This is a genomic window from Myroides sp. DW712 (genome assembly GCF_046557355.1).
Lineage (GTDB): Bacteria > Bacteroidota > Bacteroidia > Flavobacteriales > Flavobacteriaceae > Flavobacterium.
The window spans coordinates 57,672-115,342 of sequence record NZ_JBKFDO010000003.1 but is presented as its reverse complement, the minus strand read 5'-3'; the positions used below and the strand labels follow the sequence as shown (position 1 = coordinate 115,342).

At 37.4% G+C, this 57,671-nt stretch carries 48 protein-coding genes and 3 tRNA genes (2 of these 51 cut by a window edge); 28 read left to right on the top strand and 23 right to left on the bottom strand.

The features are described from left to right. A protein-coding gene (locus tag ACLJX0_RS03540) for an outer membrane beta-barrel protein (protein WP_410878492.1) crosses the window boundary here: on the top strand, nt 1-405 show its end. The gene continues 1,977 nt to the left of window position 1, outside the view; only the last 405 of its 2,382 coding nucleotides appear in the window; its start codon lies beyond the left edge, outside the window; it ends in the stop codon at nt 403-405. A 219-nt stretch (nt 406-624) separates the two neighbouring features. Beyond that, on the top strand, nt 625-3,003 hold the full coding sequence (locus ACLJX0_RS03535) for a TonB-dependent receptor domain-containing protein (RefSeq protein ID WP_410878491.1): 2,379 nt from the start codon (nt 625-627) through the stop codon (nt 3,001-3,003). Between the two features lie 296 nt (nt 3,004-3,299). On the opposite strand, the gene ACLJX0_RS03530 is transcribed toward ACLJX0_RS03535, so the two are convergent. Continuing rightward, complete coding sequence (locus tag ACLJX0_RS03530; RefSeq protein WP_410878723.1) at nt 3,300-6,059, bottom strand: DEAD/DEAH box helicase family protein; 2,760 nt, start codon at nt 6,057-6,059, stop codon at nt 3,300-3,302. 151 nt (nt 6,060-6,210) lie between these two features. Here ACLJX0_RS03530 and ACLJX0_RS03525 point away from each other — a divergent pair, with 151 nt between their 5' ends. Beyond that, the gene (locus ACLJX0_RS03525; protein ID WP_410878489.1) at nt 6,211-7,296 is read left to right on the top strand and encodes a hypothetical protein; all 1,086 of its coding nucleotides are present in this window, start codon (nt 6,211-6,213) and stop codon (nt 7,294-7,296) included. Nucleotides 7,297-7,558: 262 nt separating this feature from the next. After that, complete coding sequence (locus tag ACLJX0_RS03520; protein ID WP_410878487.1) at nt 7,559-9,148, top strand: ABC-F family ATP-binding cassette domain-containing protein; 1,590 nt, start codon at nt 7,559-7,561, stop codon at nt 9,146-9,148. Between the two features lie 68 nt (nt 9,149-9,216). On the opposite strand, the gene ACLJX0_RS03515 is transcribed toward ACLJX0_RS03520, so the two are convergent. From ACLJX0_RS03515 to rbfA, 11 genes are all read right to left on the bottom strand, one after another. After that, entirely contained in the window at nt 9,217-9,555 is a 339-nt protein-coding gene (locus ACLJX0_RS03515; protein ID WP_410878485.1) for a hypothetical protein, read from the bottom strand. Further along, nucleotides 9,556-10,227, bottom strand: coding sequence for a zincin-like metallopeptidase toxin domain-containing protein (locus ACLJX0_RS03510; RefSeq protein ID WP_410878483.1), 672 nt, complete (start codon nt 10,225-10,227; stop codon nt 9,556-9,558). A gap of 88 nt (nt 10,228-10,315) precedes the next feature. Then, nucleotides 10,316-10,624: a hypothetical protein gene (locus ACLJX0_RS03505; protein ID WP_410878481.1), complete on the bottom strand. Its 309-nt coding sequence runs from the start codon at nt 10,622-10,624 to the stop codon at nt 10,316-10,318. Between the two features lie 2 nt (nt 10,625-10,626). Continuing rightward, on the bottom strand, nt 10,627-12,816 hold the full coding sequence (locus ACLJX0_RS03500) for a zincin-like metallopeptidase toxin domain-containing protein (RefSeq protein ID WP_410878479.1): 2,190 nt from the start codon (nt 12,814-12,816) through the stop codon (nt 10,627-10,629). A gap of 27 nt (nt 12,817-12,843) precedes the next feature. Further along, on the bottom strand, nt 12,844-16,428 hold the full coding sequence (locus ACLJX0_RS03495; RefSeq protein ID WP_410878477.1) for a hypothetical protein: 3,585 nt from the start codon (nt 16,426-16,428) through the stop codon (nt 12,844-12,846). A gap of 303 nt (nt 16,429-16,731) precedes the next feature. Then, nucleotides 16,732-17,790 (bottom strand): hypothetical protein, encoded by a 1,059-nt coding sequence (locus ACLJX0_RS03490; RefSeq protein ID WP_410878475.1) that lies wholly within the window; start codon nt 17,788-17,790, stop codon nt 16,732-16,734. Beyond that, on the bottom strand, nt 17,787-18,872 hold the full coding sequence (locus ACLJX0_RS03485; protein ID WP_410878473.1) for a hypothetical protein: 1,086 nt from the start codon (nt 18,870-18,872) through the stop codon (nt 17,787-17,789). Before ACLJX0_RS03485 ends, ACLJX0_RS03490 begins: the two co-directional genes overlap by 4 nt. Before the next feature lies 1 nt (nt 18,873). Next, the gene (locus ACLJX0_RS03480; protein WP_410878471.1) at nt 18,874-20,652 is read right to left on the bottom strand and encodes an HSP90 family protein; all 1,779 of its coding nucleotides are present in this window, start codon (nt 20,650-20,652) and stop codon (nt 18,874-18,876) included. Further along, complete coding sequence (locus ACLJX0_RS03475) at nt 20,652-23,162, bottom strand: sel1 repeat family protein (protein WP_410878469.1); 2,511 nt, start codon at nt 23,160-23,162, stop codon at nt 20,652-20,654. The genes ACLJX0_RS03480 and ACLJX0_RS03475 overlap by 1 nt, the downstream gene beginning before the upstream one ends. 222 nt (nt 23,163-23,384) lie before the next feature. Then, nucleotides 23,385-24,590: an ABC transporter permease gene (locus ACLJX0_RS03470; protein ID WP_410878467.1), complete on the bottom strand. Its 1,206-nt coding sequence runs from the start codon at nt 24,588-24,590 to the stop codon at nt 23,385-23,387. Between the two features lie 4 nt (nt 24,591-24,594). Next, on the bottom strand, nt 24,595-24,987 hold the full coding sequence (gene rbfA / locus ACLJX0_RS03465; RefSeq protein ID WP_410878465.1) for a 30S ribosome-binding factor RbfA: 393 nt from the start codon (nt 24,985-24,987) through the stop codon (nt 24,595-24,597). 703 nt (nt 24,988-25,690) lie between these two features. Here rbfA and ACLJX0_RS03460 point away from each other — a divergent pair. Next, nucleotides 25,691-25,767 (top strand) — tRNA-Ile (locus ACLJX0_RS03460). Between the two features lie 24 nt (nt 25,768-25,791). After that, nucleotides 25,792-25,865, top strand: a tRNA-Ile gene (locus ACLJX0_RS03455). Nucleotides 25,866-26,394: 529 nt separating this feature from the next. Here ACLJX0_RS03455 and ACLJX0_RS03450 read toward each other — a convergent pair. Next, nucleotides 26,395-26,829 carry a DUF6591 domain-containing protein gene (locus tag ACLJX0_RS03450; protein ID WP_410878463.1) on the bottom strand — a complete coding sequence of 145 codons (435 nt, stop codon included), beginning with the start codon at nt 26,827-26,829 and terminating at the stop codon, nt 26,395-26,397. A 618-nt stretch (nt 26,830-27,447) separates the two neighbouring features. Between ACLJX0_RS03450 and ACLJX0_RS03445 the strand changes: the two genes are divergently transcribed. Then, nucleotides 27,448-28,380: a hypothetical protein gene (locus tag ACLJX0_RS03445; RefSeq protein ID WP_410878461.1), complete on the top strand. Its 933-nt coding sequence runs from the start codon at nt 27,448-27,450 to the stop codon at nt 28,378-28,380. After that, nucleotides 28,380-29,090: a hypothetical protein gene (locus ACLJX0_RS03440; protein ID WP_410878459.1), complete on the top strand. Its 711-nt coding sequence runs from the start codon at nt 28,380-28,382 to the stop codon at nt 29,088-29,090. Before ACLJX0_RS03445 ends, ACLJX0_RS03440 begins: the two co-directional genes overlap by 1 nt. A gap of 10 nt (nt 29,091-29,100) precedes the next feature. On the opposite strand, the gene ACLJX0_RS03435 is transcribed toward ACLJX0_RS03440, so the two are convergent. After that, the gene (locus tag ACLJX0_RS03435) at nt 29,101-30,027 is read right to left on the bottom strand and encodes an IS1595 family transposase (RefSeq protein ID WP_410878457.1); all 927 of its coding nucleotides are present in this window, start codon (nt 30,025-30,027) and stop codon (nt 29,101-29,103) included. A gap of 172 nt (nt 30,028-30,199) precedes the next feature. Between ACLJX0_RS03435 and ACLJX0_RS03430 the strand changes: the two genes are divergently transcribed. Next, nucleotides 30,200-30,541 carry a hypothetical protein gene (locus ACLJX0_RS03430; protein WP_410878455.1) on the top strand — a complete coding sequence of 114 codons (342 nt, stop codon included), beginning with the start codon at nt 30,200-30,202 and terminating at the stop codon, nt 30,539-30,541. Nucleotides 30,542-31,258: 717 nt separating this feature from the next. On the opposite strand, the gene ACLJX0_RS03425 is transcribed toward ACLJX0_RS03430, so the two are convergent. From ACLJX0_RS03425 to ACLJX0_RS03405, 5 genes are all read right to left on the bottom strand, one after another. Further along, a complete protein-coding gene (locus ACLJX0_RS03425) occupies nt 31,259-31,921 on the bottom strand; it encodes a type II CAAX prenyl endopeptidase Rce1 family protein (protein WP_410878453.1) in 663 nt (220 codons plus the stop codon). Between the two features lie 184 nt (nt 31,922-32,105). Continuing rightward, on the bottom strand, nt 32,106-32,951 hold the full coding sequence (locus tag ACLJX0_RS03420) for a hypothetical protein (RefSeq protein ID WP_410878451.1): 846 nt from the start codon (nt 32,949-32,951) through the stop codon (nt 32,106-32,108). An 11-nt stretch (nt 32,952-32,962) separates the two neighbouring features. After that, nucleotides 32,963-33,613 carry a hypothetical protein gene (locus tag ACLJX0_RS03415; RefSeq protein ID WP_410878450.1) on the bottom strand — a complete coding sequence of 217 codons (651 nt, stop codon included), beginning with the start codon at nt 33,611-33,613 and terminating at the stop codon, nt 32,963-32,965. 131 nt (nt 33,614-33,744) lie between these two features. Then, nucleotides 33,745-34,518, bottom strand: coding sequence for a hypothetical protein (locus tag ACLJX0_RS03410; RefSeq protein WP_410878448.1), 774 nt, complete (start codon nt 34,516-34,518; stop codon nt 33,745-33,747). 150 nt (nt 34,519-34,668) lie between these two features. Next, nucleotides 34,669-35,061, bottom strand: coding sequence for a hypothetical protein (locus ACLJX0_RS03405; protein WP_410878446.1), 393 nt, complete (start codon nt 35,059-35,061; stop codon nt 34,669-34,671). Between the two features lie 542 nt (nt 35,062-35,603). Here ACLJX0_RS03405 and ACLJX0_RS03400 point away from each other — a divergent pair. From ACLJX0_RS03400 to ACLJX0_RS03390, 3 genes are all read left to right on the top strand, one after another. Continuing rightward, the gene (locus ACLJX0_RS03400; RefSeq protein WP_410878444.1) at nt 35,604-36,317 is read left to right on the top strand and encodes a hypothetical protein; all 714 of its coding nucleotides are present in this window, start codon (nt 35,604-35,606) and stop codon (nt 36,315-36,317) included. Between the two features lie 237 nt (nt 36,318-36,554). Continuing rightward, on the top strand, nt 36,555-36,923 hold the full coding sequence (locus tag ACLJX0_RS03395; protein ID WP_410878442.1) for a DUF983 domain-containing protein: 369 nt from the start codon (nt 36,555-36,557) through the stop codon (nt 36,921-36,923). Between the two features lie 44 nt (nt 36,924-36,967). After that, nucleotides 36,968-37,038: transfer RNA gene (locus tag ACLJX0_RS03390), tRNA-Trp, on the top strand. A gap of 60 nt (nt 37,039-37,098) precedes the next feature. Here ACLJX0_RS03390 and ACLJX0_RS03385 read toward each other — a convergent pair. Then, nucleotides 37,099-37,974, bottom strand: a complete 876-nt coding sequence (locus ACLJX0_RS03385) for a helix-turn-helix domain-containing protein (protein WP_410878441.1) — start codon at nt 37,972-37,974, stop codon at nt 37,099-37,101. Between the two features lie 151 nt (nt 37,975-38,125). On the opposite strand from ACLJX0_RS03385, the gene ACLJX0_RS03380 reads away from it, so the two are divergent. Genes ACLJX0_RS03380 through ACLJX0_RS03350 form a run of 7 tightly spaced genes read left to right on the top strand, consistent with a single transcriptional unit; the run spans nt 38,126 to nt 44,361 of the window. Then, nucleotides 38,126-38,419 carry a hypothetical protein gene (locus tag ACLJX0_RS03380; RefSeq protein WP_410878440.1) on the top strand — a complete coding sequence of 98 codons (294 nt, stop codon included), beginning with the start codon at nt 38,126-38,128 and terminating at the stop codon, nt 38,417-38,419. 1 nt (nt 38,420) lies between these two features. Further along, a complete protein-coding gene (locus tag ACLJX0_RS03375) occupies nt 38,421-38,789 on the top strand; it encodes a hypothetical protein (protein ID WP_410878438.1) in 369 nt (122 codons plus the stop codon). Nucleotides 38,790-38,798: 9 nt separating this feature from the next. After that, nucleotides 38,799-39,941: a glutathionylspermidine synthase family protein gene (locus tag ACLJX0_RS03370; RefSeq protein ID WP_410878436.1), complete on the top strand. Its 1,143-nt coding sequence runs from the start codon at nt 38,799-38,801 to the stop codon at nt 39,939-39,941. Nucleotides 39,942-39,988: 47 nt separating this feature from the next. After that, nucleotides 39,989-40,561 (top strand): pentapeptide repeat-containing protein, encoded by a 573-nt coding sequence (locus ACLJX0_RS03365; protein ID WP_410878434.1) that lies wholly within the window; start codon nt 39,989-39,991, stop codon nt 40,559-40,561. A 48-nt stretch (nt 40,562-40,609) separates the two neighbouring features. Then, complete coding sequence (locus tag ACLJX0_RS03360; RefSeq protein WP_410878432.1) at nt 40,610-42,904, top strand: hypothetical protein; 2,295 nt, start codon at nt 40,610-40,612, stop codon at nt 42,902-42,904. An 11-nt stretch (nt 42,905-42,915) separates the two neighbouring features. Further along, complete coding sequence (locus tag ACLJX0_RS03355; protein ID WP_410878430.1) at nt 42,916-43,671, top strand: SDR family NAD(P)-dependent oxidoreductase; 756 nt, start codon at nt 42,916-42,918, stop codon at nt 43,669-43,671. Between the two features lie 27 nt (nt 43,672-43,698). After that, the gene (locus tag ACLJX0_RS03350) at nt 43,699-44,361 is read left to right on the top strand and encodes a WG repeat-containing protein (protein ID WP_410878428.1); all 663 of its coding nucleotides are present in this window, start codon (nt 43,699-43,701) and stop codon (nt 44,359-44,361) included. Nucleotides 44,362-44,498: 137 nt separating this feature from the next. On the opposite strand, the gene ACLJX0_RS03345 is transcribed toward ACLJX0_RS03350, so the two are convergent. Next, the gene (locus ACLJX0_RS03345; RefSeq protein ID WP_410878426.1) at nt 44,499-46,379 is read right to left on the bottom strand and encodes a TonB-dependent receptor plug domain-containing protein; all 1,881 of its coding nucleotides are present in this window, start codon (nt 46,377-46,379) and stop codon (nt 44,499-44,501) included. Between the two features lie 211 nt (nt 46,380-46,590). On the opposite strand from ACLJX0_RS03345, the gene ACLJX0_RS03340 reads away from it, so the two are divergent. Next, nucleotides 46,591-48,183 (top strand): L,D-transpeptidase family protein, encoded by a 1,593-nt coding sequence (locus ACLJX0_RS03340; RefSeq protein ID WP_410878424.1) that lies wholly within the window; start codon nt 46,591-46,593, stop codon nt 48,181-48,183. Nucleotides 48,184-48,293: 110 nt separating this feature from the next. On the opposite strand, the gene ACLJX0_RS03335 is transcribed toward ACLJX0_RS03340, so the two are convergent. Together ACLJX0_RS03335 and ACLJX0_RS03330 are read right to left on the bottom strand one after the other, a co-directional pair. Next, nucleotides 48,294-48,737: a MoaF-related domain-containing protein gene (locus ACLJX0_RS03335; RefSeq protein ID WP_410878422.1), complete on the bottom strand. Its 444-nt coding sequence runs from the start codon at nt 48,735-48,737 to the stop codon at nt 48,294-48,296. A 158-nt stretch (nt 48,738-48,895) separates the two neighbouring features. Beyond that, a complete protein-coding gene (locus ACLJX0_RS03330) occupies nt 48,896-49,660 on the bottom strand; it encodes a murein L,D-transpeptidase catalytic domain family protein (protein ID WP_410878420.1) in 765 nt (254 codons plus the stop codon). Between the two features lie 299 nt (nt 49,661-49,959). On the opposite strand from ACLJX0_RS03330, the gene gpmI reads away from it, so the two are divergent. From gpmI to pruA, 8 genes are all read left to right on the top strand, one after another. After that, nucleotides 49,960-51,477, top strand: a complete 1,518-nt coding sequence (gene gpmI / locus ACLJX0_RS03325; protein WP_410878418.1) for a 2,3-bisphosphoglycerate-independent phosphoglycerate mutase — start codon at nt 49,960-49,962, stop codon at nt 51,475-51,477. Between the two features lie 317 nt (nt 51,478-51,794). Next, a complete protein-coding gene (locus tag ACLJX0_RS03320) occupies nt 51,795-52,460 on the top strand; it encodes a VOC family protein (protein ID WP_410878416.1) in 666 nt (221 codons plus the stop codon). 117 nt (nt 52,461-52,577) lie between these two features. Beyond that, entirely contained in the window at nt 52,578-53,396 is an 819-nt protein-coding gene (gene map, locus ACLJX0_RS03315) for a type I methionyl aminopeptidase (protein ID WP_410878414.1), read from the top strand. A 14-nt stretch (nt 53,397-53,410) separates the two neighbouring features. Beyond that, nucleotides 53,411-54,181 carry a class I SAM-dependent methyltransferase gene (locus ACLJX0_RS03310; protein WP_410878412.1) on the top strand — a complete coding sequence of 257 codons (771 nt, stop codon included), beginning with the start codon at nt 53,411-53,413 and terminating at the stop codon, nt 54,179-54,181. 69 nt (nt 54,182-54,250) lie between these two features. After that, nucleotides 54,251-54,916 carry a hexitol phosphatase HxpB gene (gene hxpB, locus ACLJX0_RS03305; protein ID WP_410878410.1) on the top strand — a complete coding sequence of 222 codons (666 nt, stop codon included), beginning with the start codon at nt 54,251-54,253 and terminating at the stop codon, nt 54,914-54,916. Between the two features lie 9 nt (nt 54,917-54,925). Further along, a complete protein-coding gene (locus tag ACLJX0_RS03300) occupies nt 54,926-56,170 on the top strand; it encodes a DUF5103 domain-containing protein (RefSeq protein WP_410878408.1) in 1,245 nt (414 codons plus the stop codon). Nucleotides 56,171-56,189: 19 nt separating this feature from the next. Continuing rightward, nucleotides 56,190-56,576, top strand: coding sequence for a Co2+/Mg2+ efflux protein ApaG (apaG, locus tag ACLJX0_RS03295; RefSeq protein ID WP_410878406.1), 387 nt, complete (start codon nt 56,190-56,192; stop codon nt 56,574-56,576). A 98-nt stretch (nt 56,577-56,674) separates the two neighbouring features. Further along, a protein-coding gene (gene pruA, locus ACLJX0_RS03290) for an L-glutamate gamma-semialdehyde dehydrogenase (RefSeq protein WP_410878404.1) crosses the window boundary here: on the top strand, nt 56,675-57,671 show its 5' portion. Its footprint extends 629 nt past the window's final position; the window shows 997 of its 1,626 coding nt (coding positions 1-997); the start codon lies at nt 56,675-56,677; its stop codon lies beyond the right edge, outside the window.

Genomic DNA, 57,671 nt, shown 5'->3' with positions numbered 1-57,671 from the left:
ATTCAGGATGTGCAGATAGAAACAAAAGATGGTATGGGTTACTACTTTAATTCAAACAATACCCTACAGCTCAATGCAGACAAGACACTTCAGGCTCAAGTTGACTTTTGGTACCAATCGAAATTAAACAATGGCAATTGGAAATTGCGTCCGATGTACGGATTAAACTTAGGGGTAAAATATGCCATGTTAGATAAAAAGCTGCATGTTTCAGCTTATATGAATGACCTCTTAAGAACCTCGAATTTACGAGCGCAAGCTACTTCTGATGGGGTGAAACAAAAATACAATATGTACAACGACAACCGTTATTTTACCGTTGGTTTAAGCTACAGCTTTGGAAATAATTCGATCAAAGTAAAAGAACGTCAAGGCAGCAATAAAGACATCATCAACAGAAAATAAACTATACGATTTATAAACTAGTTAATAACTTTTAAAATCTACTGATTATCAACCGGTATTAACTCTAAAAAGTAAAAAGTTATAAACAAATGTAAAAGAGTCGTAACAAATTAGTTAGATAAGCTACCTATAGCAATCAACCAAGTTATAAACAAAAACAAGACTACTTGTTAACAAACTTATCAACATTGTTAATAAGTTCACCAGAATCTACATACTATGAAAAAGCAATTGACATTATTTATGATCTTTTTTTGTAGCATTCCCCTGCTACAAGCGCAAAACATCTTAAAAGGGAGAGTTCTCAACAAAGACAAACAACCCATTGATTTTGCTGAATTACACCTATTGAAAGAAGACAGCGAACAACTTGTTCAACAGGGGTTTACCAAAGAGACTGGAGATTTTTCCTTAACCAATTTACCGACGGCAAGCTATAAATTGAATATTCATTATTTAGGTCAACTGCTCTACACCAAAGACGTGCTCTTGGACAAGGATTTAGATTTGGGCGATATTCTGGCAGAATCTTCTACGGAGCTAGGCGAGATTGTTGTACAAGCAGAAAAGAAGCTGGTAGAGCGCAAAGCCGATCGTTTAGTATTCAACACAGCGAACAGTATTGCTTCTCAGGGGATGGATGCTGTAGAAGCCTTAACGAATACCCCACTCGTTAAGGTACAAAATGACAAGATTAGTATTGTAGGAAAAAGCAGTGTAACCATCATGATTAACGATAAAATTGTGCACTTACAAGGAGATGCCTTAACCAATTACCTCAAAACCTTGCGTTCTGATGATATTGAAAAGATTGAGGTAATCACTAATCCACCAGCTAAATATGAAGCGAGTGGTAATAGTGGGTTGATTAATATCGTCTTAAAAAAGAACAAAACACTGGGCATGTATGGATCGGTGAGTAGTTCCTATTCCTACAACAACCACAATTGGTATTCACTCAATGGAAGTCTAAATTACCAAAACAAAAAGTGGAACATCATGGTAAAAGCCAATGGTGGTGATGGGAAGTACAGCAATAAAAATGCCTATACTTTTACTAACGATAAACGCATTTTAGATTCGCATGCCAACCCAACGGGGACTTATACTTCGGGAGGGATTAATCTAACCACCAACTATCAGCTATCGGACAAAGAAGTAATTGGAGCAACCTATGACTTATCGAAGTACAAAAACACCAATACCAATCCCAATACTTCCGAATACATTGCCTTACCTGGGCACACAACAGATTCGATTATCCAATCGTTAACTGAAGCAAAAAACGACAATATCTATCATACGGCTAATTTATTTTATGATCGAGATTTAGATACACTAGGCAGTAAGTTGTCCTTAGGATTGAATTATTTTGCCAATATTCCTGAAGGAACGACGAATATGAATGAATATACCACCCATCGAGAGGCTAAAACAGCTACCTACTTCACCAATGATTTAAACTATCAAGTATGGAGTGGAACGGCAGATCTATCGTATAAATTATCTTGGGCTGATGTAGAACTTGGTGGAAAATACTCCAACTACGACAATCGATCAAAAGTCTTCTACTACAACAAAAAGGGAAGTGACTGGATGTATGATGACACCCGTAGTAATCGCTTCAACTACAAAGAAGATAATTATGCGGGCTACTTGAGTTTACACAAAAAATTAAGTGATAAATGGAGTGTAAAAGGAGGGCTTCGCTTTGAGCAAACCGAAGTAGAAGGTCATTTAGTAGAAACCAATGAAACGTTCAAAAAATCGTACAACAAATGGTTCCCTACGGCTTATATTTCCTATGATCCCAATGAAAACCACTCGTTTAACTTCAACTATTCTAAGCGTATTAATCGCCCCTATTCGGGTATTTTGAATCCGTTCCGATACTATGCGAATAGCTATTCCTACAACAGTGGAAATCCAGAATTAAATCCTTCGTTTACGGATAACTTTGAGCTGAATTATTTATTTCAAGGTGCTTTGTCTATTGGATTAAACTACTACCATATCACCAATTCATTTGATCAGTACTCTACTTTAATTAACGACGTTTTTGTTAGTACGTACTACAATATGCTCAATAGTGACAACTATGGACTAAATATTTCGTATAGCAACAAGATTACGGGTTGGTGGCAAACGAGCACTGGAGCGAATACCAACTATTCGAATTCGTACTATAGAAACCTAAAAGCCAATCAAATTGCTCAAAACGGAATTTACTTTAGCTATTATTCTCAAAACACCTTTACGATCAATACAGCCAAAACACTAAGCGTATTTTTAAACTGGTACCACCAAGTCCCACACAAGGAAGACAACACCAAATACAGTGCTTATCAAGCCTTATCTACAGGGATAAAAGCCAATCTATTGAATAGAAAACTCAACCTAAATATTTCCTTATACGATATATTTAACACAGGAACATCCAAGGGAACCAGCTACTTCAACGACAACGTACAAACCTATAGCAATTCGTGGAATAGTCGCAATTTATCTATTGGTGCTACCTATACTTTTGGCGATAGCTCAAACAAAAAGAGCATCAAAGAAGCTAGTTTTGAAGATAAAAGCAGAAGTAGCAAATAGCTATTCAATATAAATACCTGAATACAAGCAATTTACAGATACAGTAAAATTTAACATTAATAAAAAAACTAGAACTGTAACAAAACAAACAAAAGTACTACCAATTGTTCACAAATCGAGTGATACTGTGGTATTGTGCGAATTTAATTACCCGGAAAGTCTGTTTCCCATTTATTCTCTTCTTCACCGAAGGATGATAAAGAAAGAAGCACTTTTATAAAGATGGAGTGATGACCCATTTTAATTGATTAGTTAGTTGAGCGTCCTTTGTATTTCCATACAAGGGACGTTCTTATTTAGCGCCATTGGTGTTCTTGTTTCACAGGTGATTTCCCAAGCTGATTCACCACAGCAAAGGCGCGTGCTTGTAGTAATTCTTTTCTCCCTTCGGGAGTTCGGGTATAGATGATTCTATTCCTCCCTACTTTTTGTGTCCATTGTTGGGCGAAGTAATTGACTTGTTTACGATTGACTCCGATGCATTCTGGAACCGCGTGAAAATCCGATTCACTATCTTGAATCGGGAGAAGTGTATGACGCTCTAGGACATAGCGCGGATTATCAATGGGCGATAAAACCTCACGCATACAAGAGGCGAAAACATGACTTTCTCGCAATGACGCCCCTTCTAAAGTACAAAATACGCCACCTCCGAACTCCAACGCAGTAACCACACGAAGTGAATCTTGGGGTGTTGTCAGTAGATCAAAAGCACAAAGTGTATTACACAAGGCCTCTCCAATGCCTTGAATATCTTTTCGTATATCGCCAAACTTTCGATACATGCGATAATACTTCCACCCTTTCCATCCGAAGCGAAGTCCCAGACCTAACACAAAAGTTTGAAAAACCCAATACGCAAAGGACCACAAACTTACTCCGTGTAACAAAATACCTCTCCCTAAGCCAATCACTTGATATACTACGAAAAAAATAGCAGAACACAATACGGTCAGCAAGGCTGACACTACGGTTTTATTGGTATAAAATTGCTTCGCTCGATGGATATCGCGCTGTTTCCTAGGAGAAGAAAACGACAGCTTCACTCCCTCTGCGAGGTGATTTCCCTTTTGAATCGCGGTAAGCCACCTCATTTTCAAGCTATCGCGTTGTCTGGCGCGTGCTAAGGTTTGCTGGTTTTGTTGCCTAACATAGTCCTCATCCTTCTCCTTTCGCGCTCGCTTTCTTTCCTGTAAACGTTCAATTCCGTTAGAGATATTTATTTGTGTTTGGTTGTCGGTATTGGATATGCCCACAAAGGTTTGAAAACGGCGGTGAATTACGTCCCAATCTTTCCCACCCTCCGTAGCATACGCATCCACACAGGCAAGATGCCAAATATGAGCCGTTTTATTTGGGACTTTTGCATTCACCCGAAAAGCACGTCCTCTCATCTGATTAGAGGTAATATAGGCACCAATAGAGCTGGCCATAATCAAAGTATTCAGCGCTGGAGCATCCCATCCTTCCCCCAATAAAGCTTTGGTACCAATGAGCACTTGGATGTGCCCTCCTTCAAACAATTGTGTCATCCAATGCACCACGTGAGGACGTTGTTGAGGTGTAATCTGCAAAGCTGCATAATCAGGATCATAAGCCAATATCGTCGAAGTCAGGGAGCATTTATTGTTTCCTGTCAAGGTATTCAAGGCCTCTAAACAAGAGACAGGTACCAAAACCACAGATCCTGTTAGTACAGCAAGCTTTAAATTATTGGAGTTCTGACGTCTCAACGTTTCAAAAATAGACAAGACCCCCAGTTTAGACAAAACTGCGGGAGGTGGTTGTATAGTACTGTAATATTCTTTGTGGATATAATCCGTCAAAATGGCCAAGCGCAAATCCCTTTCCAAAACGGAATACTCAAAATTGACAAGATCAGCAATGCTTTGCAATTTACTCAAACTCGAAAGCAAGACATCATCCCCTTTGTTGTCCTGTACCAGCTGAACCTGTCGATAGGCAATGAGTCCACGCTGTTTTAATTCTGCCATTACCTCTGTCCGAAACACCGTATAACCTGGGATCTCATTCAAGATATCCTGTCCTTGAAAGCAATAGAAATGGAGCATTTTTTCAAACCAAAGTAAATCCAACGTTGGAAGTTCTTCTGCTATACCCAATACTTTTTGGTGTACAGACGAAATCTTCCCCTCCATCGCTTGTAGAAATACCAAACAAGCGACATAGGTGGTAAGGTTTTCATAAATCCAATCCAAATGCTGCAAAGGTTGGTGAAAAACAGCCGATTGTTGCAAGGTTTGGGCCAATGTAGGGTTGGATCTAAAAGCCGTATAAAAGGCATACACACTTGCTTTATGTTCTCCTATTTTCTCTCGCTCTTCTGCCAAAGGAGTGCAATAGTAAATAAAATCTTGGTGTGGACATAAATCCTCTACTTCCACTAAGGTAGGTACCGCTATTTCTTCATCGACAGGACCCGCTAAATCCATATAGCGTTGCCATTCAAAACTAGACGCTCCATAGGGCGGTGTAGCAGTTAGTCCCACTACGGTAGATTTTAGCTCTTTATTTAATAAATCCAGAGCCTTCCACCACTCCTTGCGCAAGTGATGCACCTCATCCACAAGTAGTGTTTTGATTCCCACTGCACGTAGTTTACCTATAATCTCCTGAGCATGAACATTCGTATACGTTCCTGCTGATTCCTCTTGCATTTCCTCATCACTTTCCTCCTCCTCTTTCAAGTAGTTGAAAGCCGCATGCAACCCTTGGTAGGTAGAAACCGTCAAAAATTGAGGTTGTGTCAGCTGGATAGAAATCCAATCGGGTACTTCCTCCACTTGTAAGAAAAGGGAACAAAAACGATCAATCCACTGATTTTTGACCGCCAAAGTAGGGGCCAAAATAAGCGTTGGTTGATCGAGGCGAAGCATCACCTCCAACCCCAATACCGTTTTACCCGACCCTGGTGGGGCAACCACGTGTAATTTGTTGTCACGAAGATGGGAATCTAGTTGGTCTAAGACTTTTTTCTGGTAGCTGCGCCAAGGATATTTAAAGGCAAGTGGAGTGGGAAACTTTTTCAATCGCATCAATATTTCTCCCTTAAAAATAAGCAAGCTTTTTTAGGAAACAAAGCGTTTTAAATGTTTTTCTCAACACGTCATAAAGTCATATTTTTTTCCTTATTTTGTAACCTATATCAATATTTGAAACGACCTAACTGGCTTTCCATACATTACAATGACGACAAAAATTCAATTTAAATTAAGTAACGATGTCCTTCTTACTGTTATTCAAATGGTTGAAAAAACCGATGACTATGTTGTACAATCTATAAAAGACGCTTTATTGGTTAGTATAAAAGAGGATTTACTTGCTAAACTTGAAGACAAAGCCAAGAATATACAGAAACAAGTTTCCATTTTAGACCACAATAAAAAGCACGCCGTCGTTTTAAAGTACCACGAAGCGTACACGATGTACAAACTTTTGGAGCTGGTTTATGAAAAAGAGACCTTTGTGGATCATCCACATATCAAAAAAATCAAGCGTCTTTTGGTGGATTTAGAAAACAAAGTAGAGAGCTTTACCACGGAAGAACATACCACAACGGATCAAGCACAAACACCCCTTCCTGTATTAGCTAGTTTTCCTCGTTTAGGGGTTAATGAGATTATCATTGAAGAGGCTACCATTTTGGAAGGCGAGCCGAATGAAGAGATTCAATTCGATCTGCAAGAGGAGGAAAATAATCCTGTATTAGATTCTACCATTGATGTAAACGAAATCGTGGTACAAAATTATTCTATTTTTGATTTATTGGAAGAAACAGCTCCCGTAGTTGAAAACAAAGAAGAAATAGCTGCACTTGATGTGACGGCTGAGGGAATTTCAACAGTAGACAAAGTAGCTTCACCAGAAGAGGAATTCCTTACTCAAGAAGAAAAAACAGAAGAAAAGACGGCTTCTTTACCCCTAAAGGACACCAAGGACGACCTCGATTTACCAGCAGTCGATGCAATAGATGAAGAGACTATGGAAGAAACGCCAATCGAAATTATGTCAGAAGAAACAGTTGTTCCCTCTTGGGCACAGCAAACAGCACCGCCCATTTTTGATGGCATTGTAACCAAGACCTCTATTTGTATTGAGCCAGAAGACACCAACTGTTTCCCCACAGCACCAGAAGAAGAAACACTCAACCTGTTTGAAGAAACACCTATTCCTACTCAACCACAAGAAGAGAAGACAGAGAAAGAAGAAAAAAAAGAACGAAAAAAACCAACAAAGGACAATCCCCAACCCGGACAAATCAGTCTTTTTTAACACGATACACAAGCTATTCGACATCGAATAGCTTTTTTTATTATCTTTGCCTCAGTATTAACGAATAAATAGTTCAATGGATAAATAGATAAGTATTTCGTTTTCGCACTACAAGTTGGCTTCAACGTGTAAGAGTAAACAATTTCTAACAGTATCATCCTTCGATACCCAATACTTATTTATTTATGTGATTTTATCCTAAGCCGTGAGTCGTGGTATACGGGCCACAATGAATTTATACTCATTTCTTAATTTTTTGACCATGTCTATCGTTATAAAAAACTTATCCTACGAACATGCGGATCGAACGCCGTTGTTTGACCAACTCAATCTTACGTTAAACAAAGGCGAACACGCCAATTTAATCGGAGCCAATGGCACGGGTAAAAGTACTTTGTTACAATTGATTGCTGCAAACAGTCACGAGGTGATTCAATTGCAAGGCACGCCCTACTATTTGCCACAGATCAATACCAATCAAAGCACAGGACAACGCATCGAGGAAGCCTTGCAAATTGACGTCAAACTCCAGGCCTTGCACCGTATTCTACAAGGATCGGTAAATGAACAGGATTATACGGATTTGGCTGATGATTGGCAACTAGAGGAAAAGATTGCCCAAGCGTTGCACTACTGGCAACTAGAGGGGAAAGACCTCCACTTGCCGATGCACCAACTCAGTGGAGGTCAACAAATGCGTGTCTATTTTGCGTGTATACACATCCATCAACCGGATATTCTCTTACTGGATGAGCCGACCAATCACATTGATCAGGCCACCCGACAACTGTTATTCGACTTCTTAGCGCACTACAAAGGGACTGTACTCTTAGTGAGCCACGATATTGATTTATTGAACAAACAAGCGCTAACCTTTGAACTTAGTACGCAAGGGATTCAACTGTATCGAGGGAATTACGACGCCTATAAATTGCAAAAACAAGAGGCCTATGCTTCCCTTCAGCATCGCATTGATACGATTTCCAAAGACTTGCGTCAGGTTAAAACGGAGCAACAAAAATTGCTTCAAAAACAGCAAAAAGCCGTTGGACAAAACAAAAAAGCGGAGCAAAAAGGAGGTTTACCAAAAATTATCGTGAATACGCTTAAAAATGCAGCTGAAAATAGTAGCGCTAAAAGTACCGCCGTACAAGCGGAGAAACAGCAGAAATTACAGGCAGAGTTATGGGAGTTTAAAGATCAGTTGGAGCAAGTGAAACCCTTTCAGTTATCCTTCAATAATTCAGCACTCCATCCAAACAAAGTATTATTTACAGCCCATGGCTTGAACGTTCAATACGCTCCTGAGGCAGCGCCTATTTGGTCAACTTCTTTAGATTTTGAGATTCGCAGCGGAGAACGCATTCAGATTGAAGGGGTTAATGGATCGGGAAAATCCACTTTATTACACCTCTTGGCGGGGAATTTACAACCCACCACAGGAAAAATCGAGCGATTTACCTCGAATATCATCTATTTGGATCAATTTTATGCGCTCTTGGATCATCAACAAACAATCTTAGAGCAAGCGCAACAGTTCAACCACAACCTCCTGGATGAGGCTCATTTAAAAAACACGCTCTTTCAGTATGGGTTTAAACCTGAAAGCTGGAGCAATCCCATCAGACAACTAAGTGGTGGGGAGTGTTTGCGCTTGACCATCTGTTGCTTGAATCTCTCGTTATCAACCATTGATGTATTGCTACTGGATGAACCGAGTAATAACCTGGATATTTTCGGTTTAGAAAACCTCTATCAAGCGCTTGCGGCATACAAAGGAACGATTGTCTTTATCTCTCATGACGTCAATCTGCAACAAGCGATTAGGCCTACGCGTAGGATGGGATGGTGAATGGGTGAGGGTTGGGTGAGATTAGGTGAGGGTTTTGTGTTCAATGAATCTGCGCTGCGCTACGATTTTTATTCGCCCGTCTCTCTTTTCCACTCCTCCCCAATTACATATTTCCCATTCTTTTTGAGAATTTCTAAATCTGGTGTTCTTCCTTCTGCTCCTCCATCGTGAAACATAAAGGGCTCTAATGTATCTTCTTCGAAAAAAATAAAATATGGACTTTGTCCCCCAAATTGTTCATCAGGGACTTGTACAACGACTTCCCACGCATCAAAATTAAATTTATCAATATCTAATTCTTTAATTTTATGAGGAGTATAAACTTTGAATGTTTCTTCGAAGAATTCTCTTCCAAAATCTTGTAAAATATCTTTTGCTTTTTCTATCAATACTTCTTGAGTTTCCATTTATTCAAATTTTAATAATTCTTCTTCTAACTTCCATCTTTTATAGTACTCTAAGTCAACTTTAAGTAATCCTTTCTCGGACCTTAATCTATTAACTTCAATCAAATCATTCAATAAATCTTCTTCTCGCCACTTACTTGGATTCTTCATAAATTCTGATAACACATATTCCTCGTGAAATAAACGATTTTCTTTCCCTAACGTTTTTTGAAAAAGTGGTTGTAACTCTGGAAATTCCCTAGTCATTTTATACCACAACTTCATATGAAACATTTCATGTTGTACCGTATAAGCTGTTACGCTTTTCCGCAGATACATTACGCCCTCTACCATATTAAAAGAGCCTGCAACTCTTCTCGCTGTCCAATCTTTTAATTTACCTTTAAGCTTAAGGTTTTGATCAACTAATTCCAAAGGAACATCAAACGTCTCTTTCAATAATCTTCGCAGTTTTTTTAGGTCATAGGTAGATAAGATTTGTTCTCCAGCTAAATTGAATTTTTTCTCTATCTTTCTAAAGTATTCTTCTGTTTTTCCTTCTTTAAAAAACGCTTCTCTTACCTTAGACAGTGTACTTTCAAACCGCTTACTATTCTTCTTAATCCATTCTATTACCTTGTTCAAAAGCTTTCTAAGCTCCTGATACAATTCATCGCCTTTTTTGCTCAGCAAAACAGCTATTTCTTCAAGCCATTTTACTAGTGCTTTACTCTCTTTTAATGCTCTTACTTTGGCTATGTTGAGGCTACTTACAAACTATTTAATATAGATTCTTTATCTTATAGTCTCCTTCAGATTTTTTTTCAATCTCACCTATTATCATATTAAAATTCTGATAATATAATGGCTCACCCGTTTCATCAGAAATTACTAAAAATTCTGATGCGTCAAAAATTGATTCTTTAATTATTACAGTCCAAGTATCGATGTTTTCCCCACTGATGCTTTTTTCAACATCTTTATTACTAAAGGATATACTCTCTATATCGCTTTCTTTGAAAAAATCTGGATTTAATGATTTTAATATTTTTATTGCTTTAACAAGTATCTCTTCATTAGTATATTTCATATCTATTTAATTTTAATTGGCTCTAAATCATATTTTTTCACTCTTAATCTGTTTATAGATGTTAATGCATCATTTAATTCTGCTTTAGTCCATTTGCTTCTATTATTCAATATTTGTTTCCATACATACATCTCTTTATCTAAATCTTTTAAATTTTTATAGGCTACTTCTCCCACTTCTTCAAAATGTTTTACATGCGACATTTCATGAAATGCTATCAGTTCTGTCGAATTCTTTATCAAAAAAAACTGTTTTGTAGGTGCGTGGAAACCACCAACTTTAGGTGGATTAAACGAGTACATATATTTTATAAAATCATCATATATTTTAAAATTATCTATTGATTTAAACAATTTTGTAATAGATTTTGAATCTCCTTCCACAATTAACTGAATCCCCTTTTTACTTAAAACACCTCTCAATTTCCTAATTTGAGAGGCTTTTAATACATTACCACCTAAATTCCCTACTCTACGAGTAGCCATCCAGTCTAAGTCAGATTTTGTTAGATTAGGAATCTCTGTTGAGTTTCTTTCAAACCGCTTACTATTCTTCTTAATCCATTCTATTACCTTGTTCAAAAGCTTTCTAAGCTCCTGATACAATTCATCGCCTTTTTTGCTCAGCAAAACAGCTATTTCTTCAAGCCATTTTACTAGTGCTTTACTCTCTTTTAATGCTCTTACTTTGGCTATGTTGAGGCTACTTACAAACTCGTTAGGTATAAATTTACTAAATTTTGAAATAGCACTTACTTTAGAAACGTTAGCAAATGGTATAAAAAATGAAGCTATAAAACCAACTCCTACACCACCTGTATAAGCTATTCGATCAAAGTTATAGTTTTCTCGGCGATTAGATGTATCCAAAAACACCAACAGTTCAACAAGCATATCTTGCTGTAATTGAAATAGAATTTCATAGAAATCCGCAAACGAAAACGCTTCCCATGCTTCTCTGAAATCGTCTATAGCCTCCAATACTGCCTGAAAATTTTTAGCAATATCGTATTGCATTTGTAGCAGTATTCCTCCAAACTTGAATAAACTAGCTACAAAATCAACTAGCCCATTCCACACTCCACACCAAAAAGCAATCAGTTCCGAAAGAGCCATAAATTCATCCAACTGTTCCACACCTTTTTCATTCCGCTGGTAAATCAGGTTTACCACAAGTGCCACTTCAATATTGTACCAGTTCGCCATACTTTGTACTGAACCCAATATTTGGGGCATCCATTTCGCTACAGGAGATAGTGCTGTTAAAATTCTCCAGTTTTCAGACTGTTCTATACCCTGCTGCCACTGCTTTATAAAAGAAGTGTCTAATTGCATATCCTTTACAACGTTTTCTTTCTTTAAAAAATACTCTTCGTTTTTGGAATCCCATAGGCTCTCAGGTATCATCAAGAATTCTATTGCCTCACCAATCTGTTCACTTAACCAGCCAAGAGCTTTACCTACTGTTCCAGTTAAAACGAGTACCTCTAAAACACCATGCAATAAAACTCGTAATGGAGTTATCGAAGCTTTTACCTCTCCAGTATTGATGAGTTCACGTAGCTTATTGCGATTAAAATCAGGCATATTTTGGGCAATGGAATCCAAATTTTTATCACTCATCTTAAGTAAAAAATCCTTATCAATCTTTTTACCAAAACGTACATATAGACTCTGATCGCTTAAATCACCTGTATTGTCCTCCATAAAGAATAGTATCTCATTATCTTCCACACTATCCTGCATAAAATCATATAACTTCTTCAACTTTGCGTTATTAGTAGAGATGTAAATTTTAATTGTATAAATTAACTCATCTTCTCCTACTTGATAACCATTTTTGTTATTGTGCTCTCTATATACCCAAATTGTTTTGGGGTCTATTTCTGTTTTGCATTCTGGTTCTTTAATCCATTGAATACTCTTACCTACATTGTGCTGTGGTAACTTATAAAAATAACTATCTGCAATTTCCCATGAAGCAATAGTTGAAAACTCAAAAGCCTGCACTAAGGGGTTTAAATAATTGGCGGAAGCCTCATTTTCTACTAAAACATTTGGAAACTGAGGCATTATGGGAAAATTCCCTTCTTCTAGTGCATCGGTTGTATCTTGTAATCCCCAATGCTTTGGAAATAATGCATCTGTACTCATTCCTTTGCTATTTAATGGAGCTGGTGTAAGCAGCTCCATGATTAAACTTATTTTTTTTCTAGCGTTCTAATTTTCAGGTTCAGGTTCAGGTCCCGTATCCCCGCCAATTAAATTATCATTAAGTACAAATGCATCACTACAAGGCACTTGAGACGGATCTTCAAAATCTGCTGTATCGTCACAGTTACACGGCAGGGCTTTTTCCACTTCTAATCCAGCACTTTTCGCTTGTAAAATGGTCAATGAAGTCGGAATACGCGTAATCCATGCCTTACCTTCTTTTACGGTTTCTGCTTGGCGTACCTCATCAATCAACGATAAGTACAACTCATCGCCAATAACCGGTATTTCACCACCATTCCATATTTTCCCAGTACTCATATACAACTGTACGGCTTCTTCAAAGCCTGGACGCACGGTTGCCACAACACGCGCCATTCCCGATTGCATAAAACTTCTGAAAATAGGATCGTCACTTTCGTCATAGGTGTACAACTCTGCCCAATGCCCCTTATCTCCCCAATAAAAGGGATAGAAATTATAGGAGATGGCATCCCATTCAAAAGCTTGTTCCATGAATTTGGCTAAACTAGCATAGGCTTCCAACTCTTTCGTTTGTTTTACACCAAAATCAGCAATTGTCGTACCATTAGTAAAGCTTTTACCCATATCATTGGAACGAGTTAAGTAAGCGATACAATTTTTGCGCAACACTGTATTTTCAATTTGACGATAAAAGCCTGGATTGGTGCGTTTGATTTCCACAGCCTTATTCTGTTCTAGGGCTAATTGTTCATTATACGCTTTTAAGGCTAAAGTATAAGCTTCAATAATGGCTTGAAAACACTCTTGTTGCCATCTTTTATAGGCTGCAGCTGTTAACACACACTTTATTTTCATGGTTGCCGACATCCCTCCAACATCTGCACCTGCAAAAGCAACTTCAAGTTTGCCTATAATTCCTCCTAATGGACAGTCAATAGTTAGGTCCTTAATTCCTTTGCCATCAGGAAAGTCGTCATAGCTTCTACCGACTCCATAACGATAATCGGCAATAGTAAATATACCATGGGCTTCTACTTCAAGCCTACTTGGTGCAAACGTATAGTGAAATACTCCCTCCGCTCTTTCCGCTTGATAGTCCTCTGGCAAATCAATATAATAATTTTTAGCCCCTGTATAATTTCTATTCTGTATAAAACTACCGCTATCTCCTTGTTCTGAAAAAGAAGCTGATATCGCAATTATATCGTCTTTCTTAGTGGGAATATCCGCATTGAATTGTGCTGCCCAATAGAGCGCTTTTCCTTCTGTAATTTGATTAGCCGTTTGGATACGATAGTTAGTCTCAGTTCTAGGATCCAAGGGTTTTTTAATAGTTAGGTTTGGTGATTTTATCTCATCTTTCATCGCTAAAACATGTAAACGGGCGGGCTCGGGAATCATGAATTCAAACATCATGCGTTTGCCATAATTATACACCTGATTTTTGTATAATTTATCCACCCAACGATAGACTCCTACCACGTGTTTATCTCCTTTGCGGTTGTCAAATCCATGTTTGTTGTTCTCTTCAAATTCCTCCACCATCTTCTGCATGCGCTCGCGTTTAATGCGATTCACCACGCGATCTTGGGCCTGATACGTCAATTCTTTGGCTTCGGTTACGGAACGACGAATACTCTCTTCCTGCGCCGTATTGCTCGCTTGAGCCACACCACCATCAATTTGATAATTCTTTCCGCCATAATGTGCATTCATGTAGGCATTCATACTCTTATTTTTTTGGAGTAATGAATCTATTTCGCTTTGCATTTCAAAACGATCCGTGGTAATGGTATCTGTAAAGGCTTCAATTTCTTGTTCGGTGGTTTCTGTTGTCGTTTCTTCTGTTCGTCTCAAACGGCGGGTCGATTTTTCGCGATATTCTCTCGCCATGACATTTTCAATATTGGAAACTTCTCCCTCAATATAACAGTGCACCGTTTGTTCTACCTTTTTGTAATCGGCAATTCCCAATAAACGCACGCCAAATTTTTTAGGATATGTTGGTAGTGGCTTAACCATAGGCGTTTCACAATTTCCTTCGAGTTCTCCAGCATAACATACCAAAGCCGCAATATCACGCGATGGGATGCGTTTTAAACAGCCATTGGTAAACTGAATCGCTAGCGCCATAGTCGAAGGTATCCGATCCGACATAGAACTTGCTGCGTATCCCTCTACATCATGCAGAGTAATATCATTCCCACTACGTTCAATATGCGTTGTATCCAACACATAACTTTCCTTTAATGTTTCCTTTTCAATAGTTACGGTAATTGTCGAAATTTTCCAAGAGGAGTCAGGCACTTTAAAAAATATAGTTGCAATACGCTGTAAATTCACCATTTCTCCACAAATACCATATTCAAAGACCTGATTGCTAATTTCTTGGTTTACAGGAAACATAATCCCTCCGATACTCAGTACTGGTTGATAAGCGTCTATACTCTCCGTTAATAACACTTGATTTTGATGTCCGCTTGCCTGTACAAAAGTTGATAAATTGTCAAATGTCCCAATGGTACGAAGCAAACGCTCTGGATTTGCTGTTTCTTCTTTTCTATTCCTTCTACCAATAGAAGGTAACTCCGGTTTTTCCTGATATCCAATACTCTTCAACAATGTTTGATAACTAATGGGATCTAATTTGTCTTGGAGTTCTTTGAGGGATAATTCTTCTCTAAATTTAAAATCAAACTTAGGTACTGAAGGTATTGGCACAGCTGGTGGTTGTTGGCATGGATCTTCTGGATTGTATTCCCTTTTTTCCATCGGTACTGTACTACAAAAACTTTTTCGTGCCTCCTCTAACTCTTGGTAGTATTTGGTATAAATTGGCGCCACTTCTTTGTCATAAGCTTCCTGAGCAGCAGTATAAGCCTCTTGGTACTCTTTTTGGTATTCATTCGCTAAAACAGCTAAATCTTGTTGTAAAATTGTCAACTGTTCCTCTTGCAATTTCGCTTTTGAAATATTGATGCTCTTAGTCATCAAACGATCGGGAATAATAACTTTAGGCTTCTCTGTTGCAACTTTAGGCTGTATCTTATCATCTTCAATCATCTCCTCGTTAAAAAGTGCGGCAGGTAATACAAAACTCGCCTTGGCCCTTTCTTCTAGCGTTTCATTAGATGCTTTGAGTTTGAGCTGTTCTACTACAGTATTTGCTTTTAGAATTTCAATCATTTGGTCGTTGAGAACCAAATCTTCTTGTACCGTGGACTGATAAAAAATATTGTTCCACAATTTGCCCTGTTGCTTGGTATCAATAGCCTTGATTTCCTTTGCTTTATCTGTTATTTCTTCAACCGTAGCCGTTGTTTTATTCTGAGCTAACCAAGTAGCAAAGGGTTGAATAGCAGCAAATTCTTGCTGTAAAGCTTCTTGTGTGGGAATCACTTCTTTAAAACTAGCCGATGCCATGAGCATGGTTTCGTATTTTGTTGCACCTACTGGACGTTTTTGTATAGCTTCATAAAAAACTCCTTGTCCTACTAGGTCCTCTCTAATGCTAAGGAAGTGCTGAGACAGAGATCGAGCATCGGGAATTTGAACGCTTCGCAAACTGACGAAACGAAATAACGTATTTGAAATAGTATCACTCATCGTACTAGTATATTGGTTAATTTCTCCAAATCAAGCATTATACTTAACTTTTAACCTATTTTTTTTTAATAAAAATCAACTGTTTTAACATAATTACATTATTCAAATAAATTATTTCCTCAGTGATAGAAATAAAATAATAAACCTATAGAAAACAAAGAATCATTGCTGAAAATTTATTTTATCAATGATTCCTTGTTTTCTATTATTCAACTATTTCTATCAATTCCCCTCTACTCCATAAAAAAAGGGAAGCGTTTTACGCTCCCCTTTGTCTTATTTTTAATCTCTACTTCCTCCTTTTTACAACGCAGCAATTTCTGTTGTATAATTTGTATTTTGGTTTCTCGCATCAAAACGCGTAGCAAATTCTGTTGCCTGTTGTTTGAAATGGGTGTATAGCTCCTCGAGGTTGTACATTCCACTTTCCTTATAGTACGGCAATTGTGGAGAGAGTTGCAAGGCTCTCGTGCCTCCTTGTTTCATAATAGGCAACATATAACGGGCGAAATTGTAGCGGTGAATATCTTCTGCTTCAATATCCCAAGCGGAAATTCGCTCAAAGAACGACCAAGTTTCTGGATGGTTGATTGCATGCATATACGACATCAACAAGCCCATTGAATAACCTACAGAACTATCGTATTGATCATGGGCCTCATATTCTTCAATTGCTTTGTTGAAATACTTTTCTGCTCCGTCTAAATCTCCGGCTTTCCACGAATAGTAGGTCAAGCTGCAAAACGTTTGAAACGGCATAGAATAACAGGTCAATTTCTTGTGAATCAAATCTTGGGCTTTGACAATAGCCTCGGCTAATTTATCTTGGAACAGCAGTAATTCCACCTCTGTATCCAATTCACAAGCAGAGCAGTTCGTCATATCATCCACCAATTCAGCATTGGCAGCATCAATATAGGTTTTCGCTAAATCGTAATCGCGTAAATGAAAGGCCAAGCCCGTCATGACGTTGTGATAGGCACGCGTACTAAAACCGTTTTTCACTAAACGACGCTTAAGGTCTTCGCCAATTTTTTCAATTTCTTCTAGGGGAATTAATGCACTGCGATAGGCGGAGCAAAACATCCATTTGTATTCCCACAGGAATTCAGATTCGTCAAAATAATCTTCGTTGGCATCGCTAGTGTGCAAAATCCACGCAAAAGCGGGAAAACTCTCATTACAGCGTGAGGTATTGCGCTCTTGGCGAATTAAGTCCAAACGCAAGTCAAACCCCCAATCGATATCATTGTGTTGATCGGCGAGTTGAATTGCTTCTTTCAACGCGATAATTTTATCTTCTAAACTCTTTAGACCCTCCACTTTTAGGAGAATCTTCTGGATTTCTAAATTGTAATTCATAGCTTTTGTATTCTTTTTTGTTCTTCTTCCATTTGCTTAATATCGTCTTGTACAAAGGTATTTCCGTTGCGCAGGTCAAATCGCTTGGCCCAGTCATAGGCACTACCTTTATAAGCACGTGCCAACGCTTGCAAGTCGTACCACCCTTCTTGTTGATAAAAGGAAACGGAAGGCGAAAGGGTTAATTGTTTTTGTTCGGGTTGATCGAGGACAAACATCATATGACGGCTTAGCATCAATTGTAAGTCATCCTCCGCATCGATATCCCATCCTGCGATAATTTCATAGTACCCCCAACGATCTTCGTCTCCTAGCAAGTGTAAGGCGTAAATCAAACGGGTTAACCCATAGAGGAGCGAACTATTGACTTCGGACAGTTGGGCAAATTCTTCTTTGGCTTTTGCCAGGTAGATAGATGCGCGTTCATCGCCTTGACGAGCCATAAAATAGCCCATAACCACATAGGTTTCAAAGGGTAGAGAAAAATCGCGCAACTTCTTATACTCCATTTGGTGCATCAAGACAATGGCTTCGTCAAAATGCCCCAAACGCGAAGCACTTTCGATTTCATTGTCATAGGCCACCACTTCGTTACACACCTCATCAAAAGGCTCTTCTTTGGCTTTTGCAATATAGGAAGCACCCAAGGCATAATCGCCTCTATGCTGGGCAAATCCAGCCATGGTATAGTAATAACTGCGCTTCGAAAAGTTGAAGTGTTCTAACTTTTGTTCTAAGTCGGCTGCGATAGCGTGTACTTGTTCTAAGGGAATCGCCACATTGCCATAGGCTGAGCAAATCATCCATTCGTATTCTTCTAAAAATTCCGATTCCGATAGTTGTTCTGGGTGTAAACGCGCTTGTTCCAACAACCACGCAAAAGCCAACGGACTTTCAATACAAGCCGAAGAACAGCGCTCTTCGCGAATCAACATGATGCGCAAATCAATTCCCCAACCCAAATCCCCATGTTTATCTGCGAGGTAAATCGCCTGTTTAAACAAGGTGATATAATCTTTAGGATCTGTGGTTTCCTCCTGAATTTGCAAGAGGATGCGCTGTATTTCTAACCGGTGTAGCATCTTATAGTTCAGGCAAAAAGTTGGTCATTCCCAAAATGACAAATTGGTATAAGGCGTGGTTGAAGATATCCATCTCCTTCTTGTTAATCGTGTAACCTCCGAGCATCAAGGCTTGAACGTACATCACGTTAATCAAGGCTTCAAAAAGCTCTGGATCTGTTATCACCAAGAGTTTTGCTACCAAATCATTCTGCTGATTAAAACACAAGGTAGGCAATACCTCTTCTTGCTTTTTGAAGTGTCCCAAAGCAGCGGCAAATGGATTGGCACTTTGCGCCAAGTTTTGCATGCTCTTGCTGTTCAACGCTTCTTCATTGGCGATGTAAATCGCTGTGGTATCTTGGGGTTCAAAACGCTTTACTTCTGCTTTACAATAGTGTTGTTTTAGAATTTTATTGGCTTTGGCCAAAAAGGCATCAATGCGTTCATCCGTGTGATCAGCCGCCTCAAAACTATCTAAGATATCATTGGGCTTAATCAGTGCGATGCTTAAATCAGGATTACTCGCTTTGATTTTCTGAATCAAATCTGCTTCATAGCTATAGGCTGCATTAATCACCAATTTCTGTTGAGACCCTGCAATACGGCGAATTTGCCTAAAATCATCCAAGGAAGGCGTATAGAAAATAGAACCGTATTGGGTGCGGATATCGCGGAACAACAGCATCCCCTGATTGGTTTCAAAAGGCAAATAATCTTCAAATAATTTGAGGATTTCATTGTCTGAAGCCGCCAAAGATTTGATGAATAAATGGTGAATGGAAATCAAATGTTCCAATTTATCTAAATCCGATACCGACAACAACTTCAAATAATCTTTAAAGCAAGCAGTCAATTCTTTTTTCGCGTCTACTAAAGTAGCATTATTCATCAACGACTCTCGGGAAGCCGTAGGTTGCAACTCGTTGGAATTGATAATACAACGCACAAAAGAGGTCCATTCGGGCAATAAATTCGTTGCTTGATCACACAAATACATGCGCTTCACAAAGATTTTATGCTCTTTGGAGGTCGAAGTATTCACTTTATTGGGAATGACATAAGCCACCCCTTGAATATCTCCCGCTTGAGAGGAGATGGGAAATACATCTAAAAACTTAGTTTTAAATACTTCTTTTCCGTAAGCCAAGAGCTCTTCTTTATCCGCTTGGGGATTTAACCATATCGGTTTCCCATCCAAGACGATTTCCTCCTCTTGGTTTTCGACAAATTTGATTTCAATAGGCAACGCACTTCCGTAGAATAGCACGTTTTGCTTCACTTCTTCTTTTTTGAAGAGGGAACGCCAATTTTTCTTGGCTTGTAAGATCACCCGTGTTCCTACTTCGGGTAGTAGATCAATCATTTCCACTTCATAGGTTCCATCAGCACGTCCAATCCAGCGTACCGCTTCGTCTTTGAACAGTGAACGCGATTCTACGACAATTTCTTCTGAAACCACCAAACACGAAAGCAACCCAATACCAAAACGACCAATCAAGTCTTTTTCTGCGAGTTCCCCACGTTTCGAACTTTGTCCAATGACCGATAAAAACTGATGTACATCATCCACAGATAATCCCACCCCATTGTCTTGGAAAATCAATTGATCATCCTGAAAAAACAAGGTTATTTTACCTTGAAACCCTTCATCAATTCCCTTTCTTACTGTTACAGCATCCACCCCATTTTGCAGTAATTCGCGAATGAATACCGTTGGCGAGCTGTAAATGTGCTCGCTCAACAGTTCAATTGTTCCCTTCATATTCACTTGGAACTGATAGTTCTTTTTATTGTCCATTATCTTCTTCTTTTTCTTGGGCCACCAACAATTTTTTGCGCATCTTCATTTCCGTTTTCTGCTGCTTGTTGATACCAATGTAAAGCCAACTCATCGTTTTGCTCTACACCTTCTCCTTTTAAATAACAATTACCTAATTCGTATTGTGCCATATCATAGCCGTTATTTGCTGCTTGCTCTAGGTAAGTTACCCCTTCTGCTGCTTCTTGTGCTACTCCTTCGCCTTTGACTAACATCACTCCTACATAAGCCGCAGCTTCCAAATGTCCACGGTCTGCCACTTGACGTAAATAGTACATCGCTTCTATATAGTCCTTCTCTATTCCAATAGCATAGTAATAGCACATCCCCAGACGGAAGTAAGCCGCATCATACCCGCGTTCTACAGCCATTTTATAGTAGTGGAACGCTTTTTTCTCATCGCGTTCAACGCCAATAGCAAATTGGTAGCAAATTCCCAATCCTTCGGATACATAGCCGCGTTGTTCCGCTTCTTCGTAATACGGGAAAGCTAAGTCATACGGTTGGTCTTCTTCATAGCCGTATAGATAGTAATCCCCTAGGGTTAGCATCGCAAGGGCTGATCCGTTGTCTTTGGCTTTTTCTAACCAGTATTTGGCTAAATCTAAATCTTTTTCTAAGCCATAGGCATAGAGGTAATAACACCCTAATTTATATTGAGCGTAACCAAATCCGATATCGGCGGCTACGGTCATATATTCTACTGCTTTTTCCGCATTTTCTTCTACGCCCGATCCTTCTTCATAGGCCAAGGCTAAATCGACATTGGCATCATTATAGCCGTATGCTAAAGCTTTTTCAAACAATTCAAAGGCCACTGCACGGTTTTCAGGTCCGCCAATTCCGTAGCGATTGCATCGAGCCAATTGGTAAATCCCCTCTGCTAAATCAGCCTCTGCTGCCATTTCGAAATGCGTTCTAGCTTTTGCTGCATCAACGTCTCCCACCAAACCATCTTCATACATATACCCTAGGCGAACCGCCGCAAAAGGATAGTTGTTTTCTAAGGCTTCTTGGTAGTATTGTTCCGCTAGGGCAGGATTCGCTTCTAAGCCATACCCACGTTCTAAAAGCATCGCTAATTCCACTTTACAGTAGTTTGAATTATATAATTCCACTCCTTTTTCATAATAGGCAATGGCTTTATCTAAGTCTGGATTTTCGTTGTAGCGGTAGTAACGCCCAGCGTATTCAATACCTAGACCACTGTTTCGCTCTGCAGCCAATTCGTAATATTCAATGCATTTATTATAGTCATCTTCCGTACCAAATTCACCATATTGATATCCATACCCCAAGCGATACGGTCCATAATCATCGCCCAACTCCATCGACTGTCTCAATAAAGCTTCTGCTTCTGCGGCATTGTGTTCGATTTCTTGGTGTTCCAATAAGGCTACGGCTTTTTCATTCATCGCACGGGTTAATTGCCCCTCAATCGCACGGTCCAAATACGCCAAGGCACGATCGTAATTTTTATAATCGTTGTGGTACAAATACAAGATTGCCAATTCCAACAAGGCTTCATTGGAACGGTACAAGGCTGCTTTTTCCAACGCTTGAATGGCCTTTTCAAATTGAGGTTCACTTTGATCCGCTGGATACAAATAGTAGTACCCTTGAACGAAACCAGCATAGGCGATTCCGTGCTCAAAGCCCACTTGTAAGTAAGGCGCTCCTTGTTCGATGGTATAGCCTAAAGGCGCAAAACGCGTATTGCTAATCATCATCCCCATCATATAGTTGCAATACCCGCTGTTGTGTTGGATTCCATCTAAAAATGTTTCTGCAGCTTTTTCATCTTCTCCCTCACGCAAGTAATAATCAGCTAACACATATAACCCGCGTTTTTCCACGTGAATTAACTCCTGATAGCGATCCAACACCGCTTTTCCTTCTTCTGCTGATTCACAAGAACGGAATTCAATATTTAGTGCGAATAATTTTCCAATGCGATTGTCTGGAGCATCTGAAGCATGAATCAGCTCCAAGCCTTTCGCCTGGTCTTGTTCAAATCCCAACGTACCGTAATAGGTGTTATATCCAACAAAGGCTTGCGCGGTTTTATCTCCTGCAGCATACCCTTGTTTAATATAGTCTGCTGCTTTATCATCATCACTAAAGCCATAGCGCGCATTCATATACAATTCATGCATAAAGGTATAGGCCTTGGCGTATCCCTTATCGATAAATAGTTGATTGAGTAAGACCACATCATCAAACCACAGGGCGTAATCCTTATCATTCAAGTAAAAGCTACTGCGCTCGCGGTTGGAGTCTTCGTTAATTTGTTCGTATAATTGTTGAAAGATTGCGCCTTCTTTTCCAGTTTGTACAGCCAACATACACAAAGCATGCGCTTTGAACCAACGAATTGGATCTGCATAGTCATCTGCATCAAAATACTGTTGTGCGGCACTGCTTAAACTTTCTTGCCCATTGGCAAACTCACTAATATAGCTTAAGTATTTTACATTAAACTCACCCATAATTTTCTTTTTTCTAATAAAACAATTTTTCTTCTTTTTTCGATTGATCCAATGCTCACAAATTTAAGAAACACCCACGACATAATTTGTTAATTCTAAAAAAGTGTTCTATTCAAAAAGAAAAATCCCCATTTTCAAGGAAAGTCCGATAAAGGCAAGCGGAGAAAGTAAGGGTTAAAAATCATAAAAGGACCCGCAAATGCGAGTACCCAAAAGGAAGTACTAGTGGTGTAAATACTTTTTATTCACACGAGTAGAGGCAATATAAGAAGCGATAAAGCCCAAAATAAAAATAGATCCAAAGACCACAAAAATATCACTGATGTTAAATTCGACGGGATAAGCAAACCCTGGACGAATGAGAATAAGTCCGAAATGCTCTTGGATCGACACGGCAATAATGCCCAAAACAATACCGATTACACCTCCTATAACACTGATAATCATTCCTTGTAGTAGAAAAATACGCTTGAGCTGTTTGAGAGAAACTCCCATATCATTCAACGTTTTAATGTTGGCTTTTTTCTCCAATATAATCATCAATAAAGCCCCAACTAAATTAAATAGCGCAATAATCACTACGAGTAAAAAGATGAAGTATACTACGGCATTTTCGGTATTCAACATGCGATACAAGCTGTCGTTCAACTGCATTCTATTTTTAATAACCACTTGATCACCGAGGACCTGCTGAATAAAAGCAGTAGCTTCTTTTTCTGTTACCCCTGGATTAAGAGCGAATTCGAGGTTGGTGTACTCATTTTCTTCTAAACTGAGTAAATGTTGCGCCAATGCGATAGCACAAAACACGTATTTACTGTCTAATTCTTCGTTTCGCAAGGAGTAAATTCCCACAGTATACAGTGAAGTACGCAAAAAAGCATCTTCAGGATTATTCACTACGCCAGATCCTGGTTTAATGGATAACGCTTGTAGACTGTGTTCTGCATCAAATAATCCCATGGACAAAAGATAAGCCATTCCCAATCCGACGACAACTTCATCCGAATCGGGTTCCATCCAATGGCCCAACTCTACTTTATCGGGAAATTGGCTAACTTTATCAAAGTCAGCATCTACTCCTTTGAGTATAGCAACGGTTTGCTTTTCATTATAGGTAAAAAGCAAACGGTCTTCTACTACTCGAGCCACTCCCGAAAACAAAGGAGATTGACTTAATTCTTGGTATTGCGCTTGGCTCAACGCAAAGTTTTTGCCCTGTTTGCTAAATACTTTCAGTGCTGGATCCAACTCATTGGTAAACGACAAGCTGAAGGAACGAAGTCCACTAAACACAGCTAACACAATTAACATCGCCATGGCACTCACGATAATACCTATAGAGGCAATCGCCGTGATGACGTTAATTGCTTTGCTTTTGCTTTTACTGAAAGCGTAGCGTTTGGCTATGTAAAATGCGATTTTCAACGGTTTACTTTTTCTTTCTCTTCGCTAATAAATCAGGATTAGCAATTGGGTTTTCGTCTCCTTTTAGTGCTTTGTCAATTTGATCGATATACTCTAAACTATCGTCTACGTAAAACATCAAATCGGGCACTTTGCGCATCTGATTCTTTACGCGTTGTGCAAGCTCGTGCTTAATTAGTGGCGCATTGGATTGAATCGCTTTCAACAGTTCCTTTCCACGCTCCGCAGGGAAAATACTTAAAAACACCTTCGCAATTGATAAATCCGAAGTGATATTTACCTTAGAAACAGAAATAATCAAATTGCTTATTCCGTTCTTGCGCACTTCTCCTTGTAATATATCTACGAGGTCACTTTGTAGAAGCGCTCCCATCTTCTTTTGTCTATTTGTCTCCATGATGCAAAAATACAATTTTTTGGATAGTATTTTTTTATATTTCACGCTTCCCTTACTTCTGCTCGATAAAATTATTACTTCATCCTTCAAAAAGAAAAAGACAATCGATGTCAAAGGCCTAACGTAGGGTTTTTCTATAAGATAAAAAGTCTTCTCCTCTACTAGTAACACTGCTATAAACTTTGATTTTGTTTCTATACGCCTTATGCCAATTTAGGATTGGAAGAAGTAGGACTTCACACAGGCTAAACAAGAGACTCCTTCGAGATCTCTTGGAGCATCCTTCGACAAAGCAGGCATTTTTCCAAGCTATATCGAAGGGCTGTCGAAGGATTCTCGAAGAAAACACTAAGAAATACCGAAACATACTCCTAGGAGTATTCTTTCTATATTCGCTCATTTCTCATTAATCCTCCTCTCCAAACCTTAGCGTCCTCTAAAAACAAACTATACAGCTGTTGTTCTAAGCATTAGATGGACGAAAAAGACGAGGCATGAGGCTAATAAACGAGACAACAAACAACAAGGAAAGACAAGACGGGAAAACTAAGGAAAAAAGAAAGGGGCAGAAGAGGAAAAAGCAGGTACATCCTAGGAGGGGGCACAATTCGATAGAGAAATAAAATTAATATTTTTTAAATCTATTTCTTGCAAAAACCAATAATACGCAGTAATATTGCAACCTCTAATTGTCAATTTGACTGGTCCTATAACTCAGCTGGTTAGAGTAGCTGACTCATAATCAGCAAGTCCCTGGTTCGAGCCCAGGTGGGACCACCATCAAAATTTACAGTCAAATCGACCGGTCCTATAACTCAGCTGGTTAGAGTAGCTGACTCATAATCAGCAAGTCCCTGGTTCGAGCCCAGGTGGGACCACAAAAATTTTAAAGAAGCATCTATTGTAAAATAGGCGCTTTTTTTTTACGCCCTTTTTTCTCGTTTCACCTCATCAGTACAACGTACGTACAACATTTTGTTCTACCCCACAAAGATACTAAAGTATCATAATCAAAAAATGAGAACTGGACTTGCTAACTTACAAAAATCATTGTTAATTGAATCAAACCAGAAGAACGACTCTTTTGAAAATGAAAAAAATTAGTTGTAACTAGCATTTTTCATTTTCAACAATATATATTAAATAAATGTTATACACATTCAAATTACAGAAAAGTGAGTAATGCTAGTAAAAGTTTTTCTTTGATATATAAAAATTTAATTGTTGCTTTGTACTCTCAAAAAACATGTAGATTGTGTATTTTAACAATAAAATAGAACAATAATTTTGTTGACAAACAAATTATTTGTTACTTTTATAAAGTAAAAAATAATGACTATCGGTAACATTATACCAAACCAAATAATAATAAAAAACCCACTCCTTTATTGAAGTGGGTTTTATGTTTTATTGAAGTTCAGCCATTGCCATATTGACCTTGTTCACCATTTTTATCATTCTATTCATTTGGCTTGTTGACATTTCAGATTTTACATTATCCATCTTATTGCCTAAATCTTCACCTTTAGACATAAGATTTGGTAAATCTTCAAACATACTCATATCGTTATTCTTGGCTTTCTTTAAATAACTTATGTAATCATTCATATAGCTTTCATAGCTATCAAGCAAATCATCAATATCTTTAGAACTTACCTTATTTATATTAGATGTTGTTTCTTCATCTTGCTCAAAGTAATCAGATTCTTCAGATTCATCTGAATCATTAGAATCATATTGATTAGTTTCTTCTTCTATTTTTGATTCATTATTCTTATTACAGCTAATAAATACAAGTGATGATATTGATAATAGACCTACAATAATTAGTTTTTTGTTCATCTGTTTTCTAAAATTTAATGTTTATTTAAATAAATCGTATTCAGTTACTTAATACACACATACCACATATTACGTGATGGTGCATTAATTCGGGTGAACAAAAAAGGTATTAAGGAGGTATCTTTAATCGGATAACATTAAAGAACAACAATTTTCAATCTAAGTATTGTTGTACTTGATAAATGATGATTTGTGTAGTTCTCTAATGTAGTAAGTAATTGTTTTCATTTTTTGTGGTATTTTAGGTTTATAAAGTATAAAAAAGAAGCGTGGACATTGCAAACACACTAAACCTAGGAATACCACTCCCTAAAAAAGCAATGAATACAAGCCACGCCATATCGGCATACTCTCATATACATTATTTGCTTTCTTATATTCGATGTGGTATTTCGGTTTAGCAATAATGCAATTAAGCACGTTTGTTCTTTTCGTAAAAAGCAAAGATAGAACATATATTAAATATAAAACAGCCTAAATTCAAAAAATAATCTAGGCTGTTTTATATGGATTCTTAGTTGTTTAATTATTTATACATATAGTATTACAATAAGTTTTTATAAACTATTTAGTTATTTAATACTTAACTTTTATATATTTACACAACATTTAAAAACAATGGAGCAAGATAAGATAGAAATAATAATAGATAAATACCCTGATGGTTCAAATATTGAATTGGATAATTTGACTTTAGATGCAACTAAAATATTAGTGCGTCTTGTTGATGCTTTTTCAAAAATTGTTGAAGCAGAAAATAATCCCAATATAAGAATAGGATTAAAATCAGGTAGTGCTGAAGTAAGTATAGAGAATGCTTCAACGATTTATGAAAACTTAAAAAAAGTATCAGATAACTCACCTGATAGACAAAATATTTATGTATCAAATCTTACGATCGTTCAAGATATTATTAAAGAATCTAACTATAATTTCAAAGCCATTGTATATAAAAAAAACAATGAAACCATACCAATAATACCTCTTTTTGATAAAAAATTTAGATTAAAAAGAGAAAGAAAGGAAATAAAACACTACTATAATATTGAATTCTTTAAAGGTAAGTTATTTGATAGTGGAGGAAAAAAACCAAATATTCATATAGAACAAAATGATATAGAGCATAAAATAAATTGTAGTGAAGAACAAGCTAGTGTATTAGCTAAATTTTTATATAAAGAGGTTACTATATCAGCGTGGGGTAAACTAAATTCCAATAATAAAATGGTTTATGAATTTTGTGATATATATAATTCTAATGAATTTGATTTTTATTCTGATTTTAAAGAATTTATGACTACTAATAATTCATTAACTGGGACTGAACCATTAAAGCATATACATAAAAAATTAAAATCTTATTATTCAAATGGTAAGTTTAAAGAAAGTAGAAAATTTCTAAGATTATTTTGTAATGAAGTTGCTGATGTTAATAGATTAAGAGCTATTTTACTTATATCAAAGGGTGTTAGATATAATGAAGATATTCAAGATATAATTAAAACCATTGAAAACTTAATTGAAGCAAAAACTAAAAGAACAATTTTATAATGTCAATACAGCTGAATAAAATAGGAGATGAAATAATTAAAGTCCGAGATTGTAACGAAAATGATGATTTTATTGGGATAGGGATAGAATTAGATGATAGTGGTGAGGGGTTTCATAGTGGAATTATTATATCATTAGGTGGTGAGTTAACTTTGTTTCATTTTGATGGTACTGCAATTTATATTAAAAAAAATACTGATATACCAGAATGGTTTTATATAAAAAAGTTAGATATTTTTGAAGAAAATGAAAATTTTATATTAAACTTTAAAGCGCATTGTGAGTTGATTAGTGAAGAAGCGAATCCTGAATTTGGTTTTGTTTTTGATGGTTCGTATTATAGCAACGCAGGTGAATATTACACAGAAAGTAATATTAAAGATATAACTACTTGTGTTGGCTTTTGTATAAAAATTATTAAAGGTTATTTGTATAATCATAATGATTACTTGTCCCTAGATGATTGGAATGCAGAAAGTATGGATGATTATAAAATCAAAAATTTAAGTTTTTATAATCATCTTTTAGAAAAATTAGAAAAAGAATATCCTGATAGATTTGAAGAGATAAAGAGAAACTATTTTAAAAGAATTATGCCTTCCGATTTAACTACGTCAGGTTTTTATAATCAATTACCTATTAGAAAAAGTCAAATAGATCAGTCTAGAAGCACTGTTGAAATGGTATTGAAAACTAAAAGGTTGGCCTAATTTTTTTGTGTTAGTACCAAGTATTCTTGACTGAGCAAGCCAATAATTCATCGAATATATCCACTTCATTTCTTCTATTGAATTTAAAGCAATATTCACTAAGATAGTTTTGTGTGTAATCTCTACCGATAGAGTGGTGAATACCTAAGAATAATCTTTTTGCGTTTGATATTGTTTTGTGTACCCAAGGTAGTACTTTATCAGATTTTAGATTCTTAGTATTGATTGAAGTATGACTTTTAACTAGACCTTTTAATTTGCTGTAATGCCTACCATCATCAGTAATTAAATAGGTCTTTTTTGATTCTACTGCTTTTTCTAGTTCTTTGCTCAACGTATTGTGTTTGTAATCTTCAATATGAACCATTTTAAGGCGTTTTACAATACGATTGGCTTTGTGTTGATTAGTTTGATTAGGATTTAATTCTGATTCAACCATAACCAATACTTTTGAATTTCTTTGGCTACCAACACCACGTTTTAATTCTTGCTTTTCTTTTCGTTCTTCTTTGTTGGGAACTGTTACAAAGAATCCTTCATCTAATTCAATTGAACCTTCTAGTTTATATTCTTCATCAGCTTTACACATAACTCGCCTAATTTTGTGCATCATTGACCATATTGGCTCGTAAAACTTGTGATTTAGTTGTCTTTGTATTTCAAGTGATGAAAATGATTTTTTAGTAGAAGTAGCAAACATAAAAGCAATGTACCAATATTGGAAAGGTAGTTTTGAATTTTCCATCACAGTACCGCTTTTTAATGATGTTCTAAAACCACATTGTTTGCATTTGTAATATTGGATTGTAGATAACCAATAGTGATGCTCACCTTTACACTTTTTACAAATTACACCTACTTTATCTCTATGATTTTTGAAGTGTATTCTACAAGATTCTTCATTTGGGAATTTTTTAAAGAACTCAAAAATATTCATATATTTCTCTCATTTTGTATATATAAGTTACGAATAATTAGCGAGTTATGCAAGTTTTTGTTGTTTTATTATACATATAAAATAAAAATAAATTATGGTGAATTTTAAATATATAAAAAGAAGATTGTACTGTTTTTTTGGTAAATTTATACCTTACTTTAAAAACAAGATAATGAAAGATAATGAAAGGATAAAAGACTTATTAATACAAAAAATTTCACTAGTATTAAAATCTATTGAAAATAGTGAGATAGTTATATATAATGACACCGATTTTGTAGATACATTATCAAAAAATGATTCGGTTATTAGACTTAAAATTAATTTTAAATATTTGGATGAAACTAAATTTCAAATTAGGTTTGAAATTAGTCTTAAAGATTATACATTATTAAATTTCGACATTATTGGAATTGATTTTAAAGAAAATGAAACTCCAAATCTAATTAAATTAAACGCTATAAATATTTTAATTAGTGAAATAAGAAACATTAAAAGAATAAATGAAGTTTAAATCTATCAATCAACAAAAAACCAATTTAAACAATAATTTTAAATTGGTTTTTTGTTGTCAAATTATCTTGGTATAAAGTTGACGATAGTCATTTAAAAAATTAAGACAATGGATAAAAAAACCATAGACCAATTTTTTGATTCCTTATCAAAGAATGTCTTAAAAGAGAAATGGGATAAATATGACAAATATTCAAAGCAAGAGAATTCAGTTACTATTTCTGAATTATTAGATGTTTGGAATGTATGTTACGAAAACACATTTGTCTATTCAAAACCAGATTTATTAGATATAAATAATATATTAAAAGAAGGGTCCGAAATTAGTTTCGGACTCTTTTTTTTGTACCTTAGCCATTATAAATTATTAAACTTCAAAATCATAATTTTATATACCATTATACTAAACTAGCAACAAAAGAATCATCTATTTAATTTCAATAATAATACATTTCCCGGTCTTTCGGCCTCACAAAATGGGTGGGGAAGTAAAGTCTATTCCTTAATACACAACCGTATTAGAATAACGACAAAAAACAAGGCAAGAGTACCAAGATTCCTCCGTTAGATTGACACTAAATTATACAGTTAAATATAAATCTTTCCACAGCAAAAGACCCCCTCTATACCTTCTACTATAGAGTAGCACAATAAAAGAAGCTATCAACCTCAGACTTGCTCTGAGGTTTTTTTATTTATCCAATATTCTATCCTCCACCTATAGCAAATGAGTCAGTGAAAATCCAATACTATTAAAAAGGATATGCAAAAGTACTGCGATATAAAAAGAATGATTTAACCGAACATAAGAATAAATCAATCCCGAGATAAAATATGGAAATACAAGCACGACACTACTTAAAAGAGTTAAACTAAGGCGATCATAATTCATCAGGTGAGATAAGCCAAAGAGAAAAGACAGCACAAATACCATACTATTTCTACGCCTCAACCAGTAGCGATGTAAAAAGCTCTTTCCCCAATAACACAACCCGAAAGAACAAAGTCCCGCTGTACTAGCAAGTAAAAGTCGAGCGCTCCAAAAGTCGAAGGAATCCAATCGCGTACCGCTAAAAAATGAATAGAGATAAAGGGTTACAATCGCACAAGAAACACTCCACTTAAAGGGACTGAAGACCAAAGGTAACCGAAACATCCCTTCTTCTAGTAGAGGTCCAACGAAGGCAATTAGCACAAACATATACCAGACATTTCCTTGTTTTAATTCCATCCGAGCGCGGTGAACAGGTAATTCCATCCCATGCTGATCAACAACAAAAAATAGCACCCCTAAACAGAGTAGTTTCACTGCAATTAACAGCAGTAGAAACTGGAGTACTATTTTTATTCTACTACCACAGAGTAAACCCATTACTTCCATCTACTTTTTTTATGCTAAACGATAACACCTGTATTCCCTACCTTTTCTTGCGCCATACATGTACCAAATGCCTTCCCAACACCATTACAATCAGTCCTCCCATCCGGAGTACATAGAGGATAAGATTAAGGATCCTACTGATCCCAATAACGATAGTGTCAAGCCAGGATTTCTTCATTTGCACTTACTTCAATTGTTCTAATACTTCCCCTATCTCCAAGTGTATTTTTTCTATTTCCTCGCTATATTGTTCCGTATCTTCTTCGATAGCACGTCGAAATAGTTTGAAGGCTTTCATTCGTAATTCACTATATTTCAGCAAGTTTTTCTGATGTTCTTGCAATTCTGCAGGGAAATTTTCCACTTGCCCTGCTTGTTGCGCTAATGCTACATTTTCCTCCCATTTGGGTAAAACGAATAGATTCAATTCTCTCAACAGTTCTTCTCTGGTTTTGGTATACAAATCATCGTAAAAAACTAGGGTTTCTTGTTCATTTTGGGTAAATGTTTCCAATTGCGTCTGATAGGCTTCGTAAGCAGGATCATTGGACCATAAAAAAACAGTAAAAAACACCGTAAGCGCTATCATACAAGCAGAAAGTAGCGCTAGTCCTGCAGCTCGCCAATTGGAGTAGAAGGCTAAGTTCTGTTCCTTGTGTTGGCGCAATACAGCTCCTTGCTTCACTTCTACAATCCATCGAATTACACCAGCAAAAATAGCAGGTAAGATATAATTAGGAATTCGCTCTGACACCGTAGATGGAAGCGCTAAAAGTCCTCCAAAAACCAAAATCGTAGCTGCTATTCCCCACCAAAGGGCTTGCTTACCTTGCTGTTTTTCTCCTAGTGTACGGTAATTGTCTCGCATCAAGTATCCTCCAATAAGCGGCCCGCCTAAAAAAGTGGCTAGTTGTATTGCGTTAGCAGAATAAAATACAACAGCCGAGTTTGAGGTTTCCAGATCTGGATTCTCCTGGTTTGGATTCACTGCATTACTATCCTCCAATATAATAGTCTCTTGTGTGATCATTCTTGTATTGTTTATTCTAAAAAATAACTTCCTTTATAGCCTAAACGCTTTACTTTCAAAAAACGGTGGCTCTCAATAAACGTATTGTTTGTCGAAGTTCGTGTATCTACCAATAGCCTAGTCTTTCCATAGTTCAACAACGTATCTTGCCCAACAATCGTATCGCGAAAAACATCTTGTAGTAAAACACCTGTTAAGTGATGGTCAATTGTATTGCTATAGTAAAACACCAAGCGATTACTTCGTTCCGATATGGCTGATCCTAAAAGTAAACTATCTGTAAATTCATCATACAACAATTGCAATTTTCGCCTATTTTTTTCATTTACACGCAACGTATCGAATCGGGAATGCAATACAAGTATACCTTTATATCGATGAAGGGTATCGGATGGGATTATTTGCAAACTATAGAATTCACTTTTTAACGTATCGATACCCCCTTCCTTTGTATAGTAGTAGAACTGATTCACAATGGTATCTCCAACAGTTGAGATATAAAGTTGTAAAGCTAATTCCAATTGTCCTTCAGGAGCTCCATTAAACCAATCCACTTCATAAAGTGTATCGCCTAACATATCATAACTCCACGTCCTTTTCAACTCTTTCTTCCCACAACCTATGAGGAAGAGCCCTATAAAAAAGAAAGTTAATCTATACATACGCTGGTTTATTTATCACGCAAACGAAAATAATCAATCTCTTTGTGATAGCCATCATACTAGTTAAAAAAAAGCCCAATGAATACTAGATTCATTGAGCTTTACATAATATAGTTTGATTGGTTTTTGTGCTATTTCACAAGCTCTCTCTCGCGTAAGAGTGTTTTTTCCTCATTTTCTACCTTGTATTTTTTGGTCCAAATACAATCGCCGTCGTATTCATAAGCAAATACTTCTTTTTCAATTACAGGGCGACGAGGTGGTGTTTTGTCTTTTTTGCGTCTTTTCTGTTTGGTGTAGGTCGGAGCCACCGTTGTACGAGTACTCACTTCCACCACATTTCCACATGAATCATATTTATAAGTACTAATGCGAATTTTCTTTTCGCCTTCCTCAAAAAACGTTGTCTTTTCTAAACGAATGCTTCCACTTTCATTATAGGCGCGTACAGTACTAAACCCGCGTTCATAATCCTCAGAGTACTCCCGAGATGTCACAATCATCGGTCTGCCTTTGACAAATTTAGTATAGGTATGTTCCCCATCATCAATCAATCGCCCTTGCTCATCGTACGTGAAGGCACTTTCAAAAACGACTTCCCGCACTTGACCTCGATCCGCATCATACATCAAAACTTCTTGATACACCCGACCTTGGTCATCGTAAAACACATCAAACACTTTCCCTAATTCATCCTTATAATATAAGCGATAACTGTTAATACGACCCTCTTCTAGTTCATATTCAATACGGTCATGCGGATAAATACTCGAAGCATCTTGCTCATAAAAATGGTCATATTGTTTCCATTTCGGATTGGCATCAATTCGATCTAGTGCCATTTGAGCAAATGCACCAGTACTCATCGTTAACAAAAGTAAAGTAAGAATAGCTGGCTTTTTCATGAATCATTGGAGTTTTTGTTGTACATTTTTCCCTTAGGAGTACGCAAAGTAGAAAAAAAACCAAGCATTACAAAAAATAAAGCTCACGAAAACGAAAAATTAACTTAACATCCATTTCTTTTTTAGCATGTTCCTATGCCAATCAGTCAATTACAGCAAATCAACTTCCAGTTGCTGTTGTCTATACCCTAAGGTTAAAGCGACCTCTAAGGGAACACGACGAGAGCGATCAAACGCAAAGACCTGTTTACTCTTGTCGGGATAGGTCATCGTGGTTTGGATGTGAAAATCGAGCAATTTATGGGTATATACATAGCGAACAACTAAATCTCCTTGTTTCGTTCGTTCCTGAAAATAGAGTTGAATTACACTAGCAGGTTGGGTGGAACTATATTCTTCAAAATAACTTTTTACTTCTAGAAAAAGAGCTCCAACTTTTGCATCTGTAATGTGGATTGAATCAAGTGTTGTTCCTTGCCCTAGAACTTTAATTTGTTGCTTCGCGCGTTGAGCTTGCACAGGCAAACAGCACCATATTCCCATAGCAAGAGGAATCCAAAACCACTTGAAATGATAATTTTTTCTTAAAATTAAAAACAGGCATGATTCTTGCATACAACAATAATAAAAACAATTATCATAAAAAAAAGGGAAATACACAACAAACTCAAAAGCTAAAAATAAATCGAAGCAACTAATTTCAATAAATTTTTTCACAAAACGCAACTAAAAATAAAACAAAAAAGCAGATTTAGCGTTTATTTAAGCGAAAGGAGTTTCTACTTTCACATAATGAAAGGTCAGAACCACCTGAAAACAAATATAAGCGTTATCAAAATCCATTTTTTAAAAAATTTTAACTATTTTTAATAAACATATGTTTAATTTTGTAAGCGGTGATAATCTCCTGAAAACGAGAACAAAAAACAAGAGATTAAAGTGTATTTCCCCGCTTTTTTGTAAACCGATAAGCGAAGGATAGACAAGAAAGAAAAAGTCGGTATATATCCCTACTTTTTTCGCTATGCTTCGGAAGAAAAAAGATTATTTTACACTAAATTTGCAACAGAAAAAAAGAATAAAAAATGAAAAAGATTATCTCACTATCCCTCCTTCTACTGACTTTTTCTGCTTCTTATGGGCAACGAAAACCGGTCATTCACACAACTAGTGAACCTATTGTATATAAAGATATAGAAAACATCCTACAGCAAAAAGCTGAATTGGGATTGAGTCAAAAACAAGAAGCTTCATTTATTGTTAAAAATGAATACATTAAGAGAGACTTACAAGCGCTAAATGATCGCACCGATATGTTACCTGTAGAAAAGAAAGAAACCGAAAAGAAGGTAATAAATTCGTATCAGTTATTCATTCAGCGTACCCTAACCAAAGATCAAATGGATATTTGGGCACAAAAGAAGGTAGAACTGGATTTGGCTGACATTCAAGACAACGGTTTAAAGGCAGATTTAAAAGCCTTAGATGCTAGTTATAGAGCTGAACAAAAAGAAATTTACAGAAAATACGGCATGGATCGTGCCATTTATGCAGCTCAACGAAAAGCCATTCGAAAAAAATACGACACCGACCGCCTCAGACTTACAGAGTATTATAATGTAACAGAAGATGAAAACGATGTGATGTCTCTAGAAGAAATCGCTAATTTGGTTAAAGAATTCGATGATTACTACAATGACGAATCTTCTACCAATCCCTTAAAGTACCTAAACATTAGGGAAAACACAACGAATGAAGGAGAAGAAATAGAAGAAGAATCTTATACAGAAGAACAATAATTTCAATCGACAGCAGTACCTCAACAGATACTGCTGTTTTTTTAGCTATACATCACTCAACCACCCTAATGTCTTTATCTTTTTTCAACTATTCAAAGGCAATCAAGTCAATAGGACGAAAAGAAAAAACAATAAACAAGAAAACAAATACTAAAATGTCCGAATTACACCAAAATACAGCATTTTAAAACCTATACATTTCAGTATTTTTACTTTACTTTGCATAAAAATTATCTTATGTCATATATATCAAGAGTTTTAAGTGGAAAATGCCCAAACTGTGGCAAAGTAGATTTATTCTATGACAAGGGAAATCCCGTTACCATGCGCATGCCGAAAATGACGAAAGAATGTTCAAACTGTGGGTATAATTTCCATAGAGAGACTGGTTTTTACTTTGGAGGGATGTATGTAAGCTATGGTCTTACTGTAGCTGAAATGTGTGCTGTAATGGTATTGAGATTAATCATCAATGCCCTTTTTGATGTGCATATCACTCTACTTCAAACCTTTATCGCCATTGTAGTTGTTCTCCTTTTATGTTGGACGTTTAACTACCGATTATCTCGCATTATTTGGTTAAATATATTTTATAAAAAAGAATAGTTTCTTTCGAAAAGTTAATTATCTTTGCACCACTTGAAACAAAAACGGGTGTAGTTCAAGGGTAGAATAGCGGTCTCCAAAACCGTTGATGGGGGTTCGAATCCCTCCACCCGTGCAAAAAAGTCCTTACCAATGGTCAGGGCTTTTTTATTTACTGTCAACCGTAAACCAGTTCTCACTGGTATCGCTTAAAGAATTCTTTAGGGGTTTCCCCCACTCTTTTCTTAAATAGTTTAGAAAAATAGGAATAGTCGTCATAGCCCAAAATAGATGCAATATCATTTAGGGGGTAATCCGTATAAATCATCATGCGTTTGGCCTCCAAAACCACGCGATCTAAGATAATATCCGTGGTGGTTTGATTGACCATTGTTTTACAAACGCGATTCAAGTGTTTTTGAGTCATATTCATCCAATTGGCATAAACCGCTGCTGATTTTTCTTCAGCAAAGTTTTTTTCAATCAATTCTTCAAACAACTGCAAATGGGTAGCATATAGGTTGTTGTTGATGGTCTTAAAAGTTTCGCCTCGCAACAAAATACGATTGGTTTGAATGTAAAACAGCAAGGTTAAACTCACCAATTGTTGATTGCGCTTCCACTGTTCTTGTCGCACTTCTTCCACCATGCGATGCAAGACAAAAGACAAAATCTGCGTATGCTCTTCATCTAAACATACGTGATTGGGATAAAAAGCTGAACGAAATACCGGATAATCCCGCAAAGATTCTTTCAACAAATACAAGTCGAGAAAATTCTGTGTATGAAAAAAGATGTAACCTTCAATATCTTCAGATAACTCCCAACTATGTGTCTGCCCAGGGGCTAACATAAAGACTGATCCTGGTTTTACCTCATAGCGGTTAAAATCAATTTCGTGAATCCCAGTTCCCTTTGTAAACAAAACCCCTACATAGAAATTGTGCTTATGTGGGCGCTCAATATGACTGTGGTTGTCAATAAGGTGTTGGGACAGCGTATTGGCATAAAAATCTGTCTGCAAATTATTATGCGTAATATCATTAATCTGTAAGATAGCGATTTCTTCCATAGCCTCCCTTTTACTAGCAAAAATAAAAAGAAATCTCACGTGTCCCAATTTAATTAACTATCTTACAAGAACTTTCATTTTCTCAAATAAGCATTGCATAAGCAAATTTTATTTTCAAACTTTGTTCCTCAATCTAAAAATAATTGCTCCAATGAAAAAAGCAATCGGAATCACGAGTTTTCTTGCGCTAATCACGGCCGCTTGTAGCCAACAACCGAAACAGAATTTAGAATCCCTTGATAAAAAATCCGCACGAGAAGTAACGTTAAAAACAATTTCTTCTGGCGATAGTATTTACCATATCACTGCTCAAACCATTTGGGTGAATGGCAAAATGGTACAACAAAAGGTGGACACAATCACCACAGCAAAAAATGTGAGCGACTGGGGGGATACTCAACCTACGAGCTTAGAGAAAATTCCAATTTACGTAACAGTAGAATAGTATGAAAAAAAGTAGTAAAGCCGTTTCTTTAGTTTTAATTACAGCTACGTTAGCTTCTTGTTCTAAACCTACTGAAACCAAAGAAGAACAACAACGCGTTTATATGCGGGCAGACAGTAGTGCACCCTATACAGAAGTAACGGATCAATACAATCAACAACGCAGTGGCGGTGGAATGGGAATGGGCAGTGCTTTATTATGGTATATGGCTTTCCGTCCAATGATGGGCGGAGGTATGGGCTATACCAGTCCAGGTATATCTCCTCAATCCAATGTAGGAACCAATACAGCTAAATCAGATGCCTATAAAAAACAAACAGCCCGTGGCGGGTTTGGTCACACGGCTAAGAGCAATTCTGCCGCTTCTTAATTGAACAACATGCAACTAAAATACCTTACACCAAACCCCAATTGGAAACAGCGATTGGAACAAAACGGATTTGGTTATCATACAGATGAAAATAACGTTCCCTATTGGATTGAGGACTACTACTACAGTATTTCTGAGTCTTTTGCGGATGACGTATACGCAGCTACTGCAGATTTGTGGGACATGTGCCTCAAGGCTGTAGACCACGTAATTACCCATAAATTATACGACCAATTTCAAATTCCCCTTTTCTTTCACGAGCACATTGAACGCTCTTGGGAAAAGGATGAATTGAGTATTTATGGGCGTTTTGATTTTGTATACGACACAGTACACAACCAGCTGAAAGTTCTCGAATTTAATGCTGACACCCCCACTTCTTTATACGAAACAGGTGTTGTACAATGGCAATGGATGGACACCTATTTTGGCACAACCAAGGATCAGTTTAACTCGGTACACGATCGTTTAATCGAAACATGGAAAGAAGCCAAAGCCTATCTAAAAGGGAATACCTTGCATTTCTCTTGCATGCGTGAAACATTGGAAGACTTAACCAATATGGAGTATTTACGTGATTGCGCCATACAAGCAGGTATTCCAACTAAGCTCATCTATATCGATGATATTGGTTGGGATGGAGAGACTTTTACAGATTTAGAGGATGAAATAATCACTGATATTTTTAAATTATATCCCTGGGAATGGTTAATCTACGAGCGCTTTGCCTTACACATTCCAAATGATATGGCCCAGGCACAATGGATTGAACCTTCGTGGAAAATGATTCTATCCAACAAGGCAATTTTACCTATTTTATGGGAGTTATATCCCAATCATCCGCTCTTGCTAGCGTCGTATTTTGACGAGCCTAAAGGCATGCAAAATTTTGTCAAAAAACCACTGCTCTCTCGTGAAGGCGCCAATGTTACTTTATACATCAACAACCAAATCGCAGAGGCAACTAAAGGCGACTATGGTGATGAAGGATATATTTGCCAAGCCTTAGCCAACTTACCGAATAAGGGAAAAGGCTATTTTATCATTGGTAGCTGGATCATTGGACAAGAACCTTGCGGAATTACTTTTAGAGAAAGTGATAAACGCATTACCACAGACAAAAGCCGATTTGTACCTCATATTATTGAATAACTCCTAAGCCTAATCTGTATTAGGCTTTTTTTACTCTTATACCGCCCATGATACCTGATTTTATCTACGACAAGACCTTTGAAAACGACATATTTGAGCTCAATAGTATCTCATTTAAAGAATATGAGAATTGTAAATTTATCAACTGCGATTTTACTGCTTGCTCCTTCTTATCCACGCTATTTATCGATTGTGATTTTAAAAATTGTACCTTTAAAAATGCAGCCGTTAATTATGTTGGATTGAGAAACTGCCATTTTCATACCTGTAATTTTACGCATGTAAATTTTACCATGATTGATCAAACGATTTTTGAGTTTTCTTTTACAGACTGCAACCTCGAATTTACCCTGTTCTATGGGTTAAATCTCAAGCGAACAACGTTTATTAATTGCAGTCTGATTAGTGCTGATTTTATGGAGGCAGACCTCTCCCAAGTCATGTTTGACAATTGCAACCTCTATCGCGCCAATTTCACCAAAGCGAAAGCGGAAAAAGTGGACTTTTATACCAGCTATAATTTTGATATTGACCCCGACTCTACCAAATTAAAAAATGCCATCTTTGCTAAAGAGGCTTTGGAAGGTTTATTGAGAAAACATCAATTGATTATAAAGTAAGTAACAAAAAAAATGTAACTTTAAGTGTAAACTTCTAGCAATGAAACAATGCAATTGAAAAAGAAACATAAAATAATAGGTGGTATACTCCTTGTTGCTGTAGCTCTTTATTGTTCGGGACAATGGATAATCAACCATCTTCTCAACCAGTATCTACCTGCGATTATTGAAGAGAAAAATGATTCTCCTTATGATTTAGCCTATAAATCTGTACACTATTCGATTGCAGAACGCAAACTGACGATTAAAGAAGTGTCGATTGAGCCCAAGGCCACAACAGTAACGGACACCTTATCATATCTCAAAGGACACTTACAGCAAATCGATATTCAACGCGTTGCCCTCTGGGACCTGATTAAAAGACATCATCTATCGGCTCAAGGGATTGCGATTATTCAACCTGATATTCAAGTTTTTCAACATACAACCGCAAAAGATAGCACGAAAGCATCTGCACATCAATTTATAGAAGCGATTGACATTAAAACCATCGAAGTAAAACAAGCCCATGTTGTACTACACGATGTAGAACAAAATCTGCGTTTACATGAGGTACACAACTTTAATGCCCTGCTTAAAGGCATTCACTTTGGCGTAGAAACCCAAGATAAACCGATTCCCTTTACCTATACGGACTATACGATTTCTTGTGATTCGGTAAATAGTTTAGTTTCTGATACACAGCGCTTGGACATCTACGGAATTCAAATTAATCCCAATCAAATTAGCACCAAGCGTCTGGCGTTAAAACCGTTAACAAAAACGAAGGATAAAGCCGACTTACCTCAGCAACTCTTAACCATAGAAGTACCTTCCTTGCGTTTAAAGGGCACCGACTGGGGCTATAAAAATCAATCCGACTTCTATTTGCACATTGATCAAATTCAAACTCCTGTAGTAGAAGTCCTTGTTGAAGCTAATCCGTTATCAACCCGTAAGAAGGAAGTCAAAACAGCGGTTAACCCTAAGCTATTGCCTTTTGATTTAACCATTCACTCCATTGATATGGATCGTATTCAAATCAATTCCCGCAATCAATGGATTGTCAACCAAGGAAGTTTACACCTCAAACGCGTTACCAACAAAGCGAAAGAACAACTTCATATTGGAGCGCTTTCACTCCATCAACCTGTCATCGCTTTACATCAACCCGATAAAAAGACAAAAGCGAAAACAAAGACACCTAAAGTAGATGTATTTTTTGACGATTTAGTCCAAATTGATACTCTTGCGATTCAGAACGGAAACTTTAGGTCGGTTGCAGGAAAAAACAAAACGCAAATCTTCCAAGCCAATGCATTGGAAGCGGCACTCACCCATATTCAGATTGATGAGCATACTCTAACACAAACGTTGCCTTTTACTTACCAAGGCCTTGCCTTTTCCGCCGATTCTATCCAATGGGATACGGGACAATTTTACAACCTTAACATTGGAAAAGTACAAGGTAAAAACAATCGCTTGACCTGTACTAATTTTGAATTCTTACCCAAGTACAGCCGCAAAAAAATGGTGAGTATGTTTAAATATGCGGACGATATATTTACAATTAAAACAAAATCTATTACCTTAGATCACTATACCTGGGGCTTTGATTCGCAAGCTGTTTTATTTTTTAAGGCAGACCAAATTCACCTAGATCAGGTTAATGCCAATATCTTTCGCGATAAAACCCCAACCTTTAATATGAGCATCAAACCGTTGTTCAGTAAAAAGCTACGCGACATTCCTTTTACCCTGGAAGTTCAACAAGTGCGCATCGCCAATACAACCTTAGAATACGAAGAATACGACCAAAAGGCAGTCGCACCAGGAAAATTAACCTTTGGTAATTTTAATGCCGTGATTCAAAATGTGTACAGCGGATATCAACGCAAACAAGTACCTACAACGACCATTGCAGTGGATGCCAGATTTATGAATGCTGCTCCCCTCCATGTTGACTGGTCCTTTAATATTCTCAACCGAAATGATGCCTTTCAAATTAGCGGAACCATAAAGAATTTTCCAGCTACAGCCATGCAACCGTTTTTACAACCGTATGTCAAAGCCTCTACAGAAGGGAATCTAGATTTGGTAAAATTCAATTTTACTGGAAACAACAAAGTTGCCACAGGGACTTTCGGTATGAATTACAAAGATTTAAAGGTAACTTTATACCGTAAGAATGGAGAAAAAAAACGAAAGATACTTTCCAAAGTGGGTAATTGGTTCATTCACAAAAACTCCGCAGGAGAATTTAAAGAAGTGGAGATAAAAAAAGTCGATCGCATAGAGGAAAAGTCTTTTTTCAATTACCTTTGGTTATGTATATTACAAGGTCTAAAACAAACTATATTATAACACCCTCGCATATGAAAACCGTATTTATCACAGGAGCATCTTCTGGTATTGGACAAGCTACAGCAAAAGCATTAGCACCTAATCATCGTTTAATTCTTTGTGGAAGAAGAAAAGAGCGATTAGAAGCCTTAGCTCAGGAGTTAAATCAAATCACTGAAACCCATATCCTAACCTTTGAAGTTCGCAATAGAGAAGAAGTATTTCAGGCTGTCGCTTCTTTACCTGAAGCATGGAAAGCCATTGATATTCTCGTTAACAATGCAGGAAATGCACATGGTCTATCCTCTTTTCAAGATGCAGACTTGGAAGATTTAGAAGCGATGATTGATATCAATGTCAAAGGATTAATCTACGTGACAAAAGCTGTTTTACCTTTGTTATTAGCTCATCAAAGAGGAGGACATATTGTCAACCTTTCTTCTATAGCAGGAAAAGAAACCTATGCCAATGGCGCTGTTTATTGTGCTTCTAAAGCAGCAGTAGAATCGATTTCAAAAGGTTTGCGTATTGATTTAAATACAAAGGGAATTAAAGTAACTAATGTAGCACCTGGAGCGGTGGAAACCGAGTTTTCTATGGTTCGCTTTAAAGGAGACCAATCCAAAGCCAATCAAGTATATAAAGGATATGCCCCTTTAACTCCCGACGATATTGCCAATGCTATTGCTTATGTCATCAATCAACCCGATCATGTGCAATTGGCCGATATGACCATTTTTCCAAAAGCACAGGCTAGTGGAACTACCTTTTACCGAAAACCTGAATAGTGCAAACGATTTAAAATCAATCACTTTATGAAACAAATTCTTGCAATTAGTCTTTTTGTAGGACTTCATTGCACCTTTAGTTTATCACTCCACGCAAGTGAAGCTAAAAGCGCTTGGAAGGAGCATCTCATTCCTTTAGTACAAGCGACCTCCGATACTGTTTTTATCGATTTAAAAAACGACCCTGATTTTAAATTCGCAACTAATTTACGCTGGTTTCAAGACCCCGAACTATCTCTTTTTGGCATTAAAACCAAAACTGGCGACCTCTTTATTGAACCGTTGTTTCATCAAATAGAATCCTTTGTTGATAATGTATCTATTGTCACCTATGAAGGCTATCAAGGAGCGATTAACGACAAAGGAGAAGTGGTTATTCCTTATATTTATGAAGAATTACAAACGAGTAGTGAAGAGCGAATTGCCTTTTATGAAGGAGGATTATGGGGCTTTTTCTCCACAACGGGAGACCAAATCATCCCCGCTTCCTATGAGTTTGTTGGCAATTTCTCTGAAGGATTAGCCCTTGCTTCCAAAGACAATTTATTCGGTTATATCAACAGACAGGGAAGAGTCATGATTCCCTTTCAATACGAATATGCAAGTAGCTTTGAAAATGGACAAGCCCAAGTAGAAGTAAAATTCCGCGCGTTTACCATTAATAAAAAGGGAATGAAAATTAGTGATTAGTGATTAGTGATTAATCGTGATGCGTAATGCGTGAAATAGAAAATGGGAGAAGGAAATAAGAAAGCAGTAGAATCTACGCTTTTCTCATTTCTCTTCTCCCATCTCCACTAAGCAACTAACTAAAACATTCGTATAGTTTACAGCCCATCAAATTTTATCCCTAGAGTGAACCATCTACCTGGCATAGGCACAGCGCCTGCCTCAATATAGGTTGTATCAAATATATTCTGAGCATCTATATAGAACTTCAGCTTATCCAAGGCATAGTTCAGACGAATATCCGTAATCCAATAACTCTTATAGGTCAATCGTTCGTTGAATCGATTGGCTAAGGTTACACTAAATTTATTTTGCGTATAATTTACCGTCCCAACGACTTGATGTTTCAAGCTCTCTAAAGAATACTTAGAAAGTACTCCCGTTCCAGCTTTGTTTTCAATAGTTGGTGATAAATAGGTATAAGAAAGCCCTAAATTCCAGTGAGAAACTGCTTCTCCTAAGCGATAACGCAAGGCTGCATTCATCCCTTTGGTCTTATTTTTTGAAGCGTTATACGGTTGATAGGGCTGATTCGTATCCACGCGAATCCAATCCACAAAATCATCAATATCGCGATAGAACACAAAGGCCTCTGCTTGAAAACGATCCTTTCTATACTTTCCACCTACTTCCACTTGGTAGGCTTTTTCTGGAGATAACTCGGGATTTCCGATGTTTCCAGGGCGTTGATCTAGGTACAAATCTGTAAACGACGGAATTCTACTTGCTGTTCCAGCATTAAACGTTGCTTGCCAATGCGGAGTAAACGAATAGCTAGCATCAATTCCAGGAAAAAACTCCCATCCGTATTTCGTATTATAGTTGATATAAGCCCCAATATTCACGTCAAGCTTCTCAAACCAATCGCGCTGAAAAGCGGCAAAAAAGCCGTAATTACTCTTACTGTGGTCTCCAATATTGGTGGAATTAATTTCTTCGTAACGCATTTCCCCACCAAAGGTATATTTTCCGTAATCTGCGGTATATTCTCCATTAACATTGGACGTAATCGCATGCGTATAATGTCTGCTTCTGGCCACATCCAAACGCTGACGGTAATAGCGATAATCATCAAAATTATAGCGATAGGCTACACTGGGCATCAAAGTCAAGCGATCAGATAAATAGTGACGAGAACTCAAGTTAAACATTGTCGTACTGACAATCTCCTTGGATTCTTTATCTCCAGGTGCTGCATAAAAACCATTTGCCCCAAAAGAGCTATTGGCATGTCCCGCTAAAATCATAAACATATTTTGATCGTTGGGTACAATATTACCTTGGTAAAACACCTTGTTATTGTGATAAGCAGTATTGTAACGGTATCCATTACCAGAATCGTGACTAGCAAACAACAAGTGATTGTCTTTCTCGCGCACAAAGGTTCCCCCTAGTTGAACACCGCGATTATTATACGTTTCGTTGTGGTCTTCTTCCTTGTCTTTTTTAAAGCTAGAACCGCCGTACACAGCGGCAAAAATCCCATCTTTTTTTGGATTCTTCGTTACAATATTCACCACACCGGTCAAGCTATTAATTCCGTATAAACGCGCAGAAGGGCCACGTACAATCTCAATGCGTTCTACTGCTTCTAAGGGAACAGGAATATTCAGTGAATTATGCCCCGTTTGAGGATCCGAAATCTTTTGACCATTTAACAAGAGGATATTCTGTTCAAAACTTCCCCCATCAATACTCAAATCCGCTTGTGTGCCGTTGGGACCACGTTGTCTCAAATCTACTCCTGCAACAAAACTCAATAGCTCATTAATCGAACTGACTGGTAGTTGCTTGATTTGATCCTGACCGACCACCGTTATATTGCGATTCTTTAACGTACTGGGAAGTTGCAAACGTTGATTGTAAATAACAATCTCCTTCATCGGATTTGCTTCGGTTGTTGCACCCTTGTCTTGTGCATAAGAAGCAACAGACAGAAAGCTACAAAATGTTAAAGCAGCGTAAAATTGACGTTTCATAAAATAATAAGTATTCCATTTGTATGCAGCAAATGTAGGAGGAGATTTCACTCCCCTTCTAGTCCAGTTTAAAAATAGAAAACAGTCCGGTTTTTTACTTCCAAAAATATTAGTTTATTCCCTCCATTTTAGGACTTCTGTCAAAACTCAAACAACAATCATATCCTAAATGTAAATTATTTTCAGTATTTTTGGTTTATAATCTTGCTATATGATTAAGAAATTACTACTCCCAACCGTGTTGCTTACTTGCGTGCTCTCCTCTTGTGGCGAGAGAAGCAAACAGGCCATGCGAGTCATCTATGGTGAAAATGAAATTGTTGAAGCGCTAAATGAAGTGCCCAACATTCAATTTGATTCCCTACAAACCAGCGCACTCCAAGAAGATGTTCGTCTTTTTTACAAGAACAACGACTATCATTTGGGCTGGTTTCATGCCGATAATCGTCAACAACTGATTGAAAGTGTAGCTGATTTGAAATATGATGGAATCAACATAACTCCAAAATCCTTGGACACACTCGTCAATTTAAATGCGACCTATGAGCAATTGAAAGAAACCGATAAAATTCAAGCGGATTTTTTATTTTCCACTATGTATGTCAATACCTTAGACCATTTGTTTAACGGTAGCATACGAGCCAAACGCCTCTATGGTGATTGGGAAATCACACCTAAGCCGTTAAATACGAGTGCAACTATGCTATTGGCCTTAGAACATAAAAACATTGGGCTCACCTATGACAGTATTCGCACCAAACAACCGGTATACACCCAATTGAGAAATAAACTTTCCTCTTATTATGCCTTAGAAAAAGATAGTTTAAAACCGTTCAAACAAGCGAAACTAAACGATACAATTCCCGAGCTTATCGCCTTAAAAAAACACTTGATTTTCTTGGATCAGTTAGGGGATAGTATTGAAACTAATGCTATTTACGACCAGGGAACGGCGCAATCAATTAAAGCATTTCAAACCCAAAAAAAATTAAATGCGACAGGCTTTACCGATACCAAAACCATCGATGCTTTGTTGCGGGAAGAAAACAAGTTAAAGGAAAAAATCATTGTCAATTTAGAGCGTTGGCGCTGGTTTCCACGTGAATTTTCATCTCATTATATTTTGGTGAATATCCCAGCCTATAGTTTAGTTTCTGTATCCAATCAAGACACCATCCAACAGCATAAAGTTGTAGTGGGAACTGCTGCACGCAAAACGCCTATTCTAAGTTCAACCTTAACAACCGTGGTATTAAACCCTACATGGACAGTACCACCAACCATTAAAAAGAATGACTTAGTTCCGAAAGCTTCCAACGATCTCTCCTATTTTTCGCGATTAAATTTCACGATTTACAACAGTCAAGGAAAAGTCGTTTCTCCTGAAAATTGGGATGCAAGCAAGGGAACGTCTTACCGTTACGTGCAAAAAGGTGGTCAAGGGAATACATTAGGACGTGTGAAATTTATGTTTCAAAACAACCACGCAGTTTATTTACATGATACCCCTAGTCAATGGGGCTTTGCTCGCAACAATCGAAATTTGAGTTCAGGCTGTGTACGCGTACAAAATCCTTTTGATTTAACCTCGTATATTTTTGAACTCGCTTCTCCTAATCTAACCAAAGAAGATGTAGAAAAAATTGTCGCTACACAAGAAACGAAGAGTGTATCGGTCAGTGATACGCCTATTGATGTTCACTTGTTGTACTGGACGGTTCAGGTAGATTCAAAAGGACATATTACGTATTTCCAAGATATATATAAATACGATGAAGAACTCTATAAACGCTTAAGTAAATAAGCGTGTCTTCTATAACATAAAAAAGCCTGCAGTTAACACCTACAGGCTTTTTTTATGTTCTGTTTCTATACGATGCGCATCAACAAGCACGATATCGATGACCTCATCTCTTATTCTTCAAAAGCAAAAGTAGCCGCTGTAGCTAAAGAACCGCGTTTTCCGCGTTCGCTCTGATCATCACCAAAACTTAAAAAAGCTTCTACCTTGCCGTTTTCTACATCAATAACTTGGCTTACGGTAAAGCCATCGGCTTCAATCCAGCTCAGGAAAAAGATATGATCATTGATGCGCTTATAACTCACCGCCTCTTCTCCTTCAGCAACTTTTCCCTCTTTACTCACCGTTTTCCAATGCAAGCGGTTTTCAGACTCATACGTCATATAAGCCGTAAAATCAGGATAGGTTAAAACACCTTTTTTACCTATTAATTCTGTGGGAGCAACAGTAGATACTTCTACTTCTTTTGGCGCTGTAGCCCCTGTTGAGCTTTCTTTTTGCGAACAAGCGACCAAACTCATGGACGCCAGTACAAGTAATACAGCTGTTTTCTTCATCCTCATTTTTGTATTATAAATTAAACTTTTTAGACTGTTTCTATTCAAAAGTACAACATAATCTTTTTTCTATTTCTATATTTTTTATCCCTCTTCAAAAAAAAATGCCTGTCAAGTTTAGCACTTGACAGGCATTTTTTTTTATTATTTCATTATATTTAAATTAAATATCTAGATTTTTTCAAATAATCTTGTTGAGCAGAATAAATAAACAGACAAGACTCATCTTTGATTAGCTCAATCAATTCTTTGTTTACTTCGTTTGGAACTGCGGGGCAACCATAGCTTCTTCCCAATCTTCCTTGTTTTAACGCCAAGGCTGGTGAGGCATAATCTGCACCGTGAACTACAATTGCACGCGCACGTGCATTATCGTTAATCCCTTTTTCTAATCCATCTAAACGCATAGAAAAACCATTTCCCCCTTGATAGGTTTCTCCCGTTTTATAAAAACCTAGACTACTCATATGCGAATTAATGCGATTCGAAAAAGCCGTAGCAAACTCGTCTCCTGTCTTTTTACCATGGGCAACGACAGATTCTAACAATACGGTATTTTGTTCCATATCAATGACCCACAAACGCTTTTGGGTAGAAGAAACACTAAAATCAACAATCGTCAATTTATTATTTTTAATTAGTCCTTCTTCTTGCATTTTGAAATAGCCTTTTAATGCCATGGTAAATACTTTTTCTGAAGGAGCATTAAATGCTTTTACGTCTAAGGTTTGGAACAGCATATTCGCTTTTAAAGCAAAATGCTCTTCGGCTGTTACTTCTCTTTTTTCTACTTTCTCTGTATCTTCCGTTCGGTCTACATCCAATTGAATGGAAGGAAGATCAAATTGTATTGAATTTTTGGCAATACCTGCACCAACTAAAACCAAAGCGGCTGAAGCCACTATCCACTGCTTGTAATTCATTATTTTGTATTGAAATAGGGGTTATTTTTAATTACGAAGTCGTAAAAATAAAAAAATATTCTTACTAAACAAATGATTATCACCCCTCTATATGAACAATTATGATTTTTTTTATCATTATCTCCAATTTGAGATTTTTTTTTACGCAAAAATCACAATTTCCTTAAAACTTCAAAGCTCAAGAACAGAAATGGATTTTTTTTTAAATAAAATACAGGAATCTCCCCTCAAAAAGCAGAAGTTAACTATACAATCTGTAAATTTGTCTTAGGATAAATCTCAACCATAAAAAACACAACATGAATAAGAAAGTAATTTTAATGATACTGGATGGCTGGGGGAAAACACAGGACCCTAACGTATCAGCCATCGCACAGGCACATACACCTTTTATAGATAGTTTATATACGCAATATCCTAATACATATGTATTAACTGACGGACTCAATGTAGGTTTACCAGAAGGTCAAATGGGAAATTCAGAGGTAGGTCACATGAATTTAGGTGCTGGACGCATTGTTTACCAAGATTTGGTCAAAATCAATATGGCAGTGGAGCAAAAAAACATTGCTCAAGAACCAGCCTTACAAAAAGCCTTTGCCTATGCAAAAGAAAACCACAAAAAAGTACACTTTTTAGGTTTACTATCTGACGGTGGAGTTCACTCACATGAGAAACACCTATACGGTTTACTTGACGCAGCTGTAGACTATGGTTTACAAGATATCTTTGTTCACGCTTTTACAGATGGACGTGACGTAGATCCTAAATCTGGGGTAAAACACTTGGCAAACTTAACGGAACACATCGCCTATTCGCCTGCTAAACTTGCTTCGGTTATTGGACGCTACTATGCCATGGATCGCGACAAACGCTGGGAGCGAATAGCCAAAGCGTACCATTTATTAGTAGAAGGAAAAGGAAATCACTCTACCGATGCAGTAAAAAGTGTAGAAGCCAGTTATGCCAATGATGTGACAGACGAATTTATCGAACCAATCGTCATGGTGGACAAAGATAGCCACCCCCTGGCGACCATCGCGGCTGACGATGTAGTGATTTTCTTCAACTTCCGTACCGATCGCGGGCGTGAATTAACGCAAGTGCTTTCGCAAGATAACTACCCTGAGCATGGCATGAAAGCACTACCCTTGTATTTCGTTACCTTAACCAACTATGACGATACCTTCCGCAACGTACACGTGGTGTATGACAAGGAGAATTTACATCATACACTAGGGGAAGTCATTGCACACCACGGAAAAAAACAAATTCGCATTGCCGAAACGGAAAAATACCCACACGTTACCTTCTTCTTCTCTGGAGGAAGAGAGTTGCCTTTTCCAGGTGAACAACGTATTTTATGCCCGTCACCCAAAGTAGCGACCTACGACTTGCAACCCGAAATGAGTGCGTTTGATTTAAAAAACGCCTTGATTCCTGAATTGCAAAAGGGCGAAGTAGACTTTGTCTGCTTAAACTTCGCTAATGGCGATATGGTTGGACATACGGGAGTAATGGAAGCAGCAATCAAAGCTTGTGAAGCGGTGGATCAATGTGTCAAAGAAGTCATCGAAGCGGCTTTGGCCAATGATTATACTACTATCGTATTAGCCGATCACGGAAACTGTGAAACCATGTTGAATGAAGATGGTACACCGAATACGGCACATACCACAAACCCAGTGCCGATCATCTTAGTAGATAAAGATATTAAAACAATCAATCACGGCGTTTTAGGTGATCTTGCTCCAACCATTCTAAAATTGATGGGCTTACCTCAACCCGAAGAAATGACAAGACATTCGTTAGTATAAACAATGAACACATACCCGTTTTCTTTGGGGTGCGTCCATAATGAGTCCATAGTGACTCTATTAAATCAAGCAATTAGTATAGACACACAATGGACATAGCATGCTCTCCTTGTACTAACATTAAAACGATAAACAAAAGGTTGTCCTAAAAAGACAGCCTTTTGTTTTACAGCTTATGCTAGCTACCAGCTCCTCACCAAACTACAATCAATTTTCAATTGCTTTTTCTTATCTCCCTATCATGTTATACAATGCAAACCCTTAGTATAACCAAGCTCTTCAGTGTACCTTTATTTGAAACAAAAACAAAGAGACTTATGAAAATACTAGATGTACAATTAGAAGCAAATAACTTAGATACAATCCTTGAATTTTACAGTGAAACCCTAGGTTTAGAAATTTTGAAACAAACAACAGGGGAAATTCGTTTCCAAGTAGGTGATACCCAACTGACTTTTATTGGCAAACCGACAACGAAAGCACAGTATCACTTTGCCTTCAATATTGCGACCAATCACTTAAGCCAAGCCATCAAATGGGCACAAGCAGCGGGTATTCCACTACTTCCTTCACCTAAAGACGAAACGATTACTTATTTTGATACCTGGAAAGCCCAATCCATCTACTTCTGGGACAAAAATGGAAACTTGTTGGAGTTTATTGCAAGAGTAGATACACAGATTCAAAAAGAAGTTCCCTTTTCTCCAAAAGAGATGTTGAATATTAGCGAAATCGGGTTAGTTACAAAAAAACCAATTGCAACTGGTGAAGCGATTCAACAACAAATAGGCGTTGATTTTTTCTCCAAAGCTACTCCCCTTGCTGAATTCTGTGCCTTAGGAGATGATGATGGTTTGTTAATTCTCGTTACCCCAAACAGAACGTGGTATCCCACCGATCTTTTGGCCCAGCGAAGTCCAGCAACCATACAGGTAGAAGTAGCTGGAGAGATTCACACCATTCAAACGTTAGATTGGGAATAATCCAATGATTTTGTCCCTCAAGAAGATAGAAATCGCGTATTTCTACAAAATCCGTTTTGTTTGATTTTTTTGATTCAGTGGAATAGCGTAATTTTGTCGTTCTTAAATAAATAAAGTATGATCATTCCAAAAACTCTAGAACAAATTGAGTTGATGAGACAAAGTGCCCTTTTAGTTTCTAAAACATTAGGGATGCTTGCAACAGAGCTAAAGCCAGGAGTAACGACTTTAGAATTAGACAGAAAAGCAGAAGAATTCATCAGAGATCACGGTGCAGTACCGGGATTTAAAGGATTATATGGATGCCCATCCAGCATTCTAACGAGCGTAAACGAGCAGATTGTTCACGGGTTACCAACAGACAAACCGATTGTAGAAGGCGATATTGTTTCGATCGACTGTGGTACGGTGATGAATGGATACTATGGAGATCACGCCTATACGTTTGAAGTAGGGGAAGTAGCGCCAGAAACGAAGCGTTTATTGCAAATCACCAAAGAATCGCTATACGTAGGAATCCGCGAATTCAAATTAGGAAACCGCGTAGAAGATGTGGGAAGTGCGATTCAACGTTACTGTGAAAAAGAAGGATATACCGTTGTTCGCGAATTAGTAGGGCACGGATTGGGAACCAAAATGCACGAAGCGCCTGAGATGCCAAACTATGGTAAACCAGGAAGAGGAAAGAAATTCGTGGAAGGAATGGTCGTTGCTATCGAACCGATGATCAACTTGGGAACAAGAAACATCAAACAATTAAGCGACGGTTGGACGATTGTCACCCGTGATGGAAAGCCATCGGCTCACTTCGAACACGATGTAGCTTTAGTGAATGGAAAACCAGAATTGTTATCAACGTTCCAGTATATCTACCAAGCTTTGGGTATTCAAAGCAATGAAGAAGATGAATTCCGAGCGAATCCTTTCGTTTTATAATTCATCCTCCTTGAATGAAAAAACTGTTTAAAACAATATTGAATGTGGTACCTCGACCGATTTTAATTCGGTTGAGTTATCTTGTTCGACCTGTATTTGCTTGGTACCTTAAAGGAGATCGCTATACCGATCCTATTGATGGGAAGCGTTTTAAACATTTTTTGCCCTATGGGTATGCTAAACAGCGCCCGAATGTGCTTTCGCCTAGTACGCTCTCTTTAGAAAGACACCGCTTATTGTGGTTGTACTTGCAGCGTGAAACTGACTTTTTCACTGCTCCACACCGCGTCTTACATTTTGCTCCCGAACAAGCCTTCTATAAGCGCTTTAAAAAGCAAGCCAATTTAACTTATACCACTACAGACCTAGAATCTCCCTTAGCGGATGTGAAAGCAGATATTTGCAACCTGCCTTTTGCAGATCATTCCTTTGATATCATTTTGTGCAATCACGTATTGGAACACATTCCCGACGATACCAAAGCCATGCAAGAATTGTATCGCATTCTCAAACCTGGCGGTATGGGTATTTTTCAAGTTCCACAAGAGCTATCTCGTCCCGTTACATTTCAGGATGACAGCATCACGGATCCCAAAGAACGCACCTTGATTTTTGGTCAATATGATCATGTGCGCATCTATGGACTTGATTATTTTGACAAACTACGCCAAATTGGCTTTACCGTGATTGAAGAAGATTACACGCAAAAACTAACTCCAGCAGAAGTGGAGCGTTATTGCCTAGCCCCAGGTGAAATAATTCCAGTTTGTTTTAAACCCCTATAAACCTTCCTTTCCCATTCTATCGCTTTTGCGTATCTTCGTACAACTATTAGTTATTTACTTATTTGTACTATGATTACAACCGTACTTTTCGATATGGATGGTGTGTTAATTGACTCCGAAAAATTTTGGCAACAAGCAGAACGCGAAGTTTTCACTTCTGTCGGTTGTCAATGGAATGAAGCAATCGCCCATCAAACCACAGGCCAAACCACAAGAGCCGTTACTGAACTTTGGTATCGCTTATTTCCTTGGAAAGGCCAAACACTCGAAGAAGTAGAACAAGCGGTTGTCGATCGGGTTGATGCACTCATTCGACAAGAAGGAGAAATTAAAGTTGGGGTTTTAGATACCCTCTCTTTTTTACAAAAGCAAGGCATTAAGATTGGTTTAGCTACTAATTCGACTCCTTCGTTGATTCAGACTGTTTTAACTCGATTAAACATTCATTCTTTTTTTCAAACGACTGTATCGGCTTTAGAAGTACCTCAAGGCAAACCCGCACCAGATGTTTATCTACAAGCAGCTAAAAACTTAGACAGTCAACCTGAAAACTGTTTGGTTATTGAAGATTCATTTACAGGAGCAACGGCAGGAAAAACAGCAGGTATGACCGTTTTTGTGGTTCCAGAAGCGGAATTTTATAGCGACCCCAAATTCGATTTAGCCGACAGAAAATTGGTTAATTTAACGGAGTTTGAAGAAAATTTCTTAGCTTTAAAATACGTAACCCCCTAATTGACTATCATGTTGAACCTACGATGGCTTTTCCTTCTGTTGTTTGTCTCTTTTTTTGCCCACGGACAGCAAACACAAGATTATACCGCCAATTACATCAAAATGGCTGCTTTTACCAATATGGATAAAGCCGTAACTCCTTTCTTTCCCCTCAACGATGGTTTTTCCATTGAATTTGACGATTTATATGGGGATGAAGGAAATTATTACTATCGCGTATTGGCTTATAATTACGATTGGACGCCTTCTCAATTAAGACCCATTGAGTATATCAAAGGCATGGATAACCAACGTATTCAACACTATACAACCTCATTCAATACCCTGCAACTATATACCCACTACAAATTGACGATTCCCAATTCGGTCTATCGCATTACCAAAAGTGGCAACTACATTTTAGAAATTTACGATGAGGACAATCAAGTAGTCATTCGCCGCAAATTTGTCTTATACGAAAATAATGTAGCCATAGCGGCTCAAGTCAAAAGAACCCGAGACCTCACCTATATTGACACCAAACAAACCTTGGAGTTAACTGTTAAACTAGGAGATCAAACTTTTCAAAATCCAACTACCAACGTCAAGATTGCGTTGTTTCAAAATGGACGTTGGGACTCTTACATTACCAAAGTAGCGCCTCAATATACCCTTGGAACGGATTTAGTTTACAAATATGACAAGGAGACGAGTTTCTGGGGAGGCAATCAATTTCGCTATTTTGACAACAGCGATTTGAAACAATCCAACAACATGATCTATTCCAATAGCAAGGAGAATGACATGTATAAAACCACCCTCTATCCAATTACGGGCTGGTTGGAAAAGAAGTATTCGTACTATCCCGATATTAACGGCTCCTTTCGCGTGCGAAATATGTATGGCAAAAATGCGTCTATTGAAGCCGAATACAGCTGGGTATACTTCACCTTTCAACCCATTTCAGAAGACAAGAGCAATGCGTACTTTATTACTGGTATGTTCAACAACTATGAGCTAACCCCAGAGCATTTACTTGAATATAATCCCCAAACTGATCGTTTTGAAAAAGCAATTCTCATCAAACAAGGGTTTACCAATTATAATATAACCACGGTTCAAAAAGGAAAGGTGAGTAACGAACACAACCAAGATGGCAATCACGCCTTAACCACCAATAAATATCAAGTTTTAGTTTATTACAAAGGAAATACTGATTTATACGATCGTGTTATTGGTTTTGCAGAAGCTGATGCAGAACAGATTACCTACTAAAAAACAAAAAGCAACAATTATGGTATCAAAACAAACCAAAGGAGTAAATGTAACCGTAGAAACACTGTATGAAGGTTTTTTTCAACGAAGCAATAGCATGCAATTTGCCTTTAGTTATGAAATTACCATCGAGAATCAGAGCGATTCTACCATTCAGATTCACTCCCGCCATTGGGAAATTTATGATTCACTCAATGCCAAAGAAGTTGTGGAAGGATTGGGCGTGGTTGGCGAGCAACCGCTTATCCTACCCAATGAAAAATACACCTACAACAGTGGCTGTGTATTAACTTCAACCTCAGGAGCGATGCATGGGTATTACAATGTCATTCGAACAGAAAATCAACAGATGATTACCGTTGAAATTCCTTTCTTTAAACTCATTGCGCCTTTTATTTTAAATTAGACGCTTTAAGTTAAACTCATGTGTAATAACCTCTAGTTCGAGTAAAATTAATTATCTTTGTCGTTATATATTTTAATAAACCCGAAAAAAAGTACATTATGTCAAAAGGATTCTACAAAGTTCCGAGTGCGATTAATGAGCCGGTAAAATCATACGCGCCAGGAACGCCTGAGAGAGCATTGACTTTGAACTCTTTCAAAGAGCAATATAGCCAATTAGTTGATATTCCATTATACATTGGTGGAGAAGAAATCAGAACTGGAAATACAAAAGATTTATTCCCACCTTTTGATCATAAACATAAATTAGGTGTGTACCACCAAGCAGATAAAGCGTTAGTAGAAAAAGCAATTTCAACAGCCTTAGAAGCAAGAACAAAATGGGCAGCAATGCCATGGGAACACCGTGCTTCTATCTTCTTAAAAGCAGCTGAATTATTAGCAGGTCCTTACCGTGCAAAAATCAACGCTGCTACCATGATTGCGCAAGCAAAAACACTTCACCAAGCGGAAATCGATGCAGCTTGTGAATTTATCGACTTCTTGAGATTCAACGTAGAATATATGACTCAAATTTATTCAGAACAACCAAAATCAGTAGATGGTGTTTGGAATAGATTAGAGCACAGACCGTTAGAAGGTTTTGTATATGCTATTACTCCATTTAACTTCACGGCAATTTCAGGAAATTTACCTTCTTCTGTTGCCATGATGGGTAACGTAGTGGTATGGAAACCTTCAGCAACTCAAATTTACTCGGCTAGAGTAATCGTTGAAGTATTCAAATTAGCAGGTTTACCTGACGGGGTAATCAACGTAGTATACGGAGATTCAGCGATGATTACGGATACACTTTTAGCGAGCCCTGATTTCGCAGGAATCCACTTTACAGGATCTACAGGGGTGTTCAATAGCATGTGGACGAAAATCGGACAAAACATCAACAACTACAAAACATATCCTAGAATCGTTGGAGAAACAGGAGGAAAAGATTATGTGTTAGCACATCCTTCTTCTAATGCAAAAGAAGTAGCAGTTGCCTTAACTAGAGGAGCATTCGAATACCAAGGACAAAAATGTTCTGCGGCTTCAAGAG

Coding starts and splice junctions, on each gene's coding strand:
- ACLJX0_RS03535 (WP_410878491.1), top strand. CDS start 625: ATGAAAAAGCAATTGACATTATTTATGATCTTTTTTTGTAGCATTCCC.
- ACLJX0_RS03530 (WP_410878723.1), bottom strand. CDS start 6,059: ATGCGATTGAAAAAGTTTCCCACTCCACTTGCCTTTAAATATCCTTGG.
- ACLJX0_RS03525 (WP_410878489.1), top strand. CDS start 6,211: ATGACGACAAAAATTCAATTTAAATTAAGTAACGATGTCCTTCTTACT.
- ACLJX0_RS03520 (WP_410878487.1), top strand. CDS start 7,559: ATGTCTATCGTTATAAAAAACTTATCCTACGAACATGCGGATCGAACG.
- ACLJX0_RS03515 (WP_410878485.1), bottom strand. CDS start 9,555: ATGGAAACTCAAGAAGTATTGATAGAAAAAGCAAAAGATATTTTACAA.
- ACLJX0_RS03505 (WP_410878481.1), bottom strand. CDS start 10,624: ATGAAATATACTAATGAAGAGATACTTGTTAAAGCAATAAAAATATTA.
- ACLJX0_RS03500 (WP_410878479.1), bottom strand. CDS start 12,816: ATGGAGCTGCTTACACCAGCTCCATTAAATAGCAAAGGAATGAGTACA.
- ACLJX0_RS03495 (WP_410878477.1), bottom strand. CDS start 16,428: ATGAGTGATACTATTTCAAATACGTTATTTCGTTTCGTCAGTTTGCGA.
- ACLJX0_RS03490 (WP_410878475.1), bottom strand. CDS start 17,790: ATGAATTACAATTTAGAAATCCAGAAGATTCTCCTAAAAGTGGAGGGT.
- ACLJX0_RS03485 (WP_410878473.1), bottom strand. CDS start 18,872: ATGCTACACCGGTTAGAAATACAGCGCATCCTCTTGCAAATTCAGGAG.
- ACLJX0_RS03480 (WP_410878471.1), bottom strand. CDS start 20,652: ATGGACAATAAAAAGAACTATCAGTTCCAAGTGAATATGAAGGGAACA.
- ACLJX0_RS03475 (WP_410878469.1), bottom strand. CDS start 23,162: ATGGGTGAGTTTAATGTAAAATACTTAAGCTATATTAGTGAGTTTGCC.
- rbfA (WP_410878465.1), bottom strand. CDS start 24,987: ATGGAGACAAATAGACAAAAGAAGATGGGAGCGCTTCTACAAAGTGAC.
- ACLJX0_RS03450 (WP_410878463.1), bottom strand. CDS start 26,829: ATGAACAAAAAACTAATTATTGTAGGTCTATTATCAATATCATCACTT.
- ACLJX0_RS03445 (WP_410878461.1), top strand. CDS start 27,448: ATGGAGCAAGATAAGATAGAAATAATAATAGATAAATACCCTGATGGT.
- ACLJX0_RS03440 (WP_410878459.1), top strand. CDS start 28,380: ATGTCAATACAGCTGAATAAAATAGGAGATGAAATAATTAAAGTCCGA.
- ACLJX0_RS03435 (WP_410878457.1), bottom strand. CDS start 30,027: ATGAATATTTTTGAGTTCTTTAAAAAATTCCCAAATGAAGAATCTTGT.
- ACLJX0_RS03430 (WP_410878455.1), top strand. CDS start 30,200: ATGAAAGATAATGAAAGGATAAAAGACTTATTAATACAAAAAATTTCA.
- ACLJX0_RS03425 (WP_410878453.1), bottom strand. CDS start 31,921: ATGGAAGTAATGGGTTTACTCTGTGGTAGTAGAATAAAAATAGTACTC.
- ACLJX0_RS03420 (WP_410878451.1), bottom strand. CDS start 32,951: ATGATCACACAAGAGACTATTATATTGGAGGATAGTAATGCAGTGAAT.
- ACLJX0_RS03415 (WP_410878450.1), bottom strand. CDS start 33,613: ATGTATAGATTAACTTTCTTTTTTATAGGGCTCTTCCTCATAGGTTGT.
- ACLJX0_RS03410 (WP_410878448.1), bottom strand. CDS start 34,518: ATGAAAAAGCCAGCTATTCTTACTTTACTTTTGTTAACGATGAGTACT.
- ACLJX0_RS03405 (WP_410878446.1), bottom strand. CDS start 35,061: ATGGGAATATGGTGCTGTTTGCCTGTGCAAGCTCAACGCGCGAAGCAA.
- ACLJX0_RS03400 (WP_410878444.1), top strand. CDS start 35,604: ATGAAAAAGATTATCTCACTATCCCTCCTTCTACTGACTTTTTCTGCT.
- ACLJX0_RS03395 (WP_410878442.1), top strand. CDS start 36,555: ATGTCATATATATCAAGAGTTTTAAGTGGAAAATGCCCAAACTGTGGC.
- ACLJX0_RS03385 (WP_410878441.1), bottom strand. CDS start 37,974: ATGGAAGAAATCGCTATCTTACAGATTAATGATATTACGCATAATAAT.
- ACLJX0_RS03380 (WP_410878440.1), top strand. CDS start 38,126: ATGAAAAAAGCAATCGGAATCACGAGTTTTCTTGCGCTAATCACGGCC.
- ACLJX0_RS03375 (WP_410878438.1), top strand. CDS start 38,421: ATGAAAAAAAGTAGTAAAGCCGTTTCTTTAGTTTTAATTACAGCTACG.
- ACLJX0_RS03370 (WP_410878436.1), top strand. CDS start 38,799: ATGCAACTAAAATACCTTACACCAAACCCCAATTGGAAACAGCGATTG.
- ACLJX0_RS03365 (WP_410878434.1), top strand. CDS start 39,989: ATGATACCTGATTTTATCTACGACAAGACCTTTGAAAACGACATATTT.
- ACLJX0_RS03360 (WP_410878432.1), top strand. CDS start 40,610: ATGCAATTGAAAAAGAAACATAAAATAATAGGTGGTATACTCCTTGTT.
- ACLJX0_RS03355 (WP_410878430.1), top strand. CDS start 42,916: ATGAAAACCGTATTTATCACAGGAGCATCTTCTGGTATTGGACAAGCT.
- ACLJX0_RS03350 (WP_410878428.1), top strand. CDS start 43,699: ATGAAACAAATTCTTGCAATTAGTCTTTTTGTAGGACTTCATTGCACC.
- ACLJX0_RS03345 (WP_410878426.1), bottom strand. CDS start 46,379: ATGAAACGTCAATTTTACGCTGCTTTAACATTTTGTAGCTTTCTGTCT.
- ACLJX0_RS03340 (WP_410878424.1), top strand. CDS start 46,591: ATGATTAAGAAATTACTACTCCCAACCGTGTTGCTTACTTGCGTGCTC.
- ACLJX0_RS03335 (WP_410878422.1), bottom strand. CDS start 48,737: ATGAAGAAAACAGCTGTATTACTTGTACTGGCGTCCATGAGTTTGGTC.
- ACLJX0_RS03330 (WP_410878420.1), bottom strand. CDS start 49,660: ATGAATTACAAGCAGTGGATAGTGGCTTCAGCCGCTTTGGTTTTAGTT.
- gpmI (WP_410878418.1), top strand. CDS start 49,960: ATGAATAAGAAAGTAATTTTAATGATACTGGATGGCTGGGGGAAAACA.
- ACLJX0_RS03320 (WP_410878416.1), top strand. CDS start 51,795: ATGAAAATACTAGATGTACAATTAGAAGCAAATAACTTAGATACAATC.
- map (WP_410878414.1), top strand. CDS start 52,578: ATGATCATTCCAAAAACTCTAGAACAAATTGAGTTGATGAGACAAAGT.
- ACLJX0_RS03310 (WP_410878412.1), top strand. CDS start 53,411: ATGAAAAAACTGTTTAAAACAATATTGAATGTGGTACCTCGACCGATT.
- hxpB (WP_410878410.1), top strand. CDS start 54,251: ATGATTACAACCGTACTTTTCGATATGGATGGTGTGTTAATTGACTCC.
- ACLJX0_RS03300 (WP_410878408.1), top strand. CDS start 54,926: ATGTTGAACCTACGATGGCTTTTCCTTCTGTTGTTTGTCTCTTTTTTT.
- apaG (WP_410878406.1), top strand. CDS start 56,190: ATGGTATCAAAACAAACCAAAGGAGTAAATGTAACCGTAGAAACACTG.